Source organism: Rhodococcus sp. MH15 (genome assembly GCF_019266045.1).
Lineage (GTDB): Bacteria > Actinomycetota > Actinomycetes > Mycobacteriales > Mycobacteriaceae > Rhodococcus_F > Rhodococcus_F qingshengii.
The window spans coordinates 57,672-115,342 of the sequence record NZ_LPNP01000057.1; the positions used below are offsets into that span (position 1 = coordinate 57,672).

At 63.3% G+C, this 57,671-nt stretch carries 54 protein-coding genes and 1 riboswitch (2 of these 55 cut by a window edge); of the genes, 27 read left to right on the forward strand and 27 right to left on the reverse strand.

Annotated elements, in window-relative coordinates; all coding sequences use genetic code 11:
- Positions 1–741: the 5' portion of a glycosyltransferase family 4 protein gene (locus ATN37_RS03915; RefSeq protein WP_165638644.1), read on the reverse strand. The gene continues 474 nt to the left of window position 1, outside the view; only the first 741 of its 1,215 coding nucleotides appear in the window; its start codon is at positions 739–741; its stop codon lies off the left edge, out of view.
- 173 nt (positions 742–914) lie between these two features.
- Between ATN37_RS03915 and ATN37_RS03920 the strand changes: the two genes are divergently transcribed.
- From ATN37_RS03920 to ATN37_RS03940, 5 genes are all read left to right on the forward strand, one after another.
- The gene (locus tag ATN37_RS03920) at positions 915–1,685 is read left to right on the forward strand and encodes a bifunctional 2-polyprenyl-6-hydroxyphenol methylase/3-demethylubiquinol 3-O-methyltransferase UbiG (protein WP_003945692.1); all 771 of its coding nucleotides are present in this window, start codon (positions 915–917) and stop codon (positions 1,683–1,685) included.
- Positions 1,686–1,689: 4 nt separating this feature from the next.
- Positions 1,690–2,577, forward strand: a complete 888-nt coding sequence (locus tag ATN37_RS03925; RefSeq protein WP_007734524.1) for an ROK family protein — start codon at positions 1,690–1,692, stop codon at positions 2,575–2,577.
- Positions 2,578–2,716: 139 nt separating this feature from the next.
- Positions 2,717–3,904, forward strand: coding sequence for a phosphotransferase family protein (locus ATN37_RS03930; protein WP_165638643.1), 1,188 nt, complete (start codon positions 2,717–2,719; stop codon positions 3,902–3,904).
- Position 3,905: 1 nt separating this feature from the next.
- Positions 3,906–5,075 carry a hypothetical protein gene (locus ATN37_RS03935; RefSeq protein WP_165638642.1) on the forward strand — a complete coding sequence of 390 codons (1,170 nt, stop codon included), beginning with the start codon at positions 3,906–3,908 and terminating at the stop codon, positions 5,073–5,075.
- Positions 5,076–5,079: 4 nt separating this feature from the next.
- Positions 5,080–6,525, forward strand: coding sequence for an aldehyde dehydrogenase (locus ATN37_RS03940; RefSeq protein ID WP_003945530.1), 1,446 nt, complete (start codon positions 5,080–5,082; stop codon positions 6,523–6,525).
- Positions 6,526–6,857: 332 nt separating this feature from the next.
- Here the strand turns inward: ATN37_RS03940 and ATN37_RS03945 are convergent, their stop codons facing one another.
- The 5 genes from ATN37_RS03945 to ATN37_RS03965 all read right to left on the reverse strand — a co-directional run bounded on the left by ATN37_RS03945 (position 6,858) and on the right by ATN37_RS03965 (position 11,314).
- Complete coding sequence (locus tag ATN37_RS03945; protein WP_064443176.1) at positions 6,858–7,559, reverse strand: (2Fe-2S) ferredoxin domain-containing protein; 702 nt, start codon at positions 7,557–7,559, stop codon at positions 6,858–6,860.
- Positions 7,556–8,617, reverse strand: coding sequence for an ABC transporter substrate-binding protein (locus tag ATN37_RS03950; protein ID WP_165638641.1), 1,062 nt, complete (start codon positions 8,615–8,617; stop codon positions 7,556–7,558). The genes ATN37_RS03945 and ATN37_RS03950 overlap by 4 nt, the downstream gene beginning before the upstream one ends.
- Entirely contained in the window at positions 8,614–9,432 is an 819-nt protein-coding gene (locus tag ATN37_RS03955) for an ABC transporter ATP-binding protein (RefSeq protein WP_081557424.1), read from the reverse strand. Before ATN37_RS03955 ends, ATN37_RS03950 begins: the two co-directional genes overlap by 4 nt.
- Positions 9,429–10,436: an iron ABC transporter permease gene (locus ATN37_RS03960; RefSeq protein ID WP_007734507.1), complete on the reverse strand. Its 1,008-nt coding sequence runs from the start codon at positions 10,434–10,436 to the stop codon at positions 9,429–9,431. The genes ATN37_RS03955 and ATN37_RS03960 overlap by 4 nt, the downstream gene beginning before the upstream one ends.
- Before the next feature lie 115 nt (positions 10,437–10,551).
- Positions 10,552–10,699: riboswitch (cobalamin riboswitch) on the reverse strand.
- A 6-nt stretch (positions 10,700–10,705) separates the two neighbouring features.
- Entirely contained in the window at positions 10,706–11,314 is a 609-nt protein-coding gene (locus ATN37_RS03965; protein WP_081557423.1) for a TetR/AcrR family transcriptional regulator, read from the reverse strand.
- Positions 11,315–11,366: 52 nt separating this feature from the next.
- Here ATN37_RS03965 and ATN37_RS03970 point away from each other — a divergent pair, with 52 nt between their 5' ends.
- The 3 genes from ATN37_RS03970 to ATN37_RS03980 are packed head-to-tail and all read left to right on the forward strand — an operon-like array spanning position 11,367 to position 13,594.
- A complete protein-coding gene (locus ATN37_RS03970) occupies positions 11,367–12,305 on the forward strand; it encodes an alpha/beta hydrolase (RefSeq protein ID WP_218694800.1) in 939 nt (312 codons plus the stop codon).
- A gap of 10 nt (positions 12,306–12,315) precedes the next feature.
- Complete coding sequence (locus ATN37_RS03975) at positions 12,316–13,263, forward strand: cation diffusion facilitator family transporter (RefSeq protein WP_165638639.1); 948 nt, start codon at positions 12,316–12,318, stop codon at positions 13,261–13,263.
- Between the two features lie 28 nt (positions 13,264–13,291).
- Complete coding sequence (locus ATN37_RS03980) at positions 13,292–13,594, forward strand: hypothetical protein (RefSeq protein WP_063314961.1); 303 nt, start codon at positions 13,292–13,294, stop codon at positions 13,592–13,594.
- A 58-nt stretch (positions 13,595–13,652) separates the two neighbouring features.
- On the opposite strand, the gene epsC is transcribed toward ATN37_RS03980, so the two are convergent.
- From epsC to ATN37_RS04010, 6 genes are all read right to left on the reverse strand, one after another.
- Positions 13,653–14,231, reverse strand: coding sequence for a serine O-acetyltransferase EpsC (epsC, locus tag ATN37_RS03985; protein WP_003945907.1), 579 nt, complete (start codon positions 14,229–14,231; stop codon positions 13,653–13,655).
- A 5-nt stretch (positions 14,232–14,236) separates the two neighbouring features.
- Entirely contained in the window at positions 14,237–15,172 is a 936-nt protein-coding gene (cysK, locus tag ATN37_RS03990; protein ID WP_003945916.1) for a cysteine synthase A, read from the reverse strand.
- Between the two features lie 181 nt (positions 15,173–15,353).
- On the reverse strand, positions 15,354–17,183 hold the full coding sequence (locus tag ATN37_RS03995; RefSeq protein ID WP_003945806.1) for a phosphoenolpyruvate carboxykinase (GTP): 1,830 nt from the start codon (positions 17,181–17,183) through the stop codon (positions 15,354–15,356).
- A gap of 277 nt (positions 17,184–17,460) precedes the next feature.
- Complete coding sequence (locus ATN37_RS04000; RefSeq protein ID WP_063314962.1) at positions 17,461–17,799, reverse strand: DUF6802 family protein; 339 nt, start codon at positions 17,797–17,799, stop codon at positions 17,461–17,463.
- A gap of 134 nt (positions 17,800–17,933) precedes the next feature.
- On the reverse strand, positions 17,934–19,085 hold the full coding sequence (locus ATN37_RS04005) for a hypothetical protein (RefSeq protein WP_231915004.1): 1,152 nt from the start codon (positions 19,083–19,085) through the stop codon (positions 17,934–17,936).
- A 181-nt stretch (positions 19,086–19,266) separates the two neighbouring features.
- Positions 19,267–20,163 (reverse strand): GTPase domain-containing protein, encoded by an 897-nt coding sequence (locus ATN37_RS04010; protein WP_218694802.1) that lies wholly within the window; start codon positions 20,161–20,163, stop codon positions 19,267–19,269.
- A 199-nt stretch (positions 20,164–20,362) separates the two neighbouring features.
- Here ATN37_RS04010 and trmB point away from each other — a divergent pair, with 199 nt between their 5' ends.
- From trmB to ATN37_RS04025, 3 genes are read left to right on the forward strand one after another with little or no spacing between them, the layout of a single operon-like run.
- A complete protein-coding gene (trmB, locus tag ATN37_RS04015; RefSeq protein ID WP_037132323.1) occupies positions 20,363–21,121 on the forward strand; it encodes a tRNA (guanosine(46)-N7)-methyltransferase TrmB in 759 nt (252 codons plus the stop codon).
- Positions 21,118–21,825: an NYN domain-containing protein gene (locus tag ATN37_RS04020; protein WP_003945733.1), complete on the forward strand. Its 708-nt coding sequence runs from the start codon at positions 21,118–21,120 to the stop codon at positions 21,823–21,825. The genes trmB and ATN37_RS04020 overlap by 4 nt, the downstream gene beginning before the upstream one ends.
- Positions 21,826–21,835: 10 nt before the next feature.
- Positions 21,836–24,775: an MMPL family transporter gene (locus ATN37_RS04025; RefSeq protein ID WP_007734492.1), complete on the forward strand. Its 2,940-nt coding sequence runs from the start codon at positions 21,836–21,838 to the stop codon at positions 24,773–24,775.
- A gap of 1 nt (position 24,776) precedes the next feature.
- Here the strand turns inward: ATN37_RS04025 and ATN37_RS04030 are convergent, their stop codons facing one another.
- Positions 24,777–26,636 carry a DUF2339 domain-containing protein gene (locus tag ATN37_RS04030; RefSeq protein ID WP_064074129.1) on the reverse strand — a complete coding sequence of 620 codons (1,860 nt, stop codon included), beginning with the start codon at positions 26,634–26,636 and terminating at the stop codon, positions 24,777–24,779.
- 137 nt (positions 26,637–26,773) lie between these two features.
- Entirely contained in the window at positions 26,774–27,346 is a 573-nt protein-coding gene (locus ATN37_RS04035; RefSeq protein ID WP_218694804.1) for a TetR/AcrR family transcriptional regulator, read from the reverse strand.
- A gap of 152 nt (positions 27,347–27,498) precedes the next feature.
- Between ATN37_RS04035 and ATN37_RS04040 the strand changes: the two genes are divergently transcribed.
- Both ATN37_RS04040 and ATN37_RS04045 read left to right on the forward strand, forming a co-directional pair.
- Positions 27,499–28,026, forward strand: a complete 528-nt coding sequence (locus ATN37_RS04040) for a cupin domain-containing protein (protein ID WP_007734488.1) — start codon at positions 27,499–27,501, stop codon at positions 28,024–28,026.
- A gap of 34 nt (positions 28,027–28,060) precedes the next feature.
- Complete coding sequence (locus ATN37_RS04045; protein WP_003945664.1) at positions 28,061–28,513, forward strand: MaoC family dehydratase; 453 nt, start codon at positions 28,061–28,063, stop codon at positions 28,511–28,513.
- Positions 28,514–28,517: 4 nt separating this feature from the next.
- Here the strand turns inward: ATN37_RS04045 and ATN37_RS04050 are convergent, their stop codons facing one another.
- Genes ATN37_RS04050 through ATN37_RS04065 form a run of 4 tightly spaced genes read right to left on the reverse strand, consistent with a single transcriptional unit; the run spans position 28,518 to position 32,310 of the window.
- On the reverse strand, positions 28,518–29,237 hold the full coding sequence (locus ATN37_RS04050; RefSeq protein ID WP_007734485.1) for a DUF1707 domain-containing protein: 720 nt from the start codon (positions 29,235–29,237) through the stop codon (positions 28,518–28,520).
- Between the two features lie 17 nt (positions 29,238–29,254).
- Positions 29,255–29,887, reverse strand: coding sequence for a response regulator transcription factor (locus ATN37_RS04055; protein ID WP_047269712.1), 633 nt, complete (start codon positions 29,885–29,887; stop codon positions 29,255–29,257).
- Between the two features lie 28 nt (positions 29,888–29,915).
- Complete coding sequence (gene macS, locus ATN37_RS04060; RefSeq protein WP_007734482.1) at positions 29,916–31,139, reverse strand: MacS family sensor histidine kinase; 1,224 nt, start codon at positions 31,137–31,139, stop codon at positions 29,916–29,918.
- The gene (locus tag ATN37_RS04065; protein ID WP_007734480.1) at positions 31,132–32,310 is read right to left on the reverse strand and encodes an AI-2E family transporter; all 1,179 of its coding nucleotides are present in this window, start codon (positions 32,308–32,310) and stop codon (positions 31,132–31,134) included. The genes macS and ATN37_RS04065 overlap by 8 nt, the downstream gene beginning before the upstream one ends.
- Positions 32,311–32,502: 192 nt before the next feature.
- On the opposite strand from ATN37_RS04065, the gene ATN37_RS04070 reads away from it, so the two are divergent.
- Both ATN37_RS04070 and ATN37_RS04075 read left to right on the forward strand, forming a co-directional pair.
- The gene (locus ATN37_RS04070) at positions 32,503–33,981 is read left to right on the forward strand and encodes an adenylate/guanylate cyclase domain-containing protein (protein WP_003945952.1); all 1,479 of its coding nucleotides are present in this window, start codon (positions 32,503–32,505) and stop codon (positions 33,979–33,981) included.
- 9 nt (positions 33,982–33,990) lie between these two features.
- Positions 33,991–35,097, forward strand: a complete 1,107-nt coding sequence (locus ATN37_RS04075; protein ID WP_256933134.1) for a YbhN family protein — start codon at positions 33,991–33,993, stop codon at positions 35,095–35,097.
- On the opposite strand, the gene ATN37_RS04080 is transcribed toward ATN37_RS04075, so the two are convergent.
- Complete coding sequence (locus ATN37_RS04080) at positions 35,094–35,774, reverse strand: FadR/GntR family transcriptional regulator (RefSeq protein WP_218694806.1); 681 nt, start codon at positions 35,772–35,774, stop codon at positions 35,094–35,096. The genes ATN37_RS04075 and ATN37_RS04080 overlap by 4 nt on opposite strands.
- A gap of 163 nt (positions 35,775–35,937) precedes the next feature.
- Here ATN37_RS04080 and ATN37_RS04085 point away from each other — a divergent pair, with 163 nt between their 5' ends.
- The 4 genes from ATN37_RS04085 (at position 35,938) to ATN37_RS04100 (ending at position 40,273) form a co-directional block, all read left to right on the forward strand.
- Positions 35,938–37,674: a 2-isopropylmalate synthase gene (locus ATN37_RS04085; protein ID WP_042920290.1), complete on the forward strand. Its 1,737-nt coding sequence runs from the start codon at positions 35,938–35,940 to the stop codon at positions 37,672–37,674.
- Between the two features lie 78 nt (positions 37,675–37,752).
- A complete protein-coding gene (locus ATN37_RS04090) occupies positions 37,753–38,301 on the forward strand; it encodes a YceI family protein (protein ID WP_003945643.1) in 549 nt (182 codons plus the stop codon).
- Between the two features lie 64 nt (positions 38,302–38,365).
- Positions 38,366–38,743, forward strand: a complete 378-nt coding sequence (locus ATN37_RS04095) for a DUF3054 domain-containing protein (RefSeq protein WP_050655475.1) — start codon at positions 38,366–38,368, stop codon at positions 38,741–38,743.
- Between the two features lie 57 nt (positions 38,744–38,800).
- Positions 38,801–40,273, forward strand: coding sequence for a peptide MFS transporter (locus ATN37_RS04100; RefSeq protein WP_003945468.1), 1,473 nt, complete (start codon positions 38,801–38,803; stop codon positions 40,271–40,273).
- Positions 40,274–40,279: 6 nt separating this feature from the next.
- On the opposite strand, the gene ATN37_RS04105 is transcribed toward ATN37_RS04100, so the two are convergent.
- From ATN37_RS04105 to ATN37_RS04115, 3 genes are all read right to left on the reverse strand, one after another.
- The gene (locus ATN37_RS04105; protein ID WP_003945554.1) at positions 40,280–41,017 is read right to left on the reverse strand and encodes a sulfite exporter TauE/SafE family protein; all 738 of its coding nucleotides are present in this window, start codon (positions 41,015–41,017) and stop codon (positions 40,280–40,282) included.
- Positions 41,018–41,047: 30 nt separating this feature from the next.
- Positions 41,048–42,727 carry an NTF2-like N-terminal transpeptidase domain-containing protein gene (locus ATN37_RS04110; protein ID WP_042452630.1) on the reverse strand — a complete coding sequence of 560 codons (1,680 nt, stop codon included), beginning with the start codon at positions 42,725–42,727 and terminating at the stop codon, positions 41,048–41,050.
- Between the two features lie 107 nt (positions 42,728–42,834).
- Positions 42,835–44,652: a penicillin-binding transpeptidase domain-containing protein gene (locus ATN37_RS04115; RefSeq protein WP_218694807.1), complete on the reverse strand. Its 1,818-nt coding sequence runs from the start codon at positions 44,650–44,652 to the stop codon at positions 42,835–42,837.
- Positions 44,653–44,748: 96 nt separating this feature from the next.
- On the opposite strand from ATN37_RS04115, the gene ATN37_RS04120 reads away from it, so the two are divergent.
- The 4 genes from ATN37_RS04120 to ATN37_RS04135 all read left to right on the forward strand — a co-directional run bounded on the left by ATN37_RS04120 (position 44,749) and on the right by ATN37_RS04135 (position 48,642).
- Complete coding sequence (locus tag ATN37_RS04120) at positions 44,749–45,303, forward strand: hypothetical protein (protein WP_218694808.1); 555 nt, start codon at positions 44,749–44,751, stop codon at positions 45,301–45,303.
- Between the two features lie 234 nt (positions 45,304–45,537).
- The gene (locus tag ATN37_RS04125; protein ID WP_064074134.1) at positions 45,538–47,139 is read left to right on the forward strand and encodes an ABC-F family ATP-binding cassette domain-containing protein; all 1,602 of its coding nucleotides are present in this window, start codon (positions 45,538–45,540) and stop codon (positions 47,137–47,139) included.
- Between the two features lie 8 nt (positions 47,140–47,147).
- Positions 47,148–47,729 carry a hypothetical protein gene (locus tag ATN37_RS04130; protein ID WP_232329987.1) on the forward strand — a complete coding sequence of 194 codons (582 nt, stop codon included), beginning with the start codon at positions 47,148–47,150 and terminating at the stop codon, positions 47,727–47,729.
- 142 nt (positions 47,730–47,871) lie between these two features.
- Positions 47,872–48,642 (forward strand): alpha/beta fold hydrolase, encoded by a 771-nt coding sequence (locus ATN37_RS04135; protein ID WP_058039300.1) that lies wholly within the window; start codon positions 47,872–47,874, stop codon positions 48,640–48,642.
- 18 nt (positions 48,643–48,660) lie between these two features.
- Here ATN37_RS04135 and ATN37_RS04140 read toward each other — a convergent pair whose 3' ends face one another.
- Both ATN37_RS04140 and ATN37_RS04145 read right to left on the reverse strand, forming a co-directional pair.
- Positions 48,661–50,709, reverse strand: coding sequence for a heavy metal translocating P-type ATPase (locus ATN37_RS04140; protein WP_218694809.1), 2,049 nt, complete (start codon positions 50,707–50,709; stop codon positions 48,661–48,663).
- A gap of 112 nt (positions 50,710–50,821) precedes the next feature.
- Entirely contained in the window at positions 50,822–51,472 is a 651-nt protein-coding gene (locus ATN37_RS04145) for a DUF305 domain-containing protein (RefSeq protein ID WP_054188009.1), read from the reverse strand.
- Between the two features lie 216 nt (positions 51,473–51,688).
- On the opposite strand from ATN37_RS04145, the gene ATN37_RS04150 reads away from it, so the two are divergent.
- On the forward strand, positions 51,689–52,402 hold the full coding sequence (locus ATN37_RS04150) for a response regulator transcription factor (protein ID WP_003945526.1): 714 nt from the start codon (positions 51,689–51,691) through the stop codon (positions 52,400–52,402).
- Entirely contained in the window at positions 52,399–53,520 is a 1,122-nt protein-coding gene (locus ATN37_RS04155) for a cell wall metabolism sensor histidine kinase WalK (protein ID WP_158646396.1), read from the forward strand. The genes ATN37_RS04150 and ATN37_RS04155 overlap by 4 nt, the downstream gene beginning before the upstream one ends.
- Here the strand turns inward: ATN37_RS04155 and ATN37_RS04160 are convergent.
- On the reverse strand, positions 53,504–53,794 hold the full coding sequence (locus ATN37_RS04160; protein ID WP_003945505.1) for a YiaA/YiaB family inner membrane protein: 291 nt from the start codon (positions 53,792–53,794) through the stop codon (positions 53,504–53,506). The genes ATN37_RS04155 and ATN37_RS04160 overlap by 17 nt on opposite strands.
- 163 nt (positions 53,795–53,957) lie before the next feature.
- Between ATN37_RS04160 and ATN37_RS04165 the strand changes: the two genes are divergently transcribed.
- Positions 53,958–55,166, forward strand: coding sequence for a macrolide family glycosyltransferase (locus ATN37_RS04165; protein ID WP_218694810.1), 1,209 nt, complete (start codon positions 53,958–53,960; stop codon positions 55,164–55,166).
- Positions 55,167–55,172: 6 nt separating this feature from the next.
- Here ATN37_RS04165 and ATN37_RS04170 read toward each other — a convergent pair whose 3' ends face one another.
- Positions 55,173–55,619, reverse strand: a complete 447-nt coding sequence (locus ATN37_RS04170; RefSeq protein ID WP_209911463.1) for a MarR family winged helix-turn-helix transcriptional regulator — start codon at positions 55,617–55,619, stop codon at positions 55,173–55,175.
- Between the two features lie 57 nt (positions 55,620–55,676).
- Entirely contained in the window at positions 55,677–57,083 is a 1,407-nt protein-coding gene (locus tag ATN37_RS04175) for a PLP-dependent aminotransferase family protein (protein WP_042452643.1), read from the reverse strand.
- Between the two features lie 138 nt (positions 57,084–57,221).
- On the opposite strand from ATN37_RS04175, the gene ATN37_RS04180 reads away from it, so the two are divergent.
- Positions 57,222–57,671, forward strand: partial view of a pyridoxal phosphate-dependent aminotransferase gene (locus ATN37_RS04180; RefSeq protein ID WP_003945423.1) — the start only. 771 nt of this gene lie beyond the right edge of the window; only the first 450 of its 1,221 coding nucleotides appear in the window; it begins with the start codon at positions 57,222–57,224; its stop codon lies beyond the right edge, outside the window.

Below are 57,671 nucleotides of genomic sequence, written 5' to 3' on the forward strand. Positions count from 1 at the left end.
ATCTCGCAGGTTCTGCTCCCACCAACCACCACCGATGACGTCGAGATGGATGTCCGGAAGCGTCGGACGCAGGGCTGCGACGGCCTCGAGTGCGTCCTCGATCTGCTTGTGCGGCACCAGTCGTGAGAGAACCGAGATGGTGGGACGCTCGGCCCTGGTGATCGATCCACCCGCGTCGACGCCGACGGGGAGCCGATCGGCACCGTTACGCACCACGGCAATTCGTTCGCGCTCGACACCGAGGTCCACCAATTCTTCCGCTGAGGGAAGCGACACCGTCAGATACTGACTACGTCGATGGGTGCGCGGTGACAATCGCGATTCGACCCACCAGCCGATCCGGCCGACGAGCTTGCCTGCCACCGGCCACTGTTCGCGATGGCCGTGATGGACCAGAAGCGTGACCGGTGCACCCGCCACGGCCTTCGAGAAGAAGGGGATGCCGTTCTGGGTGTCGATCACCGCGTCGGGGCGGATGCCCTTGAGCGATCCGAAACCCAGACGTCCGGCGGCAATGGCGGCCAGAGCGCGGGGGTACACGCTGAAACGTCCACCGGCCCGGCTGATCGTGATGCCGTCTCGAACCTCCGACGCGGGCGCCCCGGGATACGACGCCGTCCGCAGCGTCACCTTGATACCGCGCTCGGCCAACTGGGATCCGACCTGCTCGAGGTAACGCTCGCTTCCACCGCCCTGGGGATGCCCGGTATCGCGCCAGCAGAGCAACAGAACCTCGCGCACGTGCGTTACTCCCTGAGTTGGTCGGTGGCCACCCCGGTTCGGGCGATCCTGCGGGATGCCCCGCCTGACCGGCCGGTAACCCTGCCGAACACCCTAACTGTTCGAGCGTCCGTATTGCCGCGCTCCTGACGGTGTTCGTGGACCGGGCGACCCAGTGGCTAAAGTTGCTACCCGTGACCAAGCCCGCAGTGACCCGCATTTTCGGCCGACGGGCAACCCTGAAACGCTCGTTCGGCCTGCTCAGCGACTTCCGCCACGAGCAGTCCGCGCCCGACATCTTCTACGGCGCGCTTGCGCGCGACTCCGTCGAATTGATCTCGGACCTGCACGAAGGTCACACCGGACGATCCCTCGACGGTCTCACCGTCCTCGACGTCGGCGGCGGTCCGGGCTATTTCGCGGAGGTCTTCCAGGCCGCAGGTGCCCGCTACATTCCCGTCGAACCCGATCCGTCGGAGATGCATGCTGCGGGTCTGACCGTGGGCGGCGCGGTGCGTGGATCCGGTTTGGCACTGCCGTTCCTGGACTCGTCCGTGGACATCTGCTTCTCCTCCAACGTGGCCGAACACGTCAGCGAGCCCTGGCTGATGGCCGAGGAAATGCTGCGCGTGACCAAGCCCGGCGGCTTGATGGTTCTCTCGTACACCCTGTGGTGGGGTCCGTTCGGCGGCCACGAAACCGGACCGTGGCACGCGCTGGGGGGCGAGTACGCAGCCAAGCGGTACCTACGCAAGACCGGACGCGAACCGAAGAACAGATTCGGGGTCTCGTTGTTCAAAGTCGGCGCCACGGACGGCTTGCGCTGGGCCCGTGGAACCAGCCAGGGCACATTGCTCGCCGCGATCCCGCGCTACCACCCGTCGTGGGCGTGGTGGATGGTCCGAGTCCCCGGTCTGCGGGAGTTCCTGGTGAGCAACCTCGTCGTGGTTCTCGAAAAGCGATAGCGACATGCGCCTCGCAGTCGACATCGGTGGTACCAAGATGGCTGCCGGGGTCGTGTCCGAGGACGGCCGCGTTCCCGTGTTCGACAGCGTTCCGACGCCGCAGACCGACCCGTGGGGATCCTGTGCGGCGCTGCTCGAACGAGTCGCAGACGGCCGAGAGGTCGACGGTGTCGGCATCGCGTGCGCCGGGCCGGTGGACACCGTCGCCGGCGTCGTCGCTCCCATCAACATCACCGAGTGGGCACAGGGATTCGAGCTCGTAGCGGGCGTCCGCAGCGTCTTTCCCGATGCCGGAACCGCCCTCGCAATGGACGGAGCCGCAGCGGCATTGGCGGAGTTCCACCACGGCGCCGGACGCGGAACCCCGAACCTCCTGAGCCTGGTCGTCTCGACGGGAATCGGCGGAGGAATCGTTCTCGGCGGTGAGATTGCTCGGGGTCGCACGGGGAACGCCGGTCACATCGGCCACATCGTCGTTCCAGGATCTGCCGAACCGTGCAGCTGCGGGGGCGTCGGCTGCCTCGAGACGGTGGCAAGTGGACCGTCCGCGGTGCGATGGGCTCGGAGCCAGGGCTGGTCGGGGAACACCGGCCGTGAACTAGCCGAGGGTGCACGCAGCGGCGACGCGATCGCCGTGGACGCGCTTCACCGTGCAGGCACGGCGCTCGGTGGTGCCATCGCCTCGGCGGCTGCCCTCCTGGACGTGGACCTCGCGGTGATCGGCGGCGGTTTCGCCCAGTCGGGTACACCGCTGTGGGAACCGATGCTCGACGCGGCTGCCCGACATGCCCGTTTGTCGTTCGTCGCCGGGCTCCGGATCGTTCCCGCCGAGCTGGGTGGCGCCGGAACTCTGACCGGTGCGGGCTTGCTCGCGCTCACCGCCGTTATCTGACACGCGTTCTTCCCCGATAAATCCGCAGGGAGTCCCACTAAACGGGTGCCACCTGTTCCCAATTTCTGTAACGTGTTTTAGTGTTCTGACTCACACCGTTACGGGCATTGCACGTGACGCCTACGGGAAGGAGGTGACCGTGAGCCCAGACGCTTCCTCATCTGACGTTGCCTCGACTGCTTCTTCGACCGATGAAACCGAGCATCACGCCCAGGTCGCCCGACCAAGCGATTCCCTCCGCGACACCGAAGACCTCCGTGAGCGCCTGGAACGGTGGATGGCCGGCAAGGTGCCGAGCGGATCCACTGTGACCGTCGCCGACGTCACCTTGCCCGCAGCCAACGGCATGTCCAGCGAAACCATCCTCTTCGACGCCACCTGGGACGGCGAACATCATCCCTTGGTCGCTCGGGTGGCGCCGACGGAATCGACCATGCCGGTCTTTCCTGCCTACGACCTCGAATCCCAGTTCCGCACCATGGCTCAGGTGCGCGAGCACTCGGCAGTGCCCGTACCCGCGGTGTACTGGTCAGAATCCGACCCGGACGCGTTGGGTGCGCCGTTCTTCGTGATGGAACGCATCTCCGGCGACGTGCCACCGGACGTCATGCCGTACAACTTCGGATCGTGGGTCACCGAAGCGTCACCCGAGCAGCGAAAGACCCTGCAGCGCAGCTCGGTCGACGTCCTGGCTCAGTTGCATGCCATCGACAAACCTGGTGAGCGTTTCGACTTCCTCCGACTCCCGAATTCGGGAACGACTGCACGAGAAGCATTCACGGCGCACATCGCCGAGCAGCGCGCGTACTACGAGTGGGTGGTCTCCGACGGGATCAGATCACCGCTCATCGAACGTGCCCTCGACTGGATCGAGGAGAACAATCCCGCGGACGATTCGCCGGCAGTGCTCTGTTGGGGCGACTCGCGCATCGGCAACGTCATGTACCAGGACTTCGCGCCGGTAGCCGTACTGGACTGGGAAATGGCAACTCTCGGCCCGCGGGAGATGGATCTGGGCTGGATGGCATTCCTGCACAGGTTCTTCGAGGACATCGCCGGACTGGCGAACCTACCCGGTCTTCCCGACTTCCTTCGACTGCCGGATCTCGCGCAGACCTACGCCGAGATCACCGGCCACACCCCACACGATCTGGAGTTCTACGTTACCTATGCCGCACTGCGTCAGGCGGTCATCATGTGGCGAATCCAGGCTCGCGCCATAGCTTTCGGCCAGTCACAGCGACCCGAAGACCCCGACGACATGATCATGCACCGCGCTTCGCTCGCCGCGATGCTCGACGGTACCTACTGGGAGAGGTTGACCTGACATGCTCTCACCGATGGACGACTATCCCGTTCACCAGATCGCCGAACCGATCCGTCACGTAGCCACCTCGGATCGAAACTTCTACGACCGCTACTACTTCAACTGCTACCCCACCGAATCCCCCGACGTGTTCCTCATCGTCGGACTCGGCCAGTACCCCAACCTCGGCGTCATGGACGCCTTCGCGGTACTGCGCCGCGGTGACGACCACATCGTTGCTCGTATGTCGAAGGCTCTGGGCGCCGACCGCACCGACACCACCGTCGGGCCTTTGCGCATCGAAGTGCTCGAAGGGCTGGAGAAGCTCCGCGTCGTCCTCGAACCGGGCAGCGAATACGATCTCTCCTTCGACATCACCTTCGATGCCACCATCCCCGCGGCGCTCGAGCCCAAGCACTTTCGCCGTCAACTCGAACGAGTCACGTTCGACACCTCACGCTTCCTGCAGACCGGCACGTGGACCGGATCGCTCACCGTCGACGGGGAGGACTTCGCGATCGACCCGAAGACGTGGCGAGGTAACCGCGACCGCTCGTGGGGTGTGCGTCCGGTCGGTGAAGCCGAACCGCAAGGCAGACGCGCCGTCGACGGAATCCAGAACTTCTTCTGGATCTACGCGGTCATGCAGTTCGACGAGTTCACGATCTCGGTGATCATGCAGGAAGACGAGCAAGGCAGGCGCATAGTCGAAGAGGCCATGCGAGTGTGGCCGGACGAAATCAGGGACAACGAATGGCTCGGCCGGCCCGAACACGAACTGACGTTCTGCCCCGACACCCGCGACGTCACCGGAGCAACCATCACCTTCCACCGGCCAGGCGGTGAAGTCCTGACCGTCACCTGCGAACTGTTGCTGGCCAACTACATCGGAATCGGCACCGGCTACGGGCTCGAACAGGACTGGCGTCACGGAATGTGGCAGGGCGAACTCGTCGTACAAGGGCTCCGCCACAAGGTCCACGAGATCGAACCGTTCCAACGCATGTTCTCCCCCGTCGACAACCTCGCGTCCTTCACGCTCACCGAAGGCACGAACACCAACACCGGCACCGGTCTTTTCGAGGTAGCCGCCATCGGACCGCACGAGAAATACGGATTCACCAGTTTCACCGACACCGCACAGGCAGACGACGCGTATGCCCTCGCGGCGACCGACAACACCGAGGAATGAATTGATGACTGACTACGACAAGCTCTACATCGGTGGAGCATGGGTGGCCCCGGCCACCGACCAGGTACTCGAAGTGTTCTCTCCCGCAACGGAGGAGCGCGTCGGCAGCTGTCCCATCGCAGCACCGGCAGACATCGACGCGGCCGTGTCCGCAGCCCGCGCGGCGTTCGAGGGACCGTGGTCACGCACCACCCCCGCCGAGCGCGGCGCGATCCTCGCCAAGGCCGCCAAGCTGATCGAAGAGCGCAGCGCGGAGATCAACCAGCTCATCTCCAACGAGATGGGCCAGCCGCCCGCCATGGTCGGCATGATGCAGCAGACCCCGTCGATGGCGACGCTGGGCTACTACGCCGAGCTGGCCGACAAGTTCGCGTGGGAAGAGAAGCGCACCGGCGCATTCGGGCAGACCAAGGTGACCCGTGAGCCCGTCGGCGTCGTCGCCGCCGTGCTGGCCTGGAACGTCCCGCTGTTCCTGGCGATCAACAAGCTGGCCCCCGCACTGCTCGCCGGCTGCACCGTACTGCTCAAGCCCGCACCCGAATCCCCTCTCTCCGTCCACGTGATCGCCGAGATCTTCACCGAGGCAGGTGTTCCCGAAGGCGTCATCTCCGTGCTCCCCGGCGGAGCCGAGACCGGCGAATATCTGGTCTCTCATGCGGGCATCGACAAGATCACGTTCACCGGATCCAGTGCCGTCGGCCGCAAGATCGGTGCCATCGCCGCACAGAACCTCAAGCGCTGCTCCCTCGAACTGGGTGGCAAGTCCGCCGCGATCATCCTCGAGGACGCCGACATCGCCGCCGGAATGCCGATGCTCGTCATGTCCGGCCTGATGAACACCGGTCAGGCCTGTGTCGCTCAGACCCGAATCCTCGCTCCCCGTTCGCGTTACGACGAGGTCATCGAGGGAATGAAGACCGCCGCAGGCTTCATGACCGTCGGCGATCCGTCCGATCCCGCAGCACAACTCGGCCCGCTGATCTCCGAGAAGCAGCGCGAGCGCGTCGAGGGTTACATCGCCAAGGGTAAGGAAGAAGGCGCGCGCGTCGTACTCGGTGGTGGACGCCCCGCCGGCCTGGACAAGGGCTGGTACGTCGAGCCGACCATCTTCGCCGACGTGGACAACTCGATGACCATCGCACGCGAGGAGATCTTCGGACCCGTTCTCTCGGTGATTCCGTACGACTCCGAGGACGAGGCCATCAAGATCGCCAACGATTCGGATTACGGCCTCGCCGGATCGGTGTGGACCACCGACATCGATCACGGACTCGAAGTTGCCGCGCAGATCCGCACGGGTACCTACGCGATCAACTGGTACGCCTTCGATCCCGGATCGCCGTTCGGTGGTTACAAGAACTCCGGTATCGGGCGCGAGAACGGACCTGAGGGCCTCGAAGCCTTCTGCGAGACCAAGTCCGTACTCATGCCGCCCGGCTACGTGGGCTGACCCACCCGGGAGTTGGCACCCTTTGCTGACAGTTGGCACCCGTTCCGACCTGCCGGAACGGGTGCCAGCCCCATGAAATGGGTGCCAACTCCCAGCGAATCCACAGATCCACCCGGTACCGTCGAAAACGAATCAGTCATCTCACAAAGGACATTCATATGCTCACCAACGCCATCAACGCTTTCCTCGCACTCTGGGGCAGCGCCTCCGTCGGCAGCAGTGGATACCAGATCCCGCCGGGAACCCTTCCCTTCGGTTCCTGAGACAGGACAACAGAACCCGCTGAGCGCACTTCGCGCCCAGCGGGTTCTTTGCTTTCACCGACCCGGTATCTACCGGTCCAGAACGTGATCCACCAATCGATCCTCGTGACCGGACACCAAGGCCTCGGCATCACCGGCGTCCACGTGCCCGAACCAGGTACCGCCGGGGTTCGCGATCACCAACGGCCCCAGGTTGCACGGGCTCAGACAACCGGTTCCGGTCACCTTCGACGAGGTACCTTTGGCCGCCGCGCTCATCGCCCGGTGCAACGGTCCTGCTCCGTACGCCATACAACGAGGGCCCTTGCACACCAACAGATGCCTATCGTGCTGCTCGATCACGGACCACGCCGGACTGCGATACGACGCCGGACTCGCGGTGATCTGCTTTCCCGCCGAGTCGAGTTCGTCGATCACCTGCCCGGCCACCGCACCTTCGAGCGTTTCCGTTTCATGGAGCGTCACTTCCAGTTCGGCGTCGATTCGGGTTTCGCGCCAGTTCGCAACCGCCTTGCTTGTCCACGTGAGCAGGTACCGATCCCTCGGCACCGCAACTGGAATCAACACGACCTTGTCGACGTCATCGACATGGGCTCGATCGAGTTCCTCGTGAAGGCTCGGCGAAGCGACATCGAGGTACGCAACGCGAACGTCGGCGTCGGTGCCCGCCTGAACAGCGTCGAACATCCGTCGCGCGGCCGACTCGTCGAGGCCGCTGACGGTCGGCCGCAGTACGACAATCACCCGACGCGAGCACCGGTTGTTGCTCATGCCGACGGCGCGGTTGTCCAGTCGATCCCGCTCGACGGAGCGAGTCCGAACTCTTCGATCTTCGCGCGCAACTCTTCCGCGCCGTAGATATTGGGGAATCCACTGGTGAACATGGCGAGCGGGAGTACGACGAAACGGTTCTGCTTGACTGCGTCGAGGTCACGCAGGCCTTCTCGGCTCTTGATCGCGTCGATCTTGCCCTGTACTTCGTCGGCACTCTTCTTGTAGTCCATGATCACGATGATGTCGGGTTCTGACTTCGCGACGGTCTCCCAGCTCGCTTTGAACCAGGTGTTGTCGACGTCGGCGAACACATTGGTTCCCCCGGCGACGTCGATGATTCCGTTGGGGGCTCCGTTGCCTCCGCTGGTGTACAGATCTTCTTCACCGCTGTCGTAGATCAGCACCTTCGGCTTGTCGGCGGCATCTGGCGCGGACTCCAGACGTGCCAAACGTGAATCCAATTCGGTCAATGCCTCGGCGGCGGTGTCCTCGGTTCCGAACAGCTTTCCGTAATTGGTCACGTCCGCACGAAGGGCATCCCACGGACCCATCGTGCCGAGCGCGGAATCCGCTGCGGCACTCTGCCGACAACTATCGGAGATCACATATGCATCGATGTTGTTGCTCTGCAGCGATTCCGGCGTCACACCGGAGGCTCCCTTGAACAAGCCACTGTAGGAGCCGACCACCAGGTCCGCCTGCTTACCCAGAATCGTCTCCATCGTGATCGTTCCGTCCAGGTGTGGGACATCCGCAATTCCAGGGCCGAACATCGACTCCATGACCGCGTCGTTGTTCGTGTTCAACACGACTGCCGCGAGACGATCCAAACCGCCGACTCGGAGAATGGTGCCGATATTGGCCGCATTGCTTGTCGCAACGACGTTCTCGATCGGAAGCTGGAAAGTGCTTTCGGTCCCGCAGTTCTCCAATGTCACCGAAGTCTTGTCTGCAGCTTCGTCCACCGGTGCAGTTGCCGAGCAGCCGGCAACTGTCAACAACGCTGTCGCGGCTACAACCGCACCGAACGACGCGCGGGTCTTGACATGTATCAAAGTGCACTCTCCGAAAATGATTGTTGTAGTTGAGAATTTCGTGATTCGAATACGAGGTGTGAACGGCCTGTCGCGGGGTTCACGAGCTCGAAAGTCTCGACGCCGAAGACAGTTGCCACCACCGAGGTGGTGAGTACGTCGGATGGATGTCCGAACGCCCTGGCCACTCCATCCGCGAGCACGAGCACCCGATCGCACACTGCCGCAGCCAAATCGAGGTCGTGCAGTGCCATGATCACCGTCCGGTCCAACGACCGGACCAGATCGAGCAGTTCGAGTTGATGCCGGATGTCGAGATGATTGGTCGGCTCGTCGAGGATGAGCACACCGGCATCCTGCGCGAGACCTCGGGCGAGAAACACCCGCCGACGCTCACCGCCGGAAAGCGTGTCCATCGAAGAGAACCGGTGCTCGATCATTCCGACCTCGCCCAGAGCACGATCGACGACGGCATTCTCGTGCTTTCCACCGACGCTCCAGGGCTTTGCATGTGGTGTGCGGCCCAGACTCACGTACTCGTGAACCAACAAATCGGCGGGACTCTGCTCTTCCTGCGCCACAAAGGAAATGGCTTTGGCCCGCGACCGCGCGGGCATCGCGTGCACGGAGTCGCCGCCGACACGAATGTCACCGCCGGCGATCGGCCCGAGACCGGCGAGAGCACGCAAGAACGTCGACTTGCCCGATCCGTTCGGACCAACCACGCCGACTACTGCACCGGCGTCGGCCGCGATGTCGACGCCTTTGACGATGGTTCGACGGTCGATGCGGACAACTACTCCGGACGCGGTCAGCGCCAGGGCTCGGGCGCTCACGAACTGCCACCGAATCGGTAGCGCCGACGGCCGAGAAGCAGGAGAAACAGCGGGGCCCCGATCACCCCGGTCACCACGCTCAGCGGGATCTCGGTCGGCCGCAACGAGGTCCGCGCCACGACGTCGACCCACACCAGGAAGGACGCGCCGATCAGTGCTGCCGCCGGTAACACCACTCGATGTCTGGCTCCGACAAGCATGCGTGTGACGTGCGGTATGACCAGGCCTACGAAGGCAATCGCGCCGGACACCGCAACCATCGTGCCGACCAACGCTGCCAGCACGCCGAACAGCACGTTTCGCAGGGTTCGGATGGGAATACCGAGCGAAGCCGCGACGTCCGGTCCGGCCGCCAGCGCGTCCAGCCAACCGTGCAGCGCGAACACCGCTGCCGTCAGCAGGAACACAACGATGACCGGCGCCCACAACTTGTCCCAGGATGCCCCGGCCAAACTTCCCAGGAGCCAGAACAATACGGACTGCGCGGCCTGGGAATCATTGGTACGCAGCACCAGAAAACTCGCGATCGCCGACAGGGCGGATGCGGTAACGGTGCCGGTCAGAACCAATCGCAGTGGAGTGATACCGCCTTGCAGCGTCGCGATGGTGAAGACGAGAATCGCAGCTCCCAACGCCCCGATCATCGCGCCGAAACTGAGCGCCCACACTCCCGCGCCGGCGAACAGTCCGGTGGTGATGACGGCGGTGGCACCGACACTCGCGCCGGACGACACTCCCAGCAGGTGGGGATCGGCAAGAGCGTTACGGACGAGGGTTTGCACCACCGCGCCGGCGACGGCAAGACCAGCGCCGACGGCCAGACCGAGCAGTACCCGAGGTGCTCTGATCCCCCACACGATCGCAAGTTCGGAACGCGTGACGGGTGGGCCTCCGAAGCGCGAGTGCACCACGTCCACCACAGTGGACACGGGGAGCATCTCGGATCCGAATGCCAACGCGCACACAGCAGAGAGCACGGCGACGACCAGCAGAGCGGGCAGCACGATACCCGGACTGAGCCGTCCTCGCGGCGCACCAGCCTTCGGCGAAAGCAGATGGGTAGGTGGAGACAGAGCTCCGCCAACAGCATTCATGGTGTGACCGATCCATCCTCGTGGCATGACACAACGTCAACGAGGGTGGTATCTGGCTACGGTCGACGCAGGGACGACCTCACAGTGGCGGGACCGCGCCGGAATTGCACCGACTTCCCATTACCTCGATGATGACGTCAGAACCATAACGGACCGCGGTCACCATTCTCGACACCGGATCAAGGTTGCGACCCGATCATCGATCTCGCGTGCCGTACGACGGCTTCCGTTCGCACTCGAAGTTCTTCGGGTGAATCCGATTCCAGCACAACCCGATGCACCTGACTGTCCACGGCAGTCACGGTCAGCCGCGATGTCAGCAACGCATCCTCCGCACTGAAACCGTGGCTCTGGAGGCACTCCGAAAAGCCTAGTACCAGTTGACGATTCATTTCTTCGACCTGCTCGATGAGCTCACGCGTACGCGGAACCTGATCGTAGAGCAGGTGAAAGAACTCTCGCGGCTTACTGTTCACTTCGACCGCGCACTCCACCAACATCCGGACGGCCTCGTCCGGGGAGAGCTCACGCTCGACGATGTCGGCAAGGCAGAGCGCAAAACTCTCCCGCGCAGCACTCACGTGACGGTTCGCCAACTCCGAGAGGATCTCGTACTTGTCGCCGAAATACTGGTAGAGCGAGCCCACCGACACCCCTGCTTCGTCAGCGATCCGGTTGGTGGTCGCTGCCATGGCTTCCGAAGCGAAAACGCGAGTAGCTGCCTCCAGGATCGCGTCGTAGGTAGCCCTCGAGCGCTGCTGGGAGGGCCTTTTCCGCCGAGTCGACACGGTCCTCCGATGCGAGTTGTCAGCCGCGACGCCGATACCGAGAATTGTGTAGGTGACCAGCGCCGATTACTCGAAGTTTATGCCCGACCGGTACACCGACCACATGCCGGCGCCGACCCCGACGTGGTGGGAGTGGAACGGCAACACCGTCCACGTCGCAAGGGCAGTGGTTCCAGACGCGCCGGTTCGTGTTCTCGGCATCCACGGCGCCGGCGGCTACTCGGGCGCGTTGTGGCCGTTCGCCGGGATCGGCGTGAAACTCGGAGCCGAAGTCCTCTTCCCTGATCTTCCGCTGTACGGCGACACCGTCGTAGCCGATCCCGCCGGCGTCCGGTACGAGCAGTGGGTCGATCTCCTCTGCGATCTCGTCCGGGCCGAGAAGGCGGCCGACGATCGGCCGCTGGTGTTGTTGGGCGCCAGCATCGGCGGTCTGCTGGCCTACGAGGTGGCCGCGCGGACCGGTCTGGCCGACGCCGTCGTCGCTACCTGCCTGCTCGATCCCTCGGATCCATCGGCCAGAGCTGCCGCGGCGCGGTTCGGCCCGATGGGTGTCTACGGCGCTCCCCTGATGCGGCGCACCGAACGACTGGTGGGCCGTATCCGCGTGCCCATCCGTTGGGTCGCCGACGTCGCGAACCTGAGCAGCAATCGGGAGCTCGCAACGCTGTGCGCAACCGATCCGCGCGGTGGCAGTGTTCGGGTGCCACTCGGATTCCTCAGCAGCTACTTCTCGTTCGAGCACACCGCACCCGAAGCATTTCGGACGACGCCCGTTCTGCTCACCCACCCGGCCGACGACCGATGGACGCCACCCGAACTGAGCCTGCAGTTCCTCCGCCGCATCAACGCACCCACCGAATTCGTGATGCTGGACGGGTGCGGGCACTTTCCCGTCGAAGAGCCGGGCCTGACGCAGTTCCACGACGCCGTCGCCACACTGCTGCACTCCGTCGCCGAGCGTCACCGCACGAAACCGTCGTCACCCGCCTAGCCTGAGAATCGTGAGCACCGAAACGGAAGCATCGGCCGACGAGAGCACCACGACGGTCGTACTGGCGTTTGCGGCGAACGCGCTGATCGCCGGTGCCAAGACGGCGGCCGCCATCGTCACCGGATCTGCATCGATGGTCGCAGAGGCCACCCACTCCTGGGCCGATACCGGCAACGAAGTGCTGCTGCTGATCGCGAACCGCCGCTCGAAAAGGGTTCCCGACCGAGACCAGCCACTCGGCTACGGCCGGGAGGCATACATCTGGTCGATGTTCGCCGCTCTCGGACTGTTTGCACTCGGCGCGGGTGTCTCGATCACTCATGGCATCCAGGAACTGTTCCATTCCGAACCGGCGTCCGACTTCGGTGTCGCCTACGCCGTCCTCGGCGTCTCGTTCATCCTCGAAGGCATCTCGTTCCGGCAGGCGTACAAACAACTCCGAAACGAAGCGTCCGCCGTGAACCGCGACGTCATGACCCAGGCACTCAACACATCCGACCCGACGACTCGGGCCGTGTTCGCCGAAGATGCTGCGGCACTTATCGGTTTGGTCATCGCGTTCGTCGGTGTTCTGTTGCACCAGGTCACCGGTTCACCCATCCCCGACGCCCTCGGCTCCATCTTCGTCGGCATTCTCCTCGGGGTCATCGCAATCATCCTGATAGATCGGAACCGCCGCTTCCTGGTCGGCGAAGAGGCCTCACCGACGCTGCGGGCAGCAGCCATCGAAGCTCTCACCCAACTGCCCGAGATCAACCGAATCACGTTCCTGCGTATGGAATACCTCGGGCCGCGACAGGTCTACCTGGTGGCCAGCGTCGACCTGGTCGGTGACTACGCGGAATCCCGTGTGGCCCACACGTTGCGCGAACTCGAGCGCTCACTCGAGCAGAGCCCACGTGTCGTGCGGGCGATCCTGACCCTCTCGACCCCCGAAGAACCGTCGATCACAGTCTGAACTTCCGGCCGGGCGATAGGCTCGGGCGATGCGCACACTGATCGTGATTCTGGCGGTTCTGGGATTTGTCGTCGGGGGAATTCCCCTGGTGGGCAGTCTGATCGACGTGATGACCAGCCCTGACGAGACCATCGTCTATCAGGGCTCCTACGTACCGTTCCGGGACGTGCAGATGGCTCGGGACTACGAGTCGACAATAGCCACCGCCTACGAACCCTTAGACGGACCGCGCTGGCTCGTCCTGGCCTGCTATCCCTTGATCGGAGCAGCATTGGGCGCTGCGACGGCCGTCGTACTGGGACGTCGCGGGTGGCACCTGACGCGAGCCTGAGCCGACGCCGATGGCCACCCGCCGTCTACACGAGGGTGGCCATCGAAGAAGGAGTGCTTCAGATGTACATCGCCGGATCGATGTAGCTGTTCGGGTCCACCAGTTTTTCCTTGGTGGTCCGTGGCCGCGCCACCGCCGGGATACCCGTCGCGATGGATTCGGCCGGAACATCTCTGGTGACAACGGCATTGGCGCCGATAGCGCTACCTTCACCGATGACGACAGGTCCGAGGATCTTGGCACCAGCGCCGACGGTGACCCGGTCTCCCAGCGTCGGGTGACGCTTGACCTGCTCGAGCGAGCGACCACCGAGAGTGACGCCGTGATAGAGCATCACGTCGTTACCGACCTCGGCCGTCTCCCCGATCACGACGCCCATGCCGTGATCGATGAAAAACCGCCGACCGATGGTGGCACCGGGATGAATCTCGATGCCGGTGACGAAGCGTGTCAGCTGCGAGAGCACTCGCGCCGGGCCGCGTAGCGCAGGGACGGCCCACATGCGATGTGCAACCCGATGCGCCCAAATAGCATGCAGCCCTGAATAAACGAGCGCGTTCTCCACATTGCTGCGCGCGGCAGGATCCTGACCGCGCGCAGCCTGCAGGTCCTCGCGAATTGTCCCGAGGATACTCACAAGTCTCAGTCCCGGATGTGTTCGAACAGCGGGGTGGAGATGTAACGCTCGCCGAAGTCGCACACGACAGCCACGATCAGCTTGCCGGCGTTTTCCGGACGCTTCGCCAACTCGAGTGCTGCCCAGACGATGGCGCCGGACGAGATGCCGCCCAGGATGCCTTCCTTGGTGCCGAGTGCGCGAGCGACCTCGATGGAATCGGGGAACGAGACGTCGATGATCTCGTCGTAGATCTCGCGATCGAGGACGTCGGGCACGAAGTTCGCGCCGATTCCCTGGATCTTGTGGGGGCCGGGCTGGCCACCGTTGAGGATCGGCGAGTCGATGGGCTCGACGCCCACGATCTTGACCTCGGGCTTGTACTTGCGAAGGGTGCGTCCGACGCCGGTGATGGTGCCGCCGGTGCCGATGCCGGACACGAAGATGTCGACGGCGCCGTCGGTGTCGGCCCAGACCTCTTCGCCCGTCGTTGCCTCGTGGATGGCCGGGTTGGCCGGGTTCGCGAACTGGCTGGCCGAGACAGCGTTCTCGGTCTGCTCGACGATTTCCTTGGCCTTGGCGACCGCACCGGCCATGCCCTCGGATCCCGGGGTCAGCACGATCTCGGCGCCGTAAGCACGCAGCATCACGCGACGCTCGGTGGACATGGTCTCGGGCATGGTCAGGATGACCTTGTAGCCACGAGCAGCACCGACCATGGCGAGTGCGATACCCGTGTTACCGCTGGTTCCCTCGACGATCGTGCCACCGGGCTTGAGTGCTCCGGACTTCTCGGCGGCGTCGATGATCGCCACGCCGATCCGGTCCTTGACGCTGTTGGCCGGGTTGTAGAACTCGAGCTTGACGGCGACCTGTGCGTCCAGGCCCTCGGTCAGACGGTTGAGCCGCACGATCGGGGTGCGCCCGACCAATTCGGTCACGTTGTTGTAGATCCCGCTCATATCTGGTCCTCCTGAGGATCGAGTGTGTCGACCCGCTCGCTGATCACTGCTTTACGGCTGAACTGCATAACGGCTGAACTGCTTAACGGCTACAGGCAAGGGCATACAGACGACCGATGCCGCATCGGTTCATCAAATTGAACCAATGCGGCATCAGGCCACTACATACGGGGGCGGTTTATCAGGCCAACCGCTGCTTCAGAGCTTCGAACTCGTCGCGAATGCCGGTCGGCAGCTTCTCGCCGACGAAGTCGAACCACTCTTCGATGAGCGGGATCTCGGCCTTCCACTCGTCGATGTTGACCGCGAGGGCCTCGGTGATGTCGGCGTCCGACACGTCCAGGCCTTCGATGTCGAGTGCCGATCCGGTGGGAACGACGCCGATCGGGGTGTCGATACCGGCAGCCTTGTGCTCGATACGCTCGACGATCCACTTCAGGACGCGAGAGTTCTCGCCGAAGCCTGGCCACAGGAAGCGTCCGTCGTCGCCGCGGCGGAACCAGTTGACGTAGAAGACCTTGGGGAGCTTGGACGCGTCCGCGGACTTGCCGAGGTCGATCCAGTGCTGGAAGTAGTCACCGACGTTGTAGCCGAGGAACGGCAGCATTGCCATCGGATCGCGGCGAACCGTACCGACCTGGCCTTCGGCTGCTGCGGTCTGCTCGGAGCCGACCGTTGCACCCATGAAGACGCCGTGCTGCCAGTCGCGAGCCTCGGTGACCAGCGGAACCGTCGTCTTGCGGCGTCCGCCGAACAGGATTGCCGAGATCGGCACGCCCTTCGGGTCGTCCCACTCGGGAGCCATGATCGGGCACTGCGACATCGGGGTGCAGTAACGCGAGTTGGGATGAGCCGCATGGGTGCCCGACTCGGGCGTCCACTCGTTGCCCTTCCAGTCGATCAGGTGCTGCGGGTCGCCTTCGAGGCCTTCCCACCAGACGTCACCGTCGTCAGTCAGAGCGACGTTGGTGAAGACCGTGTTGCCCTGGTCGATGGTGCGCATGGCGTTGGGGTTCGAGGACCAGTTGGTGCCGGGAGCCACGCCGAAGAAACCGAATTCCGGGTTGACGGCGTACAGCTGTCCGTCCTCACCGAAACGCATCCAGGCGATGTCGTCACCGAGGGTCTCGGCGCGCCACCCGGGGATGGTCGGCTGGATCATCGCGAGGTTGGTCTTGCCACAAGCGGAGGGGAATGCCGCCGCGATGTAGTAGGCCTTGTCCTCGGGCGAGATGAGCTTGAGGATGAGCATGTGCTCGGCCAGCCAGCCCTCGTCGTGCGCCATTGCCGAGGCGATACGCAGCGAGTAGCACTTCTTGCCCAGGAGAGCGTTTCCGCCGTAGCCGGAACCGAAGCTCCAGATCTCACGATCCTCGGGGAAGTGGGTGATGTACTTGGTGTCGTTGCACGGCCACGCGACGTCTTCCTGGCCTTCGGCCAGCGGAGCGCCCAGCGAGTGCAGCGCCTTGACGAAGAATCCGTCGGTGCCGAGCTTGTCGAGAACCTTGCTGCCCATGCGGGTCATGACGCGCATGGATACGACGACGTACTCGGAATCGGTGAGCTCGACGCCCAGCTTCGGGTCCTCGGCGTCGAGGGGGCCCATGCAGAACGGCACGACGTACATGGTGCGTCCACGCATGCAACCGCGGTACAGGTCACCCATGAGGGTGCGCATCTCCGCCGGGTCCATCCAGTTGTTGGTGGGACCTGCGTCGATTTCTTCCTTCGAGCAGATGTACGTACGCGATTCGACTCGCGCGACATCGGACGGATCGGAGTTGCCGAGGAAAGAGTTCGGCTTCTTCTCGTCGTTGAGGCGGGTGAAGGTTCCTGCCTCGACCAACTTCGTTGTCAGTCGGTCCCATTCTTCGTCCGAGCCGTCTGCGAAGACGACGCGATCAGGCTGGGTGAGTTCGGCAACCTCTTGCACCCATGCAAGCAGTTCCTTGTGCTGCGTGGGGGGCGTGCCGTCAGTTCCATTGAGACCGGGAATGGTCGCTGAGGTCATCAAACTCTCCTGGGGTGAGCCGGAACCGGGTTCTCGTGACACCGGATGCGAACTGCAGCGCCCCGATACCAGTCGATCCCGGTGTCCCCCTCTCGACGGGGTCCAGCCGCGTCATCCACTCACGTGGATTTCACGGACGCCGGGTGTCCTATGTATTGAGGTTAACGCTGGCTGTTCACCTGCAGGTAATCGGGTGCGGTCAGAAATGTCACAGAAACGATTCAGTTGGTGTGTTCAGGTGCCTACCCGGCGCTCAGAGCACATAAACGGAAGCTTTTCAGAGCGCTCCGGCATCGATTTTCTGCCACACGAGGGCGCCTTCGTCGTCTCGACTGCATTCCCAGGCCGAGTAGTCGCCGTCCGACTCGATCATCGTGAGGCGATCGGCGCTACCGTCGCGATCGAAATCGGACACGATCACGACGGCGTCGTCGGAGTGGACGACACGGCTGTCGACCGTTCCGTCACCGTCCAAGTCGAAGGCGTCGAAGTTCAGGTCGCCGGCATCGACCGGTCCCGACGCGGGCCCGAAGGTCTCGGGCTCGATACGCCCAGGATCGAGCGCTTCGGCTTCGTGCCCGTCGATGTGTCCGGCCGTGATCAGAAATGCTTCCATTACTCCCCCTACTGGATGGTGACCTACTGCTTCGGCAACCCCTACCGAAACCGTCCGCTCAGTATTACCAGACCCCGACGATCAGTCGTGGCCGAAATTGCCGCACTGTGGAGAACTCTGCACTCGCGAAATGATCAGTAGGCGGTGTTCAAAACGGCGAGGTCGCGCTCGCACGACGCGAGCTGACCCGATCTGGCCGCGGCGAGCTCACGAAGTTCACCGTCGATCTCCACGATTCGGGCCTGCGCCGACGCCAACTGCTCGCGACTCTCCGCCATGATCGCCGCTCCCAGATCCGCCTCGGCCTCGAGCAGCACGCTCTGCACTCGCTGCTCCCACTGAGCGCGAACCGCCGACATCGATTCGACGATCCACGACCTGGAGTGGGCACGATCGGCCGTCAGCCCGCGAGTTCGCGCCAACCACCACGCCGCGGCGCCACCCAGAATCAACGTCACGGGGATACTTGCGAACTCCAAGGCCGGAATCATTTCCAGCGGAGTCACTGCGATACGGCCGAGGCCGAGACCCGCGGACGCGCCGACAAGAATTGTCACCCGGTCCTCGTTTCCGCGCTGACGGCCCGGCAGGCCCTCCGGAATCTGCGGGGAAGGCATGTATCCGTTCGTCCCCGCAGATTCCACCGCTGCCGCCATCGCGGCGTCGAACACCCGGGTGTGGTGGTCGACCTCGTGCTGCAGTCGCGTCGGCACGCTGCCCAATTCGGCTCGCGAGGCCGTGTCGACCCAGGCACGTGCCCCGGCGACCGTCGCCCGGGTTGCCTCGGCGATTTGTTGTGACAGATCCCCGCGCGCTCGTTGCAGTCGGCTTCGCACCTGCACCAGGCGTTCGCCTCGCCGGCCGTCACGGTCTGCGAGCAGCTGCGATCGCTCTGCCCGCAGTTCGGCACCAGGAACACCGTCACGTAGATTCCGGATCTCCATCTCGATCATCCGGCGCGTCTGTGCGATGACTCCGGAATCCGAACCACCTGCTTCCCTCTCCCGTGCCGCCCGGCTCACGACCGCAACGAGTGACTGCTCCTGACCAGGCGCAATCGGGACCACGGGAGCCTGCGCAAAAGCGGTGCAGTGCGAAGCGAGAATCTCGGCATCACGCCGGCGCACCGCCTGCCAGTCTCGATAGACGTCGACGCGGGTCAGCGCCACCACCACCGGGGTTCCGCTCGCCGCAGCGTCGCCGAGGAGAAGGAGATCCTCGCGTCCGATCACACTGGCAGCGTCGACGACCAGAAGTACGACGTCGGCGTCCACCTCGCGTGTCACTGTCGAACAGTCATCCGAAGCATCGAACATCTGCGCGACGTCTTCCCGTCCACACCGTGGTGGACCGACAACGTAAATGCGAGTGCCCCTGCATGTTTCGGCGGCGACCCGGCGACCCGGATCGGATGCCGGATTCCATCGCTGCACCACGCGGAGCACCGAATCCGGAAGTACCGAAACGCTATTCATCGGTCACCGCCGGGGCAGAGCGATCGCCTCCGAGCTGCGCCCACCGACGCACATACCCGCGTCGAATCAGTGAGACCCTTTGTTGCGGACACTGTTCCGACTCGTCCACGAGCTCGCCCCACCACCGGCTGCACGTGCCCGCGTCGTCAGCGGTACGAGGATCGGGAGGCTCGCCTTGACGCAGGGCTCGAATTTCGGGGCTCATCATCGCCGCCGCAGCGCCGAACAACACCGCGGAGTCCGAACTCAGATACAACTCGATCTCGTCCCTGCCCGCAATGCTGCGCGAGGCAGATCGCCTCAGCGCCGGGCCGATCTGCTCGACCCGGCCCCACCACTGCGCCTCCAGAACAGGTCCGAGAGCCGCGAACAACTCTTCGACGCCGCGCCCGGTCAGTGTCTCCACCGGAACCGTGGGCACGCCGACGTTCTCCGAGATTTCCGCCGCCCGTCCCAGCGCCTCGTCCCAGCGCGGACCGAACAAGTCAGCCTTGTTCGCAGCGACGACCACACGATCGGAAACTCGAGCAATGGCTCGGCCGTCGACGTCGCGGACCGCGTCGACCACCACGTAGACAACGCAACGACGACCCAGATCGGGGTTCGAAGTTCCAGGGACATCGAATGCCCTCGACTCGGTCACCACAACCGGTGCGCCGACAACTCTGCGCGAGAACCGGTCGTCGCGCCCCAGGATCCGCGCCAACGACGACCGCCCCACCCCGGCTCGCCCGGCGACCACCAATTCGAGCGGCGCGCTCAGCGATCCGAGCACCGAGTGAACCGCCTCGGCGGCTCCCGAATCGATCGATGTCAGCCGATATGCCAGAGCGCGCAACTGATCGATCGGCTCCACGCAGGCGTCGTCGATCGATTCTGCGGGCAACATTCGTGACCAATTACTGCATGCAAATCCTGTGTTCATCCCCACCCCACGTCCCCATCGTGTCGGTGAGATTCTGTCAGGTTCTCGGCAAGGACGGCAGGTGACACCGCCCTTTCGCCGACAGTCCGAAGTCGACGGTTTCAGGACTTTCCGTGGAAAGTCTCAACTCAAACTTCAGACCCGTCTGCGCTAAACGGGGGTCATGCGTGACAATGGGTTCGTGAACGAAGCCGATCAGCATGCACCGCAGACCCCTGACACGGGGCAGACGGACCACACCAAGGGGTCCCGTCTCCATCCGAGAGTGACCAGCTTTCGCTCTCGCCGGGGTGCGCTGACCGACGCACAGCAGCAGGCTTGGGACCGTCAGTGGCCGCTCATCGGCGCCGACGTCTCGGACACACCGCTCGACGCGAACGCCTGGTTCGGACGTGAAGCACCCCTGATCATCGAGATCGGTTCGGGTACCGGCACCGCGACGGCCGCAATGGCCAAGGCGGAACCGCACGTGAACCTGATCGCGATCGAGGTGTACCGCCCAGGGCTGGCGCAGCTTCTCCAGCAGGTCGAACGTGAAGAGATTCCCAACGTCCGCGTACTGCGCGGTGACGCGATGGACGTACTCGAGAACATGGTCGCCCCCGAGTCCCTGACGGGCGTCCGGGTGTTCTTCCCGGATCCGTGGCCCAAGGCCCGCCATCACAAGCGTCGCCTCCTGCAGGGGCCGACGTTCGCGCTGATCGCCAACCGTCTCAAGCCTGGCGGAGTGCTGCACGTGGCAACCGATCACGCCGAGTACGCCGAATGGATCGAAGAAGCCGGCAATGCCGAGCCGCTGCTGACCGCACTCGACTGGGAGTCTCCGATGACCCACGAGCGTCCGGTCACCAAGTTCGAGGACAAAGCCCATAAGGTCGGAAGTGCAATCACCGAGCTTATATGGGGGAAGATCAGAGCATGAGCGTCAGCGAACAGCTATCCGACGACGTGACGTCGTCGGAATCTCCTCTCGACTTCGGTCGTGACTCCCGCCACCCCAAGCGGGTGCTTCTGGTCTGGGACGCCCCTAACCTCGACATGGGCCTCGGCGCCATCCTCGGTGGCCGGCCTACCGCCGCCTACCGGCCACGATTCGACGCTTTGGGTCGTTGGCTGCTCTCTCGCACCGCCGAACTGTCCGCACAGAACAGCGGCACGCTCGAGCCTGAAGCGACCGTCTTCACCAACATCGCGTCCGGCAGCGCCGACGTCGTTCGTCCTTGGGTCGAAGCCTTGCGTAACGTGGGTTTCGCGGTGTTCGCCAAGCCGAAGGTCGATGAAGACAGCGATGTCGATTCGGACATGCTCGAGCACATCGCGCTCCGGTACGGCGAGGGCCTCGCCGGAATCATGGTCGCCTCCGCCGACGGCCAAGCGTTCCGCGAACCTCTCGAGGACATCGCAGCAACCGGTATCCCGGTCCAGGTTCTCGGGTTCCGTGAACACGCCAGCTGGGCTGTGTCGTCCGATATCTTGGACTTCGTCGATCTCGAGGACATCCCAGGTGTCTTCCGTGAGCCTCTGCCACGGGTAAGCCTGGACACCCTGCCCGACGAGGGCGCCTGGTTGCAGCCGTTCCGACCGCTTTCTGCCCTGCTCATCGGGCGAAAAAGTGTTGCCGAGTAGGAGTTGATCAGTGTTCGCCAGCTGGGGAAGCATCGTCTATCGAGCCCGCTTCACCGTCATCGCTGTCATGGTGGCGGGGCTCCTCGGGCTCGCTGCGTACGGCCTGAGCCTGCAGGATCATCTCAGCCAGAGCGGCTGGGACGATCCGGGGTCGGAATCGGTAGAGGCTGCCAAACTCGCTGACGGCACGTTCGGACGCAGCACGACGGGTGACGTTCTGGCGCTGTACACGGCGCCGGAGGGCAAGACCGTCGACGACCCCGAGTTCCAAGCGAAGGTCATCGACAATCTGCAGCGACTCGTCGCCGACAACCCCGACCAGATCATGAAGATCAACGGCTCGTACTTCAAGGTCGACAACGGTCTCTCGGTGGCGGCCCTGGCGGACAAGACCAAGCAACACGCGGTCACCAGCATCGCGATCGCCGGAGACAACGACACCGCGGTGTCCAACAACTTCCGCGACGTCGAGTCGCAGTTCTACATCGACGGCGTCGACGTGCAACTCGCCGGCCTGCAACCTGTCGCGAATTCGCTCAACGACACGATGGCCAACGACATCAAGCGCATGGAAATGCTCGCGATTCCTGCTGTCGGTGTCCTGCTGTTCTTCGTCTTCGGTGGCGTCGTCGCTGCTGCCCTCCCGTTGATCGTCGGCGGTCTGACCGTCATCGGCGCCAACGGCATCATTCGACTGATCACCAACTTCACCGAGGTCAACGCGTTTGTTGCGCCCGTGGTCTCTCTGGTCGGCCTGGGTCTGGCGATCGACTACGGACTGTTCATCGTCAGCCGTTTCCGAGAAGAGATAGCCGAGGGGTACGACACCCCGACCGCTGTACGCCGAACGGTCATGACGGCGGGTAGAACGGTCATGTTCTCGGCGACCATGGTTGCCGTCAGCCTCGGCGGTCTGCTGTTGTTCCCGCAGGGCTTCCTCAAATCGGTGGCTTACGGCGCCATTGCTGCCGTCATGCTTGCCGCGATCTCGTCCATCACGATTCTTCCCGCGATTCTCGGCATTCTCGGCAAGCGGATCGACGCGCTGACCTTCAAGAAGCTGCGCCAGACCAAGACCAACGAGGAAATCGAGAACGGTTTCTGGGGCAAGCTCACCCGCTGGGTCATGCAGCATCCGCTCAAGGTCGCGGTCCCGATCGTCGCGGCTCTACTGCTGATGATCATTCCGCTGACGGGCATCAAGTTCGGCGGTATCAACGAGACGTACCTGCCCCCGGACAGCCCCACGCGTGTCGCGCAGGCGCAGTTCGACGAACTCTTCCCCGGCAATCGCACCGAGCCCGTTCGACTCGTCATCGAGGGAGCCGACAACACCACCCTCGGTCAGATTTCCAAGACCGCAAATGCTGCGCCGGGTCTGGTCGAGAAGTTCACCCCGGAGGTTGCGACGAAGGACGGTGTCAACGTCCTCAAGGCCGGTCTGACGGAGCGGAACGAGGCACGTCCCACCATCGACTATCTGCGGTCCGCGGACTGGCCCGAGGGCACAACTGTGCTGGTCGGCGGTACTCCGGCCATCGAGCAGGACAGCGTCGACGCATTGCTCGATCGTCTGCCGCTGATGGTCGTATCCGTCATCCTGCTGACGACCTTGCTGATGTTCTTGACGTTCGGCTCGCTCGTCCTGCCCATCAAAGCCGCATTGATGAGCGCGCTCGGACTGGGTTCGACGCTCGGAATCTTGACCTGGATCTTCATCGACGGGCACGGTTCCGGTCTGTTGAACTTCACACCGGGGCCGATCATGTCTCCCGTCCTGGTGTTGATCATCGCGATCGTCTACGGCCTGTCGACCGACTACGAAGTGTTCCTGCTCTCCCGCATGGTCGAAGCGCGAGCGCAGGGCGCGAGTACTACCGAATCCATCCGTATCGGCACGGCACATACCGGACGAATCATCACCGCTGCCGCACTGATTCTGATCGTGGTCACCGGCGCATTCGGCTTGTCCGATCTGGTGATGATGAAATACATCTCCTACGGCATGATCTCCGCGCTGATCATCGACGCGACTCTCATCCGAATGTTCCTGGTCCCCGCGACCATGAAACTGCTCGGCGACGACTGCTGGTGGGCTCCGGCCTGGATGAAGCGGATCCAGCAGAAGATCGGGCTGGGCGAGCCGATCCTCGACAACGAGCTGGTACTCGCGAACGTCCCGCAGATCGCGCCTGTCGGTGCGATCGCCGGACCGGGTCAGCCGCGCAAGATCGAAGCGGCCTCGCGGGTCATGCCGCCGCCTGCCCCGGCTGCACAGCCGGAAAGCGGACCTCGCGTTCCCGATCCTCTCACCGAGCCCATTCCGCTCAGCGAAATGGCGATCAAGGCACCCAACACGGAGGCTCCCGCCGCGGAGAAGCCGGCACCGCGACGTCGTCTCGATATCGGGAGTGCAGCCAGCGCCCCCCAGAACCTGATCGAGGCACCGGTACCCAATCCCTCGTACCGGCCGCAACCGAATGCCAGCGACAAGCGCAGAAACCCCACGCCCGCTGCGCCGGCCGAGCGTCCCATCGAGAGTTGGTTGTCGGACCTGCGGGCCCGGGAACAGACTCCCCCGGCCTCACGTCCACTGCCGGTGGTCCGGACGCCTTCGCGGACAAACGGTTCGGCGACCAACGGTGCTGCCAGCAGCAGTTCAGGCTCCAACGGCGCGAGCCGGAACGGCTCCGCAAACGGTGCTACCAACGGCTCTGCAACAAACGGTTCAGCCCCGACCTCGGTGGAGGCGACCCCCCAGTCGCCGCCTCCACCGACCGCTCCGGAGCGTCGTAACGGGGTTTTCACGGATTCGCCTTCGCCTACCAACGAGCCCCGAGTCTCGGACGCCACCCCTGACGGCGACGACAACGCCACCGGCAGGCACCGGCCTGACGACGCAGGCGCCATCAGCGTGAGCGAGCTCATCGCTCGCCAGAAGCGAAGCTGACTCATGATCCAGAAGCGAAGCTGACCTGCTCCTGCTCCTGCTTGGCGAAGGCTCGTGCATAACGTGTCCCGACCAGCAGGAGCAGCAAGCCGACCACCAGGAAGGCAACGCTACGCACCAGCCCACTGAGTGTGGCCAGGTCGAAGAGGAACAGCTTTGCCACGGCCGCACTGGTGAGAGCAAGCCCGGCTCCGAGCAAGACGCGAGCGTGCTGGCGGTTGTTCAATCCGAGCACCAGCGCTGACGTGGCGGCAAGCATCCACACGATGGTTGCAACACTGTGCCCGGCAACGAATCCGGTTGCACTGTCGAAAATTTCGACGCCGGATGAGACGAGCGCGCACGTCACCGCGTAGAGGACACCGAACCCTGCGGCCGCCCATAGAACCGCCGCGTTGGAATCGGCAATCAACTTCAGTCGGTGAATCGCCCAGACCAGCATCACCAGCGCGCCTATCGCCGTCAGGCTCGAGAGCGCCGTGATCGCACCGAGTTGCCTGGATGCGGCGCGAGCGGTCGTCAACGCTTCCGGCGGAACCGTCGTGAGGTATCCGATCGATCCGATTGCCGCAAAGGCGGTTCCGAGCGCGAAGACGAAGCGCGAACCCGCATACAGCGAGACTCCGAGGAAGATCATTCCGACCGTGAGGATCAGCGGTACGACCAGAGATTCAGTCGCCCCGGAGAAGCAGCAGAGCAACAATGCGAGGGCGCCGGTTGCGCCCAGTCCGAATCGCAGTTGCGTCGGCAAAGGCTTGGCCGCCGCTGCAGCCGAAAGAAGTAGTGCCGCAGCAATTCCGTACAGCACTGCGGATTCGGTGCGCCCGAGCACGGCTCCGACGCTCATCAGCGGAAGGGACGAGACGACAAAGGTAGCAGTGGACCACGCCCCTGCAATGCCGTCACGCGAGGGCGAACCCGTCCACTGCATAACCATCGCGCAGCCGACCCCCACGATTGCAACCACGCCGGCACTGATCACCAATTGCACTGCACTGTTTCCGGATTCGTCGAAGATGAACTCCGACGCCATCGCTGCGAGCAGTGCGAGAACCACCGGTACGGTGCGCGCCATGCCCAGGTACTTCCAGTCACGACCGAGCTGGGCGGAGAATGTTGCCGATTGGATCGCGAAGAGGAAACCGATGAGGGTCAACGATATTCCCGACGTCAACACGGGAGCCAGCAGCGCTGCTCCCAGAACGATCATGAGCGCCAGCGATTCGGAATCCCACTTCACGGCGAGGGCAACGCCGGCGGCGGCGATTCCGAAGGCAATCACCATCGCGAGCGGTGTCGTCACCCAACCGTAGAGAACGGAGGCTGCGACGACATCGAGATACATCCCTGCAAAACCTGTGGCAGCCAGGGCAATTGCCCCCACTTTGCCCCCTGGCCGTCCGTGGACCCGCACCCCGGCAAACACCAAGGCGCCGGAAAGGAGCGCACCACCGAGCACCCGCAGCGGAGGTCCGAAGAATCCGGCCTGCGCTGCAAGTACCAGCAGCATCACGACGCCGATCAGTGTGACGGCAACACCGGCCGCGGCCAGGAGTCGACTGATGACACCGTCGCGTTGCCACCAGGGCTGGCGAGGTGCGGCAACCGGATACGTCGGCGGCTGCCACGCGGGCACGCTCTGCTGAGGACGCATTGGAGGCACCTGCGGCACCTGTGGCGCCGGAGATGCGGGTGCCGGAACTACCGGCATGGGCGGGGTCGCAGTAGCCGAGGACAGCTGAGTCTGCAGGATCGACAGGTTCTGGCCCATGTGACGCAACTGCCGGCCGATGCTGTCGCACTCGGCCGAGAGGGCGGTCACCAGTCGCGGATCGACGGCGGAAAAGCTCGGTGTGGTCATGGCTTCGAGCTTGCTGCGTGGCCGAACCGATCAGATGAGTAGTACTACTCGATCAGCCTGGGGACTTCTCGTACTCAACTGAGGACAACTTCGACTGACAGCACCCTCGACTGACTGCATCATCGACTGACAGGGCACTAACGCCGAGGTGCCGCGTTCCGCAATCGTTCGGACAGAAGCCGACCCGAAGTGTGAAGCGGAGCGGGATCCTGACGCGCCCGAGCAAGGACCAGCGCGCCCTCGAGTGCGGACAGAGCGAGAATTGCCTCGGACTCGGCGTCTTCGCGGGACCAACCGTCTGCCTCGAGGCGCTGAGCCAGCAGTGCGAGCCACGAGTTGTACCCGTCCGCACAAGCACCGCGGATGACCTCGGATTCGGTTGCGGCATCCAGTGTTGCCGTAGCCAGGGCGCATCCACGTTCGTAGTCCGAATCCGACAAACGCGCAGCCAATGCGGCGGCGAATGCCGAGATCGCGGTGGCTGCATCGGGTGAGCCCTCCAGCAGGTGCCGGATGAAATCGGCCATTGCCTCGCCACGTCGCCTCAGAGCCTCGCCTGCGAGTTCTTCCTTGCCGCCGGGAAAGTGAAAGTACAAGGAACCTTTGGTAGTCGCACTAGCCGAGAGAACTTCCGACACCCCCGTTCCGGCGTAGCCCTTCCGCTGCAACAAATCGGCAGCGGCATCGACCAACAAATCTCTCGTAGACATACGTTCAATATACCGATCAGTACACATATCGACAACACTTGAAGTGCACAAATTGCCAAAACCTTGCATCACTAGACCGATTGGTACATGATTCGGGAATCAACAAACCGGAGCACGGCCAACGACGCTCACGACGACGAAGGACTGAATCGATGTCACCGAATTCCCCGAACAACACCACCACGACCGTCCTCGGACCGGACGAAGACCTCGCCGGGACCCTCGCGGCCACCGGCGTCCGGATGATGGTTCGAAACAAACAAACCGAGGGAGGTTTCTCTCTTGTACAACACCGCATCGCTCCGCATTCGATGACCTCACCGGTCCATCGCCACAGCCGGGAAGACGAGTACACGGTGGTTCAAAGTGGCCGCGTCGCAGCGATGGTCGGAGACGAGGTCGTCTACGCGGAGACCGGCGCCATGATCTTCAAACCGCGTGGCCAGTGGCACGCCGTGTGGAATCCCGACGACGCTCCAGCACGGATTCTCGAAATCATCACGCCCGGAGGGATGGAAGACCTGTTCGAACTGATGCCGAAACTACTGGCCGAAGCAGGTTCCGCCGCGGAATCGGTTGCAGCGCGGGTAGAAGCAGACTTCGGGATCGAATTCGATCTCGTTGCCACCGCCGAGATCGCACAGACACACGGTGTGGGATTCGGCATCGAAAGTCACTGACCGACTGTCAGCACCTACCGATCGAGGAAAATTCATGCTTGTACTCACCGGAGCAGAAGACCTCAGCGCCAACCTGAACCAAGAGCTGGGCGTCAGCGACTGGCACGATGTCACCCAGGAGTCCATCGACGAGTTCGCCCGGGTCACCGGCGACGATCAGTGGATTCACGTCGATGTGGATCGCGCGAAGGAGTCGCCGTTCGGCGGAACCATCGCGCACGGCAACTACACGCTCTCACTCGGCCCCAAGTTCTCGTACGCAATGTTCTCGCTCGAAGGTTTTGCGTTTGCTCTCAACTGCGGATTCGACAAGGTCAGGTTGCCCGCTCCGCTTCCGGTCGGCTCTCGTGTCCGCATGCGCGCGACGTTGAGCAAAGTCGAACCGATCAACGGCGGTGTCCAGATCACGGTGACGCAGACGTTCGAACGAGAACACGGTGACAAGCCCGTGTGCGTCGCCGAGATGTTGACCCGCGCGTATCACTGAAAGGTCAGGAGCCGAACATCTTTCGGATCGTGGTACCGAAGGGATGCTTCGCGGTGACACTGCCGAATCGCACCTTGCCGTGCACCACCAGATGCAGCGGGCCCATCTGTGGGCCGGAACGAACCTTGTTCGACGCGCTTCCCCCGACTGCCTCGACACCGTTCATGTCCACCGTCGCCTCTTCGGGAACGATCAGTGAAATCGAGCTGGCGTAGTCGTCGATCGAGATGTTCACGACCTGCGTCTGCATCACCGCGCGCGTGAAATCGATAGTCACACTGGACATTCTGGTGTCGACCACGACAGCTGGTGGAACGATCCAGGCACCGTTCCGCGTCACCGTCGCCATTCGTCCACGGATCACGGCAGCATTTGCCGCTCCGTAAGTACCTACAACCGGAGCCCCGACGGGAGCGCGGTAAGGCGGGCTCGGATGAACCGGCGGCGGTTGGGGTTGGTACGTCGGCGCCGGGTAGGGCTGGCCTTGGTACATCGGCTGACCCGCATTGGGATACGCGGGTGGGTCGTAGTCGGAGATCAGTGTGATGCCCGGAAGATCGGCGAGAACCGAGTTGAGCTCACCTCGTGTCTTTGCGGCCAAGGCAGTGTCCATGCGCTCGGTGAACTCACCGAGCGAAAGCATCCCTTGACCGACAGCTTTCTGCAGCAGCTCGCCGACATGCTCTCGTTCGGCATCGGATACGCGTAGATTCCTGGCCTCCATGATTTCCAGGATAAACGTTATTCGAGACCTTGTTCTATCGCGTATCGCGTGAGCTCGACGCGATTGGCCAACTGAAGCTTCCGAAGCGTTGCCTGCACATGGTTTTCGACGGTCCGGTGGCTGAGCGAGAGCCTCGTGGCGATCTGTTTTGCGCTCAGCCCCTTGGCGACAAGACGGAGCACTTCGGTCTCACGGTCGGTGAGCCGAGGCAGCTCGGGTGCGCGATCGTCGGCCGGTGCCGTCGACATCCGGCGGTACTCACCGAGCACCAATCCGGCGAGGCCGGGGGTGAAGACGGCTTGTCCGTCGAAAGTCGCTCGCACGGCCTCGAGCAGTTCCGCCACCGAAGCACTCTTGACCAGGTAACCCGACGCTCCGGCTTTGACCGCGTCGAGGACGTCGTCACGTTCGGCAGAGGCCGAAAGCACCAGTACCTTGCTCTTCGGCGAAACCTCGAGAACTGCGGTGGTGGCGTCGGCACCGTTTCCGTCCGGCAGGTTCATGTCCATCAGAACCACCGCCGGTTGCACGGCGGCGGCCCGGCGGCGCGCACTCTCGACACCCTCCGCCGTGGCGCTCACGGTGAAGCCGGCAGCTTCGAGGTCCCGGGAGACACCGTCGCGCCACATCGGGTGATCGTCGACGACCATCACCGTCACCGGATTCTCGCCATGTTCGTCAGCCGCGCTCACTTTTCCCCTTCGGAACGTTGATCTCCCATTCGGTGCCCTCCCCCGGCCCGGTTTGCAGGACTGCAGTGCCGCCGAGCACCTGCACTCGGCCGAGAATGGACTTCGATACTCCCATGCGGCCTTCGGCTTCGGCCTGCGCCAAGCGACCCTCGGGGATTCCGACGCCGTCGTCGCGGATGCTGACGATCACCTCGTCCGGCAAATCTTCGAGCAATACGTATGCCTTCGCCGCGGGCCCGGCGTGCAGCCCGACATTGGACAGAGCATTGTCGACGATGGCTGCCAGTTCGATGGCTCGATCACGCTCGATCACGACGGGGTGCGCGGGCGTCGACACCGACACTGACGTGCTTGCCTGCGTGGTCAGCAGCGGACACAGATCCACTGTCTGTCCGCCGACGTCTGCCGCGGCGCCCGAAACCTGCTCGGAGATCAGCATTCTCAAGGCGACCTCCTGCTCACCGGCCAGAGCAGCCAGTTCAGCTGCCTCGCCGCCGAGTGCCGCACCTCGCCTGCGCACCATCGCCAGCACCTGCAGAACGCCGTCGTGTACTTCGCGTGCCAAACGCTCGCGCTCTTCGGTGGCCGCCGCCAGACGGACGGCTTGCTCGAGTTGTCGATGCGAGCGCCGAGCGGTGGTGGTGGCCAAGCCCAACGCCAGGCCGACCGATACGAGCACGGGAGCCGTCGCATCGCGCCAGAGGTCCAGGTTGACCTGGTCGCGGATGATCGCGCTGGCCGCCGAGATGACAACTCCGGACGCCATACCGAGCCACGGCCCGCCGAGAATTGCCGCGGAGATGACCGCGTTGGTGGCCCACAGCGTGGTGGGCAGCGTCTGGTGATTCTGATACCACTCGTGGTCGGAGACCAGCCTCGTCGACGCCATCAGCAAGATGACGACCACCTGATCGGCGATCACCACCTGATACCGCGGCAGCTTCTTCCCGAACAAAGCACCGGATGTCCCGAGCAACAGTGCCGACACCCCGGTCCACACGGCCATCAGAGCGACGAAGAACCAGCTGAGCCGAGAGTTGGTGTAGTCGGAGGCCGAGGCGAACTGGTAGCTGATCGCGTACACCAGCGTGACGAGCCGAAATGCCTGCGCCGCCCGCCACAGCGGGGCATCAGGGTCGGTGTCGACACCCGACGCCTCGCGAACGGTCGGCTGATAGTGCAGCCGACGACGGCGGGTGGGCTCAGTCATCGGGAGGAGTGGGGTTCACGATGCGAGGCTCGGCGCGCGGCTCGTCGGGTTCGGCGGGGAACAGTGGGGTTTCCGGATCTTCGACGTGCAGTTCGGCGTACGCGATGTCCGGGTCGTCGGCGAGGAGGGAACGAATAGCGGTATTCAGGACCGCGACGATCGGAACAGCCAAGAGCCCGCCGACGATTCCAGCGAGAACGATGCCCGTTGTAATGGCGAGAACGACTGCCAGCGGATGCAGGCGAACAGCGCGACCCAACAACAGCGGTTGCATCACGTGCGCTTCGAGCTGCATGACGCCGATGATGATGCCGAGGACAATCAGCGCCGTCAGGAAACCCTTCGTGACCAGAGCGACAAGCACCGCGAGAAAACCGGTCAGAAATGCACCGACGATCGGAATGAACGCGCCGATGAACACCAACGACGCCAGCGGCAGGGCGAGCGGCACCCCGAGGATCGCCAGGCCGGCACCGATACCGATCGCGTCGGCGGCGGCAACCGCGACCGTGGCGCGCACGTAGCCGATCAGCGACCCGAAACCTGCAGAACCGGCGATCCGTACGCGACGACGCGCGTCGGTGGGAACGATCCGGGTGACGAACTGCCAGATCTGATCGCCGCCGTAGAGGAAGAAGATGAGAGTGAACAGCGTCAGCAATGCCCCGGTGAAGATCTCGCCGATGACTGTCGCCGTGGTCAAAGCGCCGCTGGTCAGGGACTCACGATTGGATTGCACCGACTTGACGACCGAATCACCTGCCTGGCGGATCTGATCCTCGCTGAAGTGCAGCGGACCGCTGGTGAGCCAGTTCTGAATTTGCGTGACGCTGGCCGTGAACTGGTCGGTGAGCTGGGGCAACCCGTCGATGAACTGCTCGACGACAAACGTCATGATTCCCGCGACCAGCCCGATCGAGGCAAGCAGAACGACGATGACGGCTGCCGAGCGGGGAACACCCCACACCTGTAGCCGATCGACAATCGGGATCAGCAGAGCTGATGCCAGCAGAGCCAGCCCCACCGGGATGAGCACGGTTTCGAGGCGGAGTACGACGTACCCGAGAACCAACAGTCCGGCGAAGATCACAATGAGGCGCCACGACCATTCCGCCGCGATGCGCACGCCGGGATGCACCGCCCGAGCGTCGGCGGAGATGGGTTTGTTCATCCTCGATGCTCGCTCCGCACGCCCCCTGTTTGCGTTCACATCGCGAGCCTAACCGGCCCGGCCGACACAGGTGAGCGGACGAATAATCGGACGCGCGTACCAACACTTCGACCTCTGCCAGCTAAATTGAACCCTGTGCGGGCCTCATACAGAGCAATAGCGGTGACCATCCGCAGCCGGTGGCCCCTCTATATGCTCTCCATGCTCGCAGCCAATCTGATCGGCGCGGTACTGGTCTTTGCCTTCGTCCGGTACGGCGTGCCGATCCAGGAGTCCGACGCGATAGTTGCCGACCGGGTCCGCAACTTCGCGATCTTCGGCGTGTACCTGGCATTCGCCGGCGCCGTCAGCCTCACGGCGGCGGCGATGATGTTGAAGTCGGTCATTCGCTGGCGGCTGCGCGGGGGTCCACCCACGAGGTCCGAGCAGATGGCGGCACTGCACGCGCCGCTTCGCCAGGCCATCGTCCACCTGGTGCTGTGGATTCTGGGCGGCATCATCTTCGTGTTCCTGACCATCACCGAGATGCCCGGACTCGCGATCGCCGTGATCGTGACGGTCTGCATGGCCGCGACCACGACCTTCGGGTTCACCTACATGCTCGGTGAGCGCATTTTGCGTCCGGTCGCCGCCCAGGCCTTGAGCGAGGGCGAATTCGATCGGACCATGGCGCCTGGCGTCGGAACCCGGCTGGCGATGACCTGGGGTCTCGGCACGCTGATGCCCGTCGCAGGCATCATCTTGCTGTGCTCGACGCAGCTCACGACCGATCTCGAGTTCTCCCCCGACTCGCTCGCGTGGGCGATCCTGCTCATCTCGATCATGGCGATCGTGCAGGCCTTTGCGCTGTCGATGCTGACGGCTACCCAGATCTCCGATCCGATCCGCCAACTGCGACGCGCCATCGAGCGGGTGCAGCGCGGCGCCACCGACGTACGCGTCGAGGTGTTCGACGGCAGTGAGATCGGCCGGCTGCAGGTCGGCTTCAACCGCATGATGAAAGAGTCCGACGAGCGTCGTCTGCTGCGTGAGCTGTTCGGTCAGCACGTCGGCGAGGACGTGGCCCGGCGCGCGTTGAAGTTCGGTACCGAGCTGGGCGGCGAAACTCGATTCGTGGCAGTTCTGTTCGTCGACATGGTCGGATCCACCGGTGCCGCGGCCGAGCGCCCGCCGGGTGAAGTGGTCGAACTGCTCAACGAGTTCTTCCGTGTGGTCGTCGACGTCATCGATCGTCACCATGGTTTTGTCAACAAGTTCATGGGTGATGCGGCACTCGCCATCTTCGGTGCACCACTCGATCGGCCCGACGCTCCGACTGCGGCCTTGGCGGCGGCTCGCGAGCTGCGGTTCAAGCTCAACGACATCACCGGCCTCGACGTCGGAATCGGTGTGAGCGCGGGGCTCGCGGTCGCCGGCAACATCGGTGCTGCCGAACGTTTCGAGTACACCGTGATCGGTGATCCGGTCAACGAGGCGTCACGGCTCACCGAGCTCGCGAAACTTCGGCCCAGCCGGGTGCTGGCGTCGACGAGCGCGTTGTACTTCGCCGACGAAGAGGAACAGGCCGAGTGGGAACTCGGAGAGCAAGTCCAACTGCGTGGGCGCCGACGACTGACGCATCTGGCGTGGCCGGAAAAGTATCCAGAGGTCGATCCGGATCAAATTGGTTAGGGTGAGTCGATGGCTCAGCCTGGAAACACCCCACGGCGACTGAGACGACCACGCTCGCCCGTGGCCGAGACCAGTCGGTCCACAGGGCGCTTCTGGTGGCTGAAGTGGCTGCTCGGGGTGGCTCTGATCGCTCTTCTGATCGTCGAGGGAATCATCCTGTGGCCCCGATTCAATGAGTACTGGCAAGCGCTCACCGAGATTCACTGGGGTTGGGTGGCTGCCTGTGTGGCGGCCCAGGCATTGTCGCTCAGTGGATACGCGTCCGTTCAGCAACGTCTTCTCAATGCGGCCGGCGTGGTCGCTGGTCACGTCAAGAACCTCTCGGTCATTTACGCCAGCACGGCGATGGCGCTGACGTTGCCTGCCGGCCAGGTCTTCTCGACCGCATTCACCTACAAGCAGACTCGAAAGTGGGGGGCGACGCCGGTAGTCGCGTCGTGGCAGTTGGCAATGTGCGGTGTCATAGCCGCTGCCACTTTGGCACTCCTCGGCGCCACCGGCGCAATAGCATTCGGAACAAAGGTCAGCCCGGTGACGCTGACGATTTCGCTCGTCGGCATGGCAGCGCTGTTCCTGGCGTTGCGATACATAGCCCAGAATCCCGGCAGCATCGAGCGCATCGGGCACCGAGTTCTGGCGCTGTACAACCGTTCCCGCAAAAACCCGGCCGGGCGCGGCATGCACCGTTGGTCCGAAATCCTCAAGCAACTGGACTCGGTTGAACTGAGCCGCACCGACACCGCGATTGCCTTCGGATGGTCGGCCGTTCACCGAGCTGCCGACGTCCTCTGTCTCGGTTTCGCTTGTTGGGCCGTGGGAGCCGATCCGTCGTTCGCCGGTCTGCTGATCGCATTCACGGCGGCAAAAGCGGTGGGCAGTATTCCACTCTTGCCGGGCGGTTTCGGCGCCGTCGAACCCGTACTCGCCACAACGCTGACCGCTGCCGGCTCCACCTTGGCGCAGGCCGCAGCAGCGGTAGTCGTTTATCGGATAGTCAGTTTCGTTATCGTCGCACTGGTGGGATGGCTCGTCTTCCTTGTGTCGTTCCGTGCAACCCACCACGAAGACCTCGAGATGGACCTCGAGTTCGAACGCCGAGAACAGCCGGGCGTCTAGCGTCGCAACGCTGCTGCCATGTCGTCGAGGTGTGCCCGACTGATCCGTACGGCTGCCTCCGCGTCGCCGGCTTCGATGGCGTCCACCAACGTTCGATGTTCGTCCGCGTCGGGCTGGCTGTGGGGATGCAGGTCCAGAACCGCGATCAACTCGATCAACGCCGCCCGCAGACGCGGTACAAAGGTCTCGAAGAGTTCCGACAGCACGGGATTGTGTGCCGCGTCCACCACTGCTCGGTGGACGGCGATGTCGGCGTCGACGAACGCTGCGTCGCCAGAGTGCGCTGCGGCAGTTCTACCGTCGAGCGCTTGCCGCAGAGCCGCGACGTCAACGGCATCGCGCCGCTGCGCGGCGAGGCGAGCTGCTTCGATCTCGACCGCGTTGCGCACCTCGACGACGTGAAGGATCGCCTCGGCTTCGAGCACTCGGGGCCACTGATCCGGAGGCGTCGTACTCCGTAGGAAGACCCCGGCGCCCTGCCGCGATTCGAGCATGCCGAGGCCCGCGAGAGTCCGCACTGCTTCCCTGATAGTGGACCGCCCGATACCCAACTGCGCAGCAAGAGTGGTTTCACCTGGAAGTTTGGCGCCGACTTCCCATTCACCGCTCACGATCCGCGCGCGTAGCAACTCCGCGGCCTGGTCGGTGAGCAGCCGACGCTCGACGATCGGGGACACGTGAACTCCTCAGGTTGTCTGATAAGTGATTTCGTTCTAGTGTAGCCCGCATGGCTACAGGAGCACTCCTTCTCGACTGCCGCGGCGGGGCCTGAAAGACCGGCACCCCTCCGCGGGGTTTCGCCATGCCGGTCTCTCGACTCGACCGCAGGAGAAACCGAAGATGAGTACTACCCGAGCCAACCGCTGGAACAACCAGAAGCCGTCACCCATGCCGTCCGAGCGCTATCGCGCCGCGTGGGATCGCGTCGACATTCCGACTTTCGAGCGGACGTGGCCGTCCAATCGCACCACCGCGGCGCCCCTGTGGGTGCCCGTCGATCTGCGTGACGGCAACCAAGCCCTCGCAGAACCGATGGACCCCGAACGCAAGCGTCGAATGTTCGAACTGATGGTGGCGATCGGCTACAAGGAAATCGAGGTCGGCTACCCCTCCGCGAGTCAGACCGATTTCGATTTCGTTCGCGACCTGGTGCGCTTCGATCTCGTCCCCGACGACGTCACTATCGTCGTATTCACTGCCGCGCGTACGGATTTGATCGAACGGACATATCAATCGATCGAGGGGCTGCCTGACGCGGTCGTCCACATGTACACGGCGACTGCGCCGACGTGGAGAAACGTCGTTCTCGGCAAGGAGCGAGAAGAGTTGCACGACATGATTTTCCGCGCCGCGCAAGACGTTGCTCGTGGCGGCGAAGGCCACGACGGCTGGCGATTCGAGTTCTCACCCGAGGTCTTCAACCTCACCGAACCCGACTACATCCTGCAGGTCTGCAACAGTCTCACCGAACTCTGGGACGCCAGCCCCGATCGCCCGGTCATCCACAACCTCCCTGCCACAGTCGAAATCGCCACCCCCAACATCTATGCCGATCAGATCGAATACATGCACCAGAATCTGGCCCGACGCGATTCGGTGATCCTCTCGGTCCACCCGCACAACGACCGCGGCACCGGCGTTGCGTGCGCCGAATTGGCAGTGCTGGCCGGCGCGCAGCGCGTCGAGGGATGCCTGTTCGGCAACGGCGAGCGGACGGGCAACGTCGACCTGGTCACACTGGGGCTGAATCTGCATGCACAGGGCGTCGATCCGGAAATCGACTTCTCCGACATCGACAAGATCCGTCGAACGGTGGAGTACTGCAACAGAATTCCCGTCCACGAACGCCACCCGTACGGCGGCGATCTCGTGTACACGGCATTTTCCGGAACCCACCAGGACGCGATCAAGAAGGGCTTCGCGCATCACTACGAGAGCGCGGAGGCTGCCGGCGTCGATCCGGGATCGGCGCCTTGGGCGGTCCCTTACCTGCCGATCGACCCCGCCGACGTCGGCCGCGACTACCAGGCGGTCATTCGTGTGAACAGCCAGTCGGGCAAGGGCGGAATCGCATATCTGCTGCAGACCGAGTACGGGGTCGAACTCCCCCGGCGCCTGCAGATCGACTTCGCCTCGCGGGTGCAGCTCGAAACCGACGACTCGGGCACCGAAATGACTGCCGACCAACTGTGGAAACTGCTGCTGCGCGAATACGGGTACAACGGAGGAGTGCGTCGGTACTCACTGGAACACACCGCCGACGGTGATCAGTTGTTCGTTGCCATCGATCGCGACGGGCGCGAGGTCACCGCCGCGGCCAGTGCGTCCGGGCCGGTCGAGGCATTGAGCAAAATCCTGACCGAACAGGGCTCGGCCGTCGAGGTTGTCTCGCTCACCCAGCATTCACTGCCCCGCAACCCGAATTCTTCCGGGAGTGCGAATTCGGCAGTCACCATTGCAGAGTGCGTGGTGAACGCCGAAGGGCGCTGGGGCATTGCGGTGCATCAGTCGGTGACAGCGTCGGCGCTTCACGCGGTCTACGCCGCAAGCACAAACACTGTGATGCAGCTCACATGATCTTGCGGAAGGATTTCCTGGGGTCCATAGTTGAAGCTACAAGAACTTGAACATTCAACTACTTATTCAGGAGCTTCCATGACCACCGCAACCTTGCCCGCATTGACCGCCGGAACCTGGGTCATCGACACCGTCCACTCCACTGTCGGATTCTCGGTTCGCCACCTCATGGTTTCCAAGGTTCGTGGAACGTTCGACGAGTTCTCCGGAACGATCACCGTTGCCGAAGACGGAACCCCCGCCGTCGAGGCCGAGATTTCCGTGGACTCCATCAACACCAAGAACGAGCAGCGCGACGGCCACATCAAGTCCGCTGACTTCTTCGACGTCGAGAAGTTCCCGAAGGCCACCTTCAAGTCCACCGCAGTGCGCTCCAAGGGCAGCGACTTCGTCCTCGCCGGCGACTTCACGCTCCACGGCGTCACCCGCGAGGTCGAGCTGAACCTCGAGTTCAACGGCGTCAACCCGGGCATGGGCCAGGGCCCCGTCGCAGGATTCGAGGCCACCACCGTCATCAACCGCAAGGACTTCGACATCTCCATCGAGATGCCCCTCGAAGGCGGCGGAGCAGTTGTCGGCGACAAGATCACGATCACCCTCGAGATCGAAGCCGGCCTCCAGGCCTAACAGCACTGTGCGCCTTTATTAACCGCCCGCGGTTAATAAAGGCGCACAGTCGTATGGTGTGAGCGTGAAGAAGTACGCACCATTCCTGCTGATCGACGCCATTCTTGTCATAATCTTCTGCGCGATAGGGCGCCGTACCCACGAGGAAGCCAATGCGCTCGCCGGTCTGGCGAAGACATCCTGGCCCTTCCTGACCGGCCTGGTGATCGGATGGGCTGCCACGTTCGCGCTCTACCGCGACAAGTTCAACGCCGTTCTCCTTGTTCCCACCGGCGTTGTCGTTTGGCTCGGCGCCGTCGTCTTCGGGATGATCCTGCGAGTGTTGAGTGGCCAGGGCACCCAGTTCAGCTTCATCGTCGTCGCGACGCTGGTCCTCGGCGCGTTCCTTCTCGGTTGGCGCGCACTCGCTCCGCTGGTAGTGAAAATCCGCACCAAGTCGTAACCAAACTCCACGGCTCGGAACCACCCGAAATGCCCGAGCACGTAGGACACTTTTCGGATGAGCAACACTACGGAGCCCGTCGAACGTAGCGAGAAGGAAGACCGGGGGTTCTTCGGCCAACCCTTTGCGCTGGCGAACCTGTTCGGCGTCGAGATGTGGGAGAGGTTCTCCTTCTACGGGATGCAAGGCATCCTCATCTATTACCTGTACTACAGCGTCAGCGACGGCGGCCTCGGCATCAGCCAGGCGGCAGCGACCAGCATCGTCGGCGCGTACGGCGGCACCGTCTACCTGTCGACGATTCTCGGGGCGTGGGTGGCCGACCGACTGCTCGGCTCCGAGCGCACGCTCTTCTACAGTGCTTCGCTGGTGATGGCCGGCCACATCGCACTGTCGGTTCTTCCCGGCATGTGGGGTGTCGGCGTCGGCCTCGTCATGGTCGCCTTCGGCAGCGGCGGCTTGAAGGCCAATGCGACCTCTCTGGTCGGAGATCTCTATTCCGAACAGGATGTTCGCCGCGACGCCGGATTCTCCATCTTCTACATGGGCATCAACATCGGCGGTCTTGTCGGTCCGCTGCTCACCGGAGCCGTCCAGGACGCCTGGGGATTCCACGCCGGTTTTGCTCTCGCTGCCGTCGGCATGGCGCTCGGCCTGATCCAGTACACGCTGGGCCGCAAGCATCTTCACGGAATCGGTGCCGAACCCGGCAACCCGTTGCCCGCGGACAAGCGCGCACTCTACATCGGGATCGGCATTGCCGCGATCGTCGTCGTCGCGGTCGCCTCCGTCACCGGCTTGATCACGGCGGACAACATGTCCGACGTCGTTGTCGGACTCACGATCGTCGCGTCGGTCGGTTACTTCCTCCTCATGCTCACCAGCAAGAAGGTCACCAAGGTCGAACGCAGTCGAGTCTTTGCGTTCATCCCGATGTTCATCGCGAGCGCGGCCTTCTGGTCGCTGTTTCAGCAGCAGTTCACCACCGTGCCGGTGATCTCAGACAAGCTCCTGGACCGCAATCTCTTCGGTTGGGACTTCCCGCCGACGTGGGTACAGTCGATCAATCCGGTGTTCATCATCATCTTTGCCGGGGTGTTCGCAGCGATGTGGACCAAACTCGGTGACCGTCAGCCGTCGTCGCCGATCAAGTTCGCGCTCGGTACCGGCACGATGGGTCTGGCGTTCCTGGCGTTCATCCCGATCACCGGGGGCGGACCGAACAGTGCACCGCTCCTCGGCCTTGCCGGTGTGCTTCTGCTCTTCACCTTCGCCGAACTCTTCCTGTCCCCCGTCGGCCTTTCCCTTGCAACCAAACTCGCGCCCGAGCATTTCCACACTCAGATGGTGGCGTTGTTCTTCTTGTCCGTTGCATTGGGTTCTTCGATGGCGGGAACCTTGGCCGGTTACTTCGACATCGACGACAGTCGCCCGTTCTTCCTGATCATCGGTTTCTCGTCGATCGGAATCGGAGTGATTCTTGCTCTTGCCTCGCCGTGGATCAAGAAGCTGATGCAGGGCGTGAAGTAGACGGGCTCACTTCACCCACAACCACAGAGCCAACACGAATCCCGCTATCGCTACTGCCACACGCAGTACCGATGGCGGGATTTTCTTGACGACGGGCGGGCCACACCAACCTCCGGCCAACGCGCCGAGCGCCATCGCCAACGCGGCCACCCAATGCACCTGTCCGGAGAAGGCGAAGATGAGTGCAGCCACAAGATTGGCGATGCCGAGAAAGAAACTCTTCAGGATCGTTGCACGCCACACCGTTTCGGAAGTGAGGATGAGCGTCGCAGCCAGGAAGATGACGCCGGCACCGGCACCGAAATAGCCGCCGTATACCGCGACGGCGAACAGTGCTGCGGAGTAGATTCCGGGGCGGTCGCCGCCGCCGGACAACTCACGAATCTTCGGTTGCAGCAGCAGCGCGAGCGAGGCGAACACGACCATCGCCGGCACAACGGATTCGAACGAACCTTCCGGTGCCAACCACAGGATGAGGGCACCGATGATGCCACCGGCAGCCGAATAGAGAGACCAGCGAACAAGTTTCGGACCGGTATCGGCAACTTCACGGGACGAGTTCGCCAACGCTCCGACGCCGACGGCCACCAACGCGACGGTATTGGTCATGTTCGCGCTGACCGGTGAGAGCCCGACGCTCAGCAGCGCCGGATACGAAACGATCGATGCAAGACCGGTGACAAAACCGACTAGACCGCTGAAGAATCCCGCTACGACGAGGAAAAGGAAATCGAGCAGGTTCACGAACCAGGAATCTACTCGCGGTGCCCGGTACTACTTGTCGGCAGGCTTGCCGAGTTCCTGGAAGAGCTTGTCCGTCATCTGCATTGCTCGATCACCGCCGTCGGCGTCTGCGACGAACACCGCGAACGCGAAGTCTCCGCGTGATCCGTAGAACCAGCGATCGTCACCGCTCGCTGCACCGGCCGCCATCATGTCCGGGTACCCAGCCAGTCCGCCGGCGCCTCGCATGGCGTCACGCAGACGATTGTTGACGTCGCCGGGCAATGCCGTCGGCGTGACGTCGGCGGTAGCCGGTTGTCCGAAGACCATCATCGGCATCGGGGCACTGCCGCGGGCGATCGATGCCGCGAGCATCGCCATTCCGAACGGAGTTACCGTCGGTGCGCTCGCGTCGTTGGACGTCTTGTTGGCCATGACGTTGTTCATCGCCTGGTCCACGCCGGGGCGGTTCGCGGCAAGCACTGCTGTCTGCTGTTCGAGTCCCTGAATGTGGAAGCCGTTGCCGAGTCCGAGTTGCTGCCCGGTGTCGGCCAACTGTTCGGGTGACACAGATCCGGGGTCGACGCCGTTCTGCATCGACGATGCGAGACGGACCAGATCGAGGGCACCGCCGGCCGGGCGCAACCCGGTGAAGGCGATCGGGCCCTGTTCGATGGCCTGATTGTTCTGTGCTGCAGCCAGAATGGCGCCGTCCGACGGGCGGATCGCGACGATGGCCGCAGGAGTACCTGCACTGACGACAGCTTCGATCGCGGCGAGTTGAGCGTGCGAGTCGAGGGTCGCGGCGACGTCGGGCCCGGGAGGTCCCTGGAAGCCGGCTTGCTTGATCGGGAATCCGTTGGGCTCGACCAGATTGACCGCCCAGCCGGCGGTGGCGTCGCGATTGGCCTGCCACACGGTCCGCAGTGGGTCCAGCAACGGCGAGTTGATGCGACGGTCGGAGGCGATCAGCTTGGGTGTCTTGACCACGACGACACCGGGGATCGCAAAATCGCTTTCCAGGTAGGCGTAGTCGGGATCGCGGAGCAGTACGGCGGTGACGGGCTTGCCGGGGTTTGCGGCGAGGTCGGCCAACATCGACTCCGAAGTGACCAACGGTGCGACAGGTTCGAGCACCGTGGCGAGGCGACGAGTGGTGTCGACGGGGTCCGGCATGGTGGCCGGGTCAAGAGTGATCGCGTTGATGGTCTGCTCGTTCATGAGCAGGGTGCCGGTGCTGTCGACTACCTTCGGCGGCGCTGCGTCCGTGCGGGTGTACGAAACGGTGCGACCGTTGCCGAGGTCGGGGACGAGGACCGACGGGTCCCAGGACACACGCCAGCCGACCGACAGATCACGAACCTCACCCTGCGACTGGTAGCTCCAGTCCTTGCCTTCGCCGAAGTTCCAGGACGCGTCGAGTGTGAAGAGTCCGGAGTCGCTACCCAGATCCATGACCTGAGCGACGTCGAAGTCGGTGGACTTGGCGGCCAGTCCGTCGAACATCTGCTGGATCGACGGCCGCGCCGCGTTGGGGTACGACGTGAGCGCCGCAGCAGCTTCGGCGTCGTGGTTGTTGAGGGCGGTGACGAAGTCCTCCACCACCGAGGCGGCGTCGGATTTCTTCTCCCCACCGATGACACACGACGCGAGCGCCACTGTCAGAACGACAGCAGTTATCGACGCAACGACATATTTTCCACGACGGTTGTGCTGTCCTCCGGGCCCCATGCATGTAACTCTTTACTTCTGTCACACGAGTAACAAGCACGGGATGCCTACGAACGTGTCACGGTTGAGCTACGACGGTGTGATCCAACTGCAACGGAAAACAGGTTTCAGCGCAGAAAAGTGCCCGCTACCTGCACTGCAGGCGAAGAGCTGTCCGCACCCGCGATGAATACCGCAAATGCGAGGTCTCCCTTGATTCCGACAAACCACCCATGTGCCGGGCCACCCTCGGTTTCGGCCGTGCCGGTCTTGCCGAGAAGCCCCGCAATGTCCTGCAACGACGTCGCCGTACCGCCTGTGACGGTCTCGCGCATCATCACCCGCAACTGTTCGGTCACCTCCGCGGGAGCCGGTGCAACGGTCTGATCTGCCACGCCGGGCTGTCCCTTGACCAACATCGGCGCGGGTGTCGTTCCGTTGGCGATCGAGGCCGCCACGAGAGCCATCCCGAAGGGCGTGGCGGTCACCGTGCCCTGTCCGATCGCGGACTCGACGCGTTCGGCGGGGGTGTTCGCGTCAGGGACGTTGCCCGTCACCGTCGTGAGTCCGGGGGTGACGTAGTCGACGCCGAGCCCGAACTGCAGCGCCGCCTTGTGCAAAGCATCGGCGGGCAGACCGACGGCCATCCTCGCCATTGTGGTGTTGCACGACTTCGCGAACGCGGTGTGCAGCGGAACCGATCCGAGGTCGAACTCGTCGTCGTTGGGAATCTGACGGCCCTCGATGTTCTCGGTACCCGGGCACGGCAGAACGGTGTCCGGTGTAGCGACACCGGCTTGCAGGGCCGCGGACGTCGTCACGGTCTTGAACGTCGAACCCGGTGGGTACAGGCCGGTCAGAGCGATCGGGCCCTGTGCGTCGGCGGGGGCGTTCTGGGCCACCGCCAACACCGCTCCGGTCGACGGCTGCAGCGCAACGATCGCCGCCTGTTGTGTCACCCCGGCAAGCGCATTCTCGGCCGCGAGTTGCATCGGTCGGTCGATCGTTGTGGCGATGTTCGGAGCAACCGGCCCGTCTTGGCCGGCGACGGTGGTGACGGTTCCGTTCTGCTTCACCTGCTGTACCGCCCAGCCCGCGGACTTGTCCTGCCCCTCCTGCCACAGATCGGACAACCCACTGAAAGTCGGCGACGCCAGAGTTTTGTCCACCGAGAGCAACCGAGCCTGCGGCGCCAAGCTCACTCCGGGAATCGCCGCCAACCGCTCCTCGATCGGTGCAAGATCCTCGGCCCGCAAAGTGATTGCGGTGACCGGCTTCCCACTTGCCGACGCAAGATCGCCGCTCAGCGATGCCGCCGTGATCGTCGGTGCGATGGGCGAGAGAAGGGCCGCCACGGCTGCCGTGTCCACCGGGGGCACCGCGACGGAATCGAGATTGACCAGCGTCACCACCTGCTGCTCCATGATCGGCTGGCCCGCCGCGTCCAGCACCGACGGCGGAGCACCGGTGGTGGGTGTGTAGCGCAAGGTCGTCGAGGAGGTCAGATCCGGAGCCAACAGCGCCGGGTCCCACTGAATCAGCCAGTTGTCCCCGCTTTTCGACGCGTTTCCCTGCGTCGAGTAGTTCCAGTCCTGACCTTCACCGAACTTCCACGCCGCATCGAGTGTGAACTTCCCCGCAGAATCACCGGACTCGGTGGCGTCGGAGACGGTGAATGTTCCCTCGTCCTTGCCCAGCCCGTCGATCAGAGCCGAAATCGCAGTCGACGCCGCCGCCGGATCGGTGGTCAGGGCTGCCGCCGCTTGCACGTCATCGGACGTGAGCGCGGAGGCGAACTCCTCTGCCACTGATTTCGGCTGGTCAGGGCCAGAACTGCAGGCAACTACCGATCCTGCGGCCAATACCCCCAGAGCCACGGCAGCCACGGGACGACGGAAAGTTCGGAAGCTCTGACGAGCGTGTGAAAGGCGCACGACTCCGATCATGCCCGAATTTGTGGCGCCAGTTCGACTATCGGTGTAATCATGTAATCAGTGCAATAAATGCACGCCACACTCCACCAGCTCTCCGAGGAGAACGCCATGAAGAACTCACAAAACTCCGGCGACCGCAGGTTCGGCCGTCCCGGAGGTTGGCAACAGGCGTCGGTTCCCGACGCGAGTGATGCGTCCGACTGGTTTGCCGGTCGACTTCCAGATGACTGGTTCACCGGAACGGCCGACGTCCAGGTCGACCGCGAAGAAATCGTCGTGATCGGTGAACTCCCGGCAGTCGACGGTGGCGAGGCCGCCGCGGACGGAAGGATCTCACGCTTTCGCGAAACCACGCGCGCCGACCGGATGCGCATCGCCGACGAGGCCGAGGCTCGCTACGGGCGCAAGGTCGCCTGGGGTGTACGTCTGGACGAAAAGACCGTCCTGTTCACACATCTCGCAGTTCCGGTGATGACACGACTACGTCAGCCCGAACGCAAGGTTCTCGACACCTTGGTGGACGCGGGAGTTGCTCGCTCCCGAGCGGACGCTCTCATGTGGACAGTCCGGTTGGCGGGCAAGCACAGCGAACAATGGCTCACCGAACTCCGCGAAGCGATGTCGAAGGTCGACGACCTCCGAACCGAAGGCCCGAAGATCTGAAGGCCAGAAAATCCGAGGGCCCGAAAATCTGAGCACCGAACACCGACGAGACCGACAGCACAGAATAATTCGATTGCACGGGACCGTTCGAGTGTTCTAACCTGGAACACGAATCATTCCCGACAGAACAGGAAACGGGCCGTTGCTCCTCTAGAGGTTCATCACGCGAAGGCACTCGCACCCATCAGCACTTGCTGAGCCGGGCGCACAGTCCAAGCACCCTCTGGAGTACTCATGACCCAATCCCATCTTTCTCTGTCGCTCTCGGATCTCACCTTCATCTGGCCGGACGGCGAATCAGTCTTTTCCCACACCAATTTTGTATTCCCCAGTGGCCGTGTCGGTCTCGTGGGACTCAACGGATCGGGAAAGTCGACTCTGCTGCGGTTGATCGCGGGAGAGCTCTCACCGGAATCCGGATCCGTGACCGCTTCCGGCGAGGTCGGCTACCTCCGTCAGGACATCACACTCGATCCGAGCGTTCGGGTGGATGACATCCTCGGTATCCACGAACTCCGAAACGCATTGCACCGCATCGAAACCGGCGACGGCTCCGAATCCGACTTTGCGCTCGTGGACAACAACTGGGATATCGAGGAGAGCGCCCTCTCCACCTTGCATCGACTCGGCCTCGAGAAGGTGGTTCCGGATACCGCAGCATTGAGCCGAACTGTCGGCACCCTCTCCGGCGGAGAGACCGTCTTACTCGGCTTGACCGCAACGCTGCTGAAGAATCCACAGGTACTTCTCCTGGACGAGCCGACCAACAACCTGGATCGCGACGCTCGATCACGAGTTCATGCTGCAGTCCAACAGTTTCCGGGAACCGTGCTGATCGTCAGCCACGACCGGGAACTGCTCGACACCGCGGAGTACACGATCGAACTACGTCGGGGGGATCTACGCGTGTTCGGCGGCAACTACTCGCACTACCAGGAGGTCGTGACCGCTGAGCAGGAAAACGCACTCGCCACCGTTCGCGACGCCAAGGCCGATCTGGCAAAGCAGAGCCGCGAGCTGATCGACGCTCGAACGAAACTGGACCGGCGTAAGCGCTATGGGCAGAAGATGTTCGAGAACAAGCGGATGCCGCCGATCATTGCGCAGACACGAAAACGTCAGGCCCAAGTTTCAGCGGGAAAGCTGGCCCTCAACCATATCGGGAAGGTGGACGAGGCCAAGTCTGTCCTGTCGGAGGCAGAGGAACTCCTTCGAGACGATCGCGAGATTCGTCTGGATCTGCCTGCTACAGAGGTTCATCCGGGGCAGCAGGTTGCGCGGCTCGACGAGGTGCCGTTGCAGAGCGGCCAAGTGGTATCGCTCCAGATCACCGGGCCGGAGCGGATTGCGATAGTGGGACGCAACGGAATCGGCAAGACGACGTTGCTCGATGCACTCGCCGCGTCGACTCCGTTCGTAGCCTCTCGTGCGCTCCCCCAACGTCTCGACGTGTTCGACGAGGACCTCTCGGTGGCGGACAACGTCGCGTTGGCCGCGCCACACGCGACAGCCGAGGAAATTCGCGGGCAGTTGGCACGGTTCCTTTTCCGGGGAACGGATTCCGACGTATCGGCATCCGCACTCTCCGGCGGTGAACGATTGCGTGCGGCGTTAGCCACGATCCTGCTGGCCGAACCCGCGCCCCAGCTGCTTCTTCTCGACGAGCCGACCAACAACCTGGACCTACCGAGTCTCGCCCACCTCACGCAGGCACTTTCCGATTTTCGCGGCGCCATGGTGGTGGTGAGTCACGATCTGCCGTTTCTGCGCGACATCGGTATAACGCGGTGGATCAGCATGGACGAGAATGGTATTCGAGACATCGATCCCGAGTAGGCCGACGGTTGACGCTATCGGTGCTCGACGGTCTGGCCTACCGTGGGGCGATGTGCCTTCACCTCGACGCAACCGCCGCGCTGTCGCTCGCAGGTTGGGTTCGCGAAGAACCTACTCGATCGGCCTCTGCCCCAGTTCCGCAACCACTGGTCGGCGGTTGTGACCAACTCGTAGTGTGGGCGAGTTCGTTCTCCGTACTTGCCAGTTCCGACGACCAGGTGTGGTTTCTCTCGGCGGAGAACTATGCCGGTGGCGTTGGCGTCAGCGATGAGGCGTTTCCCTGGAATGCGTTCCGGCACGAGAGCCTGGCGGTCGCTTCCGGGCCGGCGGAGCGCGCGGCGATCAACGCCTTCTGGTCCACTCACCTCCCGGTCCTGATGTCGGTCCGCAATGGGTACGAGTACTTGGCGCTCGCACCCGACGGTCAGGTTGTCCGTGGAGGAGAGCCGGAGTTCGAGGAGGTCACCATCGTCGCCGCTGATTTCGAGGCTCTGATTCGGGGCATAGCCGCAGGCGTCAGCACTGCAGACCCCTCCACCGATGCATTGCTTGGAACAGTGGGTACTGCCCCGCCGGGCAGTGACCGGTAGCTCTGGGGGAGGCCGAGTTGACGGCCCGACTGTTCGTGAGAGTCCACGCCATCCGTCGAATGGGACCGGACGACTACTCGAGTTCACGTGCGTAGCAACTGGCACCCATACTGGACGGGTGTTGCACGACGTGAGAAATCCGGTGGACGGTGCGCGGATCACCTATCAGATCGTGGGCGATGGCCCACCCCTGTTGATGGTGCACGGCACAGCGTTGTCGCGCTCCATCTGGCGTGGCTTCGGGTACGTCAAGGCACTTCAGGAGCAATATCGTCTGATCCTCGTCGACATGCGGGGTCACGGACGCAGTGACAAACCACACGACTCCGATTCGTATGCAATGGATCTGGTGGTCGGCGATCTCCTGGAGATCCTCGACACGGAGTCTCCGTTCGAGCCGGCACACGTCCTCGGATACTCGTTCGGCGGACGTTCGGTGATGTCGCTGACAGTCGAGCACTCCGAACGGGTGCGATCGCTGACCGTCGGGGGCGGTAGCAGCCGACCGATGACGGGCGCGTTCGACGCATTGTTCTTCCCGGGCTGCATCGACGTACTCGAAAGCGGCGGTATCGAGGGATTTCTGACCGGTTGGGGCGTGAGGCGCGGCAAACCGGTGGATCCTCAGACTGCGACTGCCTTCCGAATCAATGATGCCATCGCGCTCGCTGCCTACATGCGCCGCGCAGAGAAGGAGCACGGCATCGACGACGCCGTGCTGCAACGGATCACCACACCGGCGTTGTTGTTCGTCGGATCGAGAGATCGCGAGCGCCTGCCGGATACCGAGCATCTCGCGTCGCTGATCCCGGACAGTGCCTTGACTGTGATCGAAGGGGCTGACCACGCAAGCGCAGTCGCAGACTCCGATGCTGTACTGCGTGCGCTCATTCCGTTCCTCAGCCGACAGTAGTCCGCCTTGAACCTCTCGCTACTGCGATGTGAGCACTCTCGACTCCAGCGCGGTCACCGGTGGTTGCCGCAAGTCCAAGCGCCTCAACAACTGGGCATTCGCGGCAACGACCACAGTGGATACCGACATCAGGATTGCTCCGACCTCCATCGGCAGCACGAACCCGACGGGCGCCAGTACTCCCGCAGCGAGGGGAACCGAGATCGCGTTGTATCCCGCTGCCCACCAAAGGTTCTGAACCATCTTCCGGTAGGTGGCGCGGGAGAGCTCGATGACCGAGCTCACCGAACGCGGATCATCGCTGGCCAGAACAACTCCCGCCGACGCGATCGCCACGTCGGTTCCGGCACCGATCGCGATGCCCACATCCGCCTGGGCGAGTGCCGGCGCATCGTTGACCCCGTCACCGACCATCGCCACGCGGTGGCCCGCAGCCTGAAGCCGAGATACCTGCGCTCCCTTGTCCTGCGGAAGCACTTCGGCGAAAACTTCGTCGATCCCGAGCCTGCGAGCCACCGAATGGGCCACGGCCTCCGCGTCTCCGGTGACCATGGCCACCCGCACACCGCGAGCATGGAGGGCGTCGACGGCCAATGCTGATTCCGGGCGAATCTCGTCGGCCAATGCCAATGCGCCGATTACCTTCTCGTCACGCACTACATGCAGGACGGTCGACCCGTCACTGAGCCACTCTTCGGTCCCCGGGATCGCGGTGGCCCCGACCGATCGCAGCATCCCCGGTCCGCCGACACCGACGCGTGCACCGGCGACGTCCGCAGCAACCCCGATCCCGTTGTGCGCCTGAAAGTCGGAACCCGAAGTGAATTCGAGCGACAACTCCCGCGCCGCCGCGACGACGGCGCGCCCGAGTGGATGTTCGCTGTCGAACTCGACGGCAGCCGCTGCGCTGAGAACGTCGTCATCGGAATACCCGTCGACACCGCGTACACCGACCACTGCGGGCTCCCCCTTGGTGAGAGTGCCGGTCTTGTCGAAGAGAACGGTGTCTACGTTACGCATCGCCTCGAGGGCCATGCGGTCGGTGATCAAGATCCCAGCCCGAGCCGCCCGTTCCGTCGCGATCGAGACGACCAGTGGAATCGCCAACCCGAGCGCGTGCGGGCAGGCGATCACCAGAACGGTGATCGTCCGGGTGACTGCGCTCTCCGGGGTGCCCCAGATACTCCAGGCGATCGCGGTCAGCACTGCCGCGCCCAGTGCGTACCAGAACAGCAGAGCAGCGGCCTTGTCCGCCAACACCTGCGCGCGACTCGACGAGTTCTGGGCTTGTTCGACCAGGCGCCGGATACCGGCGAGCGCGGTGTCTTCTCCCACGGCGGTGACTCGAAGCCGAAGTGCCGAGTCGGTGGCTACCGTGCCGGCCACCACCTGATCTCCGACAGTCCGGCGGACGGTCTTCGACTCGCCCGTGATCATGGATTCGTCCATGTCGGCGCTTCCCTCGACCACCGTTCCGTCCGAGGGAACACGGGCGCCGGGACGAACTATCACCAGGTCGCCGGTCGCCAGAGCTGCGGTGGGCACGGTTTCCACCGATTCCCCCACCACCCGTTTTGCCTCGTCGGGCAGCAAAGCGGCAAGTGAATCCAAGGCGCTCGATGTCTGACTGAGCGAACGCATCTCGATCCAGTGGCCCAACAACATGATCACGATCAGAAGCGCGAGCTCCCACCAGAAATCGAGAGTGTGATCCACCCAGTGCAGACTCGCAGACCATGACGCGAAGAAGGCCACGGTGATCGCGAGCGCGATCAACAGCATCATTCCCGGCTGCCGAGAACGGATTTCGGCAACAGCGCCGGCGAGGAACGGCTTGCCACCCCAGAAGTACATCACCGTGCCGAGTACCGGTGAGATCCATTCCACCAGAAAGTTTTCCGGCAGTGTGTACCCGACCAGATCAGCGAACATCGCGTCTGCCGCAACGACCGGAACCGCGATGACCAGCATGACTGCAAACAACGTCCGGAACTGTGCGACGTGATCCCCGTGACCACCGTGTGCCCCATGGTCCATCTGGCCATGGTCCATCTGACTGTGATCCATGTGGCGGTCATCCCCTCGCGTGTGATTGCAGCACAGCACCGGTCAAGCCATCAGCCTCGAACGTATGCCCAGGTAGCCACCCGAGCAAGGTCACGCGGCCAAGGCCTCCTGTTCAACTCCCCTTCAACATCGCTTCCATCTGAGTGATTTCCGCCTGCTGACCGGCAATGATCGCTTCTGCCATCTTCTCCGCCGACGGGTCGAGCCCGTTGTCGAGTTCGGTCTGGGACATGGTGATGGCACCCTTGTGGTGCTCGATCATCATCGTCAGCCACAACTTGTCGAACTCCGCGCCACTGGCATCGGTGAGGGCGGTCATGTCGTCGGCCGACATCATTCCCGGCATCTCGGCCATCCCGACGCCGTGTCCCGCGTGCGCCGACTCATCCATGCCCTCCATCGAACTCGACGAAGGCTCGGGGCGTCCCCACTCCGTCAACAATTCGGTCATCTGAGCCATCTCCGGGCCTTGCGCTGCCTCTATCTGTGCTGCAAGAGAGAGAAGTTCGGCATTGTCGGTTCGACCGTCGACCATTCTGGCCATGTCCAATGCCTGCGCGTGATGCGGGTACATTCCTTCGAGAAACTCGATGTCGGCGGCATTGACACCCGCAGGAATCTCCGACTGTGCTGCGACGCTGGTTGTTTCGGAAGAATGGTTGATGCTCTCCCCGGAGTTGTCCGAGCATCCGGCAATCAACAGTGCTGCCGCTGCCACAACCGGAACGAACCGCGCGGCGCTCTTCCTGACCGTCAAAGACATGTTTTCACTCCCGAGAATTGATTCTGTTCGATATGCACTGCACCACAATTGATTTGACAAGAGTGCTGCACATGCACAGTTGCCACGTTACCGGCGAAAATCCACCGCGAAGCCCGATAACCGGCTCGAACAGGCTTCCTTCATCGAATCTTCACAGTCGAGTGGAAACCACCACGCGACAGCAATGCAGACACGCAGTCGACTAACCTCGGTCTGATGAGCGCCGAACTACGACCTGGCGAGGAACCGGGGCGCGTTCTTGTCGTCGACGACGAGACTGCCCTCGCCAAGGTTGTCGCCAACTATCTGACACGCGAAGGATTCACCGTGCGCCTCGCCCACGACGGGCCGAGCGCAGTACGTTCGGTGCGCGAATTCGAGCCCGCGCTGATCGTGCTCGACCTGATGCTCCCGGGCTTCGACGGTCTGGAAGTCTGCCGGCGGATCCGTACGTTTTCCGACGCGTACGTCCTGATGCTCTCCGCCCGCGGTGACGAGTCGGACAAGGTGACCGGACTGGCAGCTGGCGCAGATGACTACGTGGTCAAACCCTTCGGCCCCCGCGAGTTGGTTGCGCGAGTGAAAGCACTGCTCAGACGGCCACGTGCGTCGAGCATGCTGCCGGAAGCGCTGCCGACGCCACCCGGTCTCGACATCGACGTCCTCGCCCGCACCGTGCATGTCGACAACCGCCCGGTCGATCTCACACCCACCGAGTTCGCGTTGCTCTCCGCCCTCGCTACCCGACCTGACGCCGCCTGGAGTCGAGCAGACATCATCGCCTCGGTGTGGGGGTCGCCCTGGTTCGGGGACCAACACATCGTCGACGTCCATGTCCGTGCATTACGCCGCAAACTCGGCGACGACGCGACCGATCCTCGGTTCATCAGAACCGTCAGGGGCGTCGGATACTCCCTGAGGTCGTCATGAACGCGGTCGTCATGAACGAGGTCGTCATGAAGAAACTCGGGCTACGCGGAAAACTGCTGCTGGCGCAGCTTGTCGTCCTGTTCGTCTCCTGCCTCGCCATCGCCGCAGTCGCCATTGCCGTCGCTGCCCCGCTCTTTCACAACCACCTCATGATGGCCGGCATCGAAGACTCGAATGTCCGTACCCACACCGAAGAGGCATTCGCTCAGACCATGACCATTGCACTGTTGTGCGGGATCGCGGTCGCACTGGTGGGCGCAAGCATCGCCGCGGTCTACATCGTCCGACGCATCACGGCCCCGATCTCAACGCTGGCGGAGGCGGCTCAAAGCGTCGCAGACGGGAACTTCGACGTGACTATCGGCAGGTCCGACGTAGATGCCGATTTCACGCGTCTCGAAACTGCCTTTGCCGACATGGCGGCACGCCTTGATCATTCGGATCGGGTCCGCAAACGCCTGCTTGCCGATCTTGCCCACGAATTACGCACTCCGCTATCGACTTTGGCTGCGTACGTGGACGGCATCGAGGATGGCGTCCTCCCCACGGACAACTCTTCATGGTCGGTCATGCGCGATCAACTCGAAAGACTGCGTCGGCTCTCTTGCGATCTGGCGGACGTCTCCGCGGCCGACGAACACGCTCTCGAACTCGATCGCCGAGACGAGAAGATCGACGACATCGTTTGCAGCGCAACGGCAGCAGCGGCGCCACGTTTCGCCGATCGTGGAGTCGAATTGACGACCGCGCTACCTCCGCAACCGATCACGGCCGAGGTCGATCGCCAACGAATCGAACAGATCCTCGCCAATCTGCTCGAAAACGCGTTGCGGCACACTCCGAGCGGAGGTTCGGTGAGGGTGACACTCGCACGGGAAGGTGACCACCTCTCGGTGTCCGTCACCGACACCGGTGACGGAATTCCCGCAGACCAACTCGAATCAGTTTTCGACCGTTTCCATCGCGGTGATCGATCCGACGGTTCCGGTTTGGGGCTCACGATTGCGCGCAGCCTCGCGCTCGCACACGGCGGCGATCTGTCGGCGCTCCGAAACGAGCAACCTCTCGGCAGCACGCTGATCCTCACCTTGCCGACAGGTTTCAGGCTGCCGCTTTGAACGGATCGTGCTCGGCGATCAGCTTCTCGAGTCGAGCCTCGTCCACTCGAACCCTGACTGTGGATGCCTCCTGCTGATCACGAATCACCTTGGCCAACGTGAACGTACTGGTGACCAAGAACAGCAAGGACATTCCGAGAAATCCGCGTTGCCACGCATCGATCGGAAGATACGCAATTCCGAGGAGGGTGCCGACAAAACTGACGGCAAAGGCTATTCCGGCCTGAAGATAGAAGGCTGCAGTGGTCTTCGAGGGTGTTGTCGGTGTGCTCATGCTTCGAAGTCTGCTCGCCCATCCCGGCACTCGGATGCGTAGTCCTACTCGAGTGCGCTCGGTACTTCCCCGGCAAAAATCAGATGCCGTTACCCATCCTGGTGGATAGTCTCGGTCCGGTATCCGGAGTTGTTCCAGAACAGTCAGACGGCAGGAGTGATCGATGACCCGCAGACATATAGCCATGGTGAGCATTCCGGCACCGGGCCACGTCAATCCGAGCCTGGCGATCATCGCGCGTCTCGTCGCCGCCGGTCACCGCGTCACCTATGCCAACGACGAGTCGATGCGTGAGATCATCGAGGCGACCGGGGCCGAATTCGCACCGTACGTCTCCACGCTGCCCAGCCTCGTCCCTTCTCCCGACGGCGCCGAACCCGAGAAGAGCTGGGACGGGGATCTGATCGATCAGTTGACGATTTTCCAGGACGATTACGAGTCGATGCTGCCGCAGCTACGCCGAATCTACGAAGACGATCGCCCTGACCTCTTTCTCTACGACATCGCCGGCATTCCGGCACGAATACTGGCTCAGCAGTGGGGCGTTCCCATCATCCAGTTGTCGCCGACGTACGTTGCCTGGGACGGTTACGAAGCCGACGCCGCACCGATGTACGACGAAATTCGTTCCGATCCGAGAGGCGTCGACCTGCTCGATCGGGAGACCCGGTTCTTCCGCGCCGAAGGCGTCGAGGTCGATCCGCGTGAGTTCACCGGACGCCCACCCCGTGCAATCGTGCTGATCGCAGAATCGATGCAGCCCAACGCCGAACGCGTGAACCGCGACGTCTACACGTTCGTCGGCCCCGCACTCGAACCGAGCAGTCAACCTTGGGTGAACCCGGATCCCGAACGCAAGCTCTTGTTGATCTCGCTGGGTTCAGCATTCACCGATCATCCGGATTTCTACCGCACCTGCGTCGAGGCTTTCGGCCAGATGGACGGCTGGCACGTCGTCCTCCAGATCGGAAAGCAGGTGCAGATCTCAGATCTCGGACCATTGCCCGACAACGTCGAAATACACCGTTGGGTACCGCAGTTCGCGATTCTGCAGCAGGCCGACGCGTTCGTGACCCACGCGGGTATGGGCGGATCCAGCGAGGGACTCGTGACCGGGACACCCATGATCGCAGTGCCGCAAGCCGTCGATCAGTTCGGCAACGCCGACTCGCTCGTCGACGCCGGTGTCGCAGTACGCGTCGACAGCGCTACCGTCACGGCAGTAGAGCTTCGTGAGGCGCTGACTCTGGTGAGCGTCAACGAGTTCCGCCGACGCAGCGCGGAGTTGGCAGAAGAACTCGCAGCGGCGGGCGGTGTGTCCCGTGCCGTCGAATTGATCGAAGCCGCTCTACCCGGCAGCGGGCCCAGATAATGTCTGCTACCAGTGCCAGGCGTCGCCGCCCACGTTCTTGATGGTTCGCTGCAGCACAGTGATGGTGGTGACAAACTCCTCTTCGGTGATTCCCTGCATCCGCTCTTCCTGCAGCATCTGCTGTACCCGCGCGGCGCGATCGAACTGCTCGAAGCCCGCATCAGTCGGGCGAAGGACAGACCCGTCTTCGCGCGCCCACCCCAATTCGAGGGCAGAGTCGACGGCGTCATCGATCACGTCGGTGGATTCGTTCGGACCGATCGTCCGCAAGAGGACAGCACGCTCCACCCCTTCAGGGTGCAGCGAAAGTTGGTGCAGGACCCACCACCCCGGCTGGGTGACGCCGATCGCTTCGAGTGCTCCGCGCGTGCGCGTGCGAATCGCTTCACCGGCTCGCGCGGTCCAGAATCCGATCGGCTGGTTGGCCGGTGGCTGCATCGCTTGTTTGTTCATGCACACGACGATAAAACCTCAACGGAAGTTCAGGTCAACCACCAGCGAGGTGAAGTTCTACATATGTTGCGTGATTGCTCGGCCGATAATGCGGGCGGCGTCGGGGAACTCACCCGGGTTCGGTCCGGCGTAGTTGAGCCGCAAGAACTTTCCAGTCGGTTCTGCCGGGAACCAATCGTCACCGGCCCCGACGATGACGCCGGCCGACCGGCAGTCCTGCACCACGCGTTCGACGTTCGTGGTGTCCGGGAGCCGAAGCCAGAGGTTGAGTCCGCCTTTCGGTACGGCATCGAGGTGAGCGTCCGGCGCGTGCTCGCGCAGACTCGAGACGAGGAGGTCGCGTCTGGCCTCGAGTTGGTGACGAAGCCTGCGCAAGTGCGTTCGCCAGGCCGGTTGGGTCACGACGTCGAGCGCTACCGCTTGCAGCATCCCGCTGACGTACATCGAATCTGCCTGTGTATCAGCCAAAATCCGCTCGTACGCCGGACCCCGAGCGATCAATCCGGCAACTCGCACCGATGGGGACACGCTCTTGGTCAGCGCACGAAGGTAGACGACGTGACCGCTGTCGTCTCGTGCAGCGATGGGGCTGGGATCTGCGGTGATTCCGAAGTCGAGCGCCGAACTGTCCTCGATGAGGAATGCGCCGTGCCGACGGACGGTGTCGAGAACCTTGTCAGCCAACGACGGCGACCACAGCGCTCCCGTCGGACTCGCGAAGCTCGGTTGTGCGTAGAACGCACGGGCACCGGTCTGTTCGAATGCACGCGAAAGCTCTTCAGGATCAGGACCGTTGGCGCCGCTGGAAATCGGAATGACCGTGACTCCAGCCTGCGCGGCGGCCAGGATCGCTCCCCAGTAGGTCGGCGATTCCATGAGCAACGGACGCCCCTCCCCCACCAACGCGCGAAAGGACGTCGCAAGCCCACCCTGGCTGCCGGGAAGTACAACCACGTCGTTCGGCCCCGGCGGAGTGATCCCGGCAGGAGTGGCGGAACCCAATTCGGAGGCAAACCAGGACTGCAGTTCCGGAAGCCCGGCAGCGAGGGGCCGATTGAACACGGCGTCGGTTCGCGTCGCCCTGGTGAAGGCTGCACGAACCAGACCTTCCGGCAACAGCTCTCGGGCCGGATAGCCGGAATGCAGCGCGATCACGTCGTTGGAGGTGGACTGCAGCGCCATGGGCAGCTGCAGACGATAGTTCGGCGATCCAAGCGCCGCTGTCTGCCACCCGTAGTCGTTGGGTCGCACGACGCGCGCCGCGCGCACGAAGGTCCCCACACCGGGACGAGCCTCCACAACCCCCTGAGATACCAGTGTTCGCAGCGCCTTCTGCACGGTGACCGGACTCGCCCCGTGCAGGCTGACGAGCGACCGAGTGGACGGAAGCTTCGCGCCTGGAGGAGCCGTCGCGATCCACTCACGCAAGGCTGCGACAATCCTCGAACTGCTATCATTGGACATGTCGAATCATAGTAGCGCTACTCCTCTTTCGCCGCTAGCGCTATCGCGAATCAATGTCCGTTTCCAGACCGAACCCTGAGGCGCCCTTCTCATCTGAAACACAACTCGCCCACCCGAACCGGAGAGGTACGTAACCGCGTGAACACACCCATCGATCAGGCCCGCAAGCTCGAGAATGTCAGGTACGACATCAGAGGGCGAATTCTCGACAAGACCGAAGAACTCGAGGATCAGGGACACACGATCCTGCGACTCAACGTCGGCAATCCGGCCCCCTTCGGGTTCGAAGCTCCGGACGAAATCATGATGGCCATGATCCGCAATCTCCCTACCGCGCAGGGATATTGCGATTCTCGCGGACTGTATTCGGCGCGCACTGCGGTGGTCCAGTACTACCAGACGCGGGGTATCACCGACGTCACCGTCGACGAGATCTATCTCGGAAACGGTGTGTCCGAACTGATCACCCTGACGATGCAGGCCCTCTGCAATCCAGAGGACGAGATCCTGATTCCCGCTCCCGACTATCCCTTGTGGACGGCTTCGGTTTCACTTGCCGGCGGCACGCCCGTCCACTACCTCACCGAT

Bases quoted from the DNA above. Each gene is read 5' to 3' on its own strand.
- ATN37_RS03925 (WP_007734524.1), top strand. From the start codon at position 1,690: ATGCGCCTCGCAGTCGACATCGGTGGTACCAAGATGGCTGCCGGGGTC.
- ATN37_RS03935 (WP_165638642.1), top strand. From the start codon at position 3,906: ATGCTCTCACCGATGGACGACTATCCCGTTCACCAGATCGCCGAACCG.
- ATN37_RS03940 (WP_003945530.1), top strand. From the start codon at position 5,080: ATGACTGACTACGACAAGCTCTACATCGGTGGAGCATGGGTGGCCCCG.
- ATN37_RS03945 (WP_064443176.1), bottom strand. From the start codon at position 7,559: ATGAGCAACAACCGGTGCTCGCGTCGGGTGATTGTCGTACTGCGGCCG.
- ATN37_RS03980 (WP_063314961.1), top strand. From the start codon at position 13,292: ATGCGCACACTGATCGTGATTCTGGCGGTTCTGGGATTTGTCGTCGGG.
- cysK (WP_003945916.1), bottom strand. From the start codon at position 15,172: ATGAGCGGGATCTACAACAACGTGACCGAATTGGTCGGGCGCACCCCG.
- ATN37_RS03995 (WP_003945806.1), bottom strand. From the start codon at position 17,183: ATGACCTCAGCGACCATTCCCGGTCTCAATGGAACTGACGGCACGCCC.
- ATN37_RS04000 (WP_063314962.1), bottom strand. From the start codon at position 17,799: ATGGAAGCATTTCTGATCACGGCCGGACACATCGACGGGCACGAAGCC.
- ATN37_RS04010 (WP_218694802.1), bottom strand. From the start codon at position 20,163: ATGTTGCCCGCAGAATCGATCGACGACGCCTGCGTGGAGCCGATCGAT.
- trmB (WP_037132323.1), top strand. From the start codon at position 20,363: ATGCGTGACAATGGGTTCGTGAACGAAGCCGATCAGCATGCACCGCAG.
- ATN37_RS04020 (WP_003945733.1), top strand. From the start codon at position 21,118: ATGAGCGTCAGCGAACAGCTATCCGACGACGTGACGTCGTCGGAATCT.
- ATN37_RS04030 (WP_064074129.1), bottom strand. From the start codon at position 26,636: ATGACCACACCGAGCTTTTCCGCCGTCGATCCGCGACTGGTGACCGCC.
- ATN37_RS04035 (WP_218694804.1), bottom strand. From the start codon at position 27,346: ATGTCTACGAGAGATTTGTTGGTCGATGCCGCTGCCGATTTGTTGCAG.
- ATN37_RS04040 (WP_007734488.1), top strand. From the start codon at position 27,499: ATGTCACCGAATTCCCCGAACAACACCACCACGACCGTCCTCGGACCG.
- ATN37_RS04045 (WP_003945664.1), top strand. From the start codon at position 28,061: ATGCTTGTACTCACCGGAGCAGAAGACCTCAGCGCCAACCTGAACCAA.
- ATN37_RS04050 (WP_007734485.1), bottom strand. From the start codon at position 29,237: ATGGAGGCCAGGAATCTACGCGTATCCGATGCCGAACGAGAGCATGTC.
- ATN37_RS04055 (WP_047269712.1), bottom strand. From the start codon at position 29,887: ATGGTCGTCGACGATCACCCGATGTGGCGCGACGGTGTCTCCCGGGAC.
- macS (WP_007734482.1), bottom strand. From the start codon at position 31,139: ATGACTGAGCCCACCCGCCGTCGTCGGCTGCACTATCAGCCGACCGTT.
- ATN37_RS04065 (WP_007734480.1), bottom strand. From the start codon at position 32,310: ATGAACAAACCCATCTCCGCCGACGCTCGGGCGGTGCATCCCGGCGTG.
- ATN37_RS04070 (WP_003945952.1), top strand. From the start codon at position 32,503: ATGCTCTCCATGCTCGCAGCCAATCTGATCGGCGCGGTACTGGTCTTT.
- ATN37_RS04075 (WP_256933134.1), top strand. From the start codon at position 33,991: ATGGCTCAGCCTGGAAACACCCCACGGCGACTGAGACGACCACGCTCG.
- ATN37_RS04085 (WP_042920290.1), top strand. From the start codon at position 35,938: ATGAGTACTACCCGAGCCAACCGCTGGAACAACCAGAAGCCGTCACCC.
- ATN37_RS04090 (WP_003945643.1), top strand. From the start codon at position 37,753: ATGACCACCGCAACCTTGCCCGCATTGACCGCCGGAACCTGGGTCATC.
- ATN37_RS04100 (WP_003945468.1), top strand. From the start codon at position 38,801: ATGAGCAACACTACGGAGCCCGTCGAACGTAGCGAGAAGGAAGACCGG.
- ATN37_RS04110 (WP_042452630.1), bottom strand. From the start codon at position 42,727: ATGGGGCCCGGAGGACAGCACAACCGTCGTGGAAAATATGTCGTTGCG.
- ATN37_RS04115 (WP_218694807.1), bottom strand. From the start codon at position 44,652: ATGATCGGAGTCGTGCGCCTTTCACACGCTCGTCAGAGCTTCCGAACT.
- ATN37_RS04120 (WP_218694808.1), top strand. From the start codon at position 44,749: ATGAAGAACTCACAAAACTCCGGCGACCGCAGGTTCGGCCGTCCCGGA.
- ATN37_RS04125 (WP_064074134.1), top strand. From the start codon at position 45,538: ATGACCCAATCCCATCTTTCTCTGTCGCTCTCGGATCTCACCTTCATC.
- ATN37_RS04140 (WP_218694809.1), bottom strand. From the start codon at position 50,709: ATGGATCACAGTCAGATGGACCATGGCCAGATGGACCATGGGGCACAC.
- ATN37_RS04145 (WP_054188009.1), bottom strand. From the start codon at position 51,472: ATGTCTTTGACGGTCAGGAAGAGCGCCGCGCGGTTCGTTCCGGTTGTG.
- ATN37_RS04150 (WP_003945526.1), top strand. From the start codon at position 51,689: ATGAGCGCCGAACTACGACCTGGCGAGGAACCGGGGCGCGTTCTTGTC.
- ATN37_RS04155 (WP_158646396.1), top strand. From the start codon at position 52,399: ATGAACGCGGTCGTCATGAACGAGGTCGTCATGAAGAAACTCGGGCTA.
- ATN37_RS04160 (WP_003945505.1), bottom strand. From the start codon at position 53,794: ATGAGCACACCGACAACACCCTCGAAGACCACTGCAGCCTTCTATCTT.
- ATN37_RS04165 (WP_218694810.1), top strand. From the start codon at position 53,958: ATGACCCGCAGACATATAGCCATGGTGAGCATTCCGGCACCGGGCCAC.
- ATN37_RS04170 (WP_209911463.1), bottom strand. From the start codon at position 55,619: ATGAACAAACAAGCGATGCAGCCACCGGCCAACCAGCCGATCGGATTC.
- ATN37_RS04175 (WP_042452643.1), bottom strand. From the start codon at position 57,083: ATGTCCAATGATAGCAGTTCGAGGATTGTCGCAGCCTTGCGTGAGTGG.